The sequence below is a fragment of the Pseudomonas sp. SGAir0191 genome (assembly GCF_002812565.2).
Classification (GTDB): Bacteria; Pseudomonadota; Gammaproteobacteria; order Pseudomonadales; family Pseudomonadaceae; genus Aquipseudomonas; species Aquipseudomonas parafulva_B.
In genome coordinates, this window is sequence record NZ_CP025035.2 from 4,997,808 (window position 1) to 5,055,478 (window position 57,671).

At 56.5% G+C, this 57,671-nt stretch carries 51 protein-coding genes and 3 pseudogenes (2 of these 54 cut by a window edge); 32 read left to right on the plus strand and 22 right to left on the minus strand.

What is annotated here, in order from left to right; genetic code table 11:
• Positions 1-834, minus strand: partial view of a copper resistance system multicopper oxidase gene (locus CWR53_RS22515; RefSeq protein ID WP_100852532.1) — the start only. 1,032 nt of this gene lie to the left of the window's left edge; the window shows 834 of its 1,866 coding nt (coding positions 1-834); it begins with the start codon at positions 832-834; its stop codon lies off the left edge, out of view.
• Positions 835-1,015: 181 nt separating this feature from the next.
• A complete protein-coding gene (locus CWR53_RS22520; protein ID WP_100852533.1) occupies positions 1,016-1,222 on the minus strand; it encodes a co-regulatory protein PtrA N-terminal domain-containing protein in 207 nt (68 codons plus the stop codon).
• A 165-nt stretch (positions 1,223-1,387) separates the two neighbouring features.
• On the opposite strand from CWR53_RS22520, the gene CWR53_RS22525 reads away from it, so the two are divergent.
• The 8 genes from CWR53_RS22525 to CWR53_RS22560 all read left to right on the plus strand — a co-directional run bounded on the left by CWR53_RS22525 (position 1,388) and on the right by CWR53_RS22560 (position 10,643).
• Positions 1,388-2,065: a heavy metal response regulator transcription factor gene (locus CWR53_RS22525; RefSeq protein ID WP_100852534.1), complete on the plus strand. Its 678-nt coding sequence runs from the start codon at positions 1,388-1,390 to the stop codon at positions 2,063-2,065.
• The gene (locus tag CWR53_RS22530; protein WP_100852535.1) at positions 2,065-3,471 is read left to right on the plus strand and encodes a heavy metal sensor histidine kinase; all 1,407 of its coding nucleotides are present in this window, start codon (positions 2,065-2,067) and stop codon (positions 3,469-3,471) included. The genes CWR53_RS22525 and CWR53_RS22530 overlap by 1 nt, the downstream gene beginning before the upstream one ends.
• A 36-nt stretch (positions 3,472-3,507) precedes the next feature.
• Complete coding sequence (locus CWR53_RS22535) at positions 3,508-3,855, plus strand: hypothetical protein (protein WP_060519763.1); 348 nt, start codon at positions 3,508-3,510, stop codon at positions 3,853-3,855.
• An 86-nt stretch (positions 3,856-3,941) separates the two neighbouring features.
• Positions 3,942-5,192: a TolC family protein gene (locus CWR53_RS22540; RefSeq protein ID WP_100852536.1), complete on the plus strand. Its 1,251-nt coding sequence runs from the start codon at positions 3,942-3,944 to the stop codon at positions 5,190-5,192.
• The gene (locus CWR53_RS22545; RefSeq protein ID WP_100852537.1) at positions 5,189-6,652 is read left to right on the plus strand and encodes an efflux RND transporter periplasmic adaptor subunit; all 1,464 of its coding nucleotides are present in this window, start codon (positions 5,189-5,191) and stop codon (positions 6,650-6,652) included. The genes CWR53_RS22540 and CWR53_RS22545 overlap by 4 nt, the downstream gene beginning before the upstream one ends.
• The gene (locus tag CWR53_RS22550) at positions 6,649-9,807 is read left to right on the plus strand and encodes an efflux RND transporter permease subunit (protein ID WP_100852538.1); all 3,159 of its coding nucleotides are present in this window, start codon (positions 6,649-6,651) and stop codon (positions 9,805-9,807) included. Before CWR53_RS22545 ends, CWR53_RS22550 begins: the two co-directional genes overlap by 4 nt.
• The gene (locus CWR53_RS22555; RefSeq protein WP_094010849.1) at positions 9,804-10,157 is read left to right on the plus strand and encodes a copper-binding protein; all 354 of its coding nucleotides are present in this window, start codon (positions 9,804-9,806) and stop codon (positions 10,155-10,157) included. The genes CWR53_RS22550 and CWR53_RS22555 overlap by 4 nt, the downstream gene beginning before the upstream one ends.
• 159 nt (positions 10,158-10,316) lie before the next feature.
• Positions 10,317-10,643: a four-helix bundle copper-binding protein gene (locus tag CWR53_RS22560; RefSeq protein ID WP_371928162.1), complete on the plus strand. Its 327-nt coding sequence runs from the start codon at positions 10,317-10,319 to the stop codon at positions 10,641-10,643.
• 1,333 nt (positions 10,644-11,976) lie between these two features.
• On the opposite strand, the gene CWR53_RS22570 is transcribed toward CWR53_RS22560, so the two are convergent.
• Together CWR53_RS22570 and CWR53_RS22575 are read right to left on the minus strand one after the other, a co-directional pair.
• The gene (locus CWR53_RS22570) at positions 11,977-12,651 is read right to left on the minus strand and encodes a heavy metal response regulator transcription factor (protein ID WP_013974882.1); all 675 of its coding nucleotides are present in this window, start codon (positions 12,649-12,651) and stop codon (positions 11,977-11,979) included.
• 490 nt (positions 12,652-13,141) lie between these two features.
• A complete protein-coding gene (locus CWR53_RS22575) occupies positions 13,142-14,485 on the minus strand; it encodes an OprD family porin (protein ID WP_013974881.1) in 1,344 nt (447 codons plus the stop codon).
• A gap of 401 nt (positions 14,486-14,886) precedes the next feature.
• Here CWR53_RS22575 and CWR53_RS22580 point away from each other — a divergent pair, with 401 nt between their 5' ends.
• The 7 genes and pseudogenes from CWR53_RS22580 to CWR53_RS23370 all read left to right on the plus strand — a co-directional run.
• Positions 14,887-16,158 (plus strand): TolC family protein, encoded by a 1,272-nt coding sequence (locus CWR53_RS22580; protein WP_080563836.1) that lies wholly within the window; start codon positions 14,887-14,889, stop codon positions 16,156-16,158.
• Between the two features lie 69 nt (positions 16,159-16,227).
• On the plus strand, positions 16,228-17,508 hold the full coding sequence (locus CWR53_RS22585; protein WP_013974879.1) for an efflux RND transporter periplasmic adaptor subunit: 1,281 nt from the start codon (positions 16,228-16,230) through the stop codon (positions 17,506-17,508).
• Between the two features lie 24 nt (positions 17,509-17,532).
• On the plus strand, positions 17,533-20,694 hold the full coding sequence (locus CWR53_RS22590; protein ID WP_100852539.1) for a CusA/CzcA family heavy metal efflux RND transporter: 3,162 nt from the start codon (positions 17,533-17,535) through the stop codon (positions 20,692-20,694).
• Positions 20,695-21,167: 473 nt separating this feature from the next.
• On the plus strand, positions 21,168-22,589 hold the full coding sequence (gene ltrA / locus CWR53_RS22600) for a group II intron reverse transcriptase/maturase (RefSeq protein ID WP_100852540.1): 1,422 nt from the start codon (positions 21,168-21,170) through the stop codon (positions 22,587-22,589).
• Positions 22,590-22,772: 183 nt separating this feature from the next.
• Positions 22,773-23,096, plus strand: a complete 324-nt coding sequence (locus CWR53_RS22610) for a DUF2790 domain-containing protein (protein WP_013974877.1) — start codon at positions 22,773-22,775, stop codon at positions 23,094-23,096.
• Positions 23,097-23,302: 206 nt separating this feature from the next.
• Positions 23,303-23,491 (plus strand): annotated as a pseudogene (locus CWR53_RS22615) (hypothetical protein); the annotation flags it as partial.
• A pseudogene (locus CWR53_RS23370) lies at positions 23,479-23,951 on the plus strand (phospholipid carrier-dependent glycosyltransferase); the annotation flags it as partial. The pseudogenes CWR53_RS22615 and CWR53_RS23370, both read left to right, overlap by 13 nt.
• A gap of 86 nt (positions 23,952-24,037) precedes the next feature.
• On the opposite strand, the gene CWR53_RS22625 reads toward CWR53_RS23370, so the two are convergent.
• Positions 24,038-24,259 (minus strand): hypothetical protein, encoded by a 222-nt coding sequence (locus tag CWR53_RS22625; RefSeq protein ID WP_100852541.1) that lies wholly within the window; start codon positions 24,257-24,259, stop codon positions 24,038-24,040.
• Positions 24,260-24,525: 266 nt separating this feature from the next.
• Here CWR53_RS22625 and CWR53_RS22630 point away from each other — a divergent pair, with 266 nt between their 5' ends.
• Positions 24,526-25,113: a hypothetical protein gene (locus CWR53_RS22630; RefSeq protein ID WP_094010857.1), complete on the plus strand. Its 588-nt coding sequence runs from the start codon at positions 24,526-24,528 to the stop codon at positions 25,111-25,113.
• A gap of 56 nt (positions 25,114-25,169) precedes the next feature.
• On the opposite strand, the gene CWR53_RS22635 is transcribed toward CWR53_RS22630, so the two are convergent.
• Both CWR53_RS22635 and CWR53_RS22640 read right to left on the minus strand, forming a co-directional pair.
• Positions 25,170-26,588 (minus strand): heavy metal sensor histidine kinase, encoded by a 1,419-nt coding sequence (locus CWR53_RS22635; protein ID WP_100852542.1) that lies wholly within the window; start codon positions 26,586-26,588, stop codon positions 25,170-25,172.
• Complete coding sequence (locus CWR53_RS22640; protein ID WP_044047186.1) at positions 26,585-27,259, minus strand: heavy metal response regulator transcription factor; 675 nt, start codon at positions 27,257-27,259, stop codon at positions 26,585-26,587. Before CWR53_RS22640 ends, CWR53_RS22635 begins: the two co-directional genes overlap by 4 nt.
• A gap of 699 nt (positions 27,260-27,958) precedes the next feature.
• Here CWR53_RS22640 and CWR53_RS22645 point away from each other — a divergent pair.
• The gene (locus tag CWR53_RS22645; RefSeq protein WP_100852543.1) at positions 27,959-28,285 is read left to right on the plus strand and encodes a DUF2790 domain-containing protein; all 327 of its coding nucleotides are present in this window, start codon (positions 27,959-27,961) and stop codon (positions 28,283-28,285) included.
• Positions 28,286-28,317: 32 nt separating this feature from the next.
• Here CWR53_RS22645 and CWR53_RS22650 read toward each other — a convergent pair whose 3' ends face one another.
• The 3 genes from CWR53_RS22650 to CWR53_RS23315 form a co-directional block, all read right to left on the minus strand.
• A complete protein-coding gene (locus tag CWR53_RS22650) occupies positions 28,318-28,668 on the minus strand; it encodes a DUF3147 family protein (protein WP_044047185.1) in 351 nt (116 codons plus the stop codon).
• A 155-nt stretch (positions 28,669-28,823) separates the two neighbouring features.
• On the minus strand, positions 28,824-29,729 hold the full coding sequence (locus CWR53_RS22655; RefSeq protein ID WP_047595902.1) for a cation diffusion facilitator family transporter: 906 nt from the start codon (positions 29,727-29,729) through the stop codon (positions 28,824-28,826).
• A 55-nt stretch (positions 29,730-29,784) separates the two neighbouring features.
• Positions 29,785-29,985, minus strand: coding sequence for a zinc ribbon domain-containing protein (locus CWR53_RS23315; protein WP_224459391.1), 201 nt, complete (start codon positions 29,983-29,985; stop codon positions 29,785-29,787).
• Here CWR53_RS23315 and CWR53_RS23320 point away from each other — a divergent pair.
• The 5 genes from CWR53_RS23320 (at position 29,956) to CWR53_RS22675 (ending at position 33,781) form a co-directional block, all read left to right on the plus strand.
• Entirely contained in the window at positions 29,956-30,114 is a 159-nt protein-coding gene (locus CWR53_RS23320) for a hypothetical protein (RefSeq protein ID WP_224459398.1), read from the plus strand. The two genes, CWR53_RS23315 and CWR53_RS23320, sit on opposite strands and share 30 nt — an antisense overlap.
• Positions 30,115-30,621: 507 nt before the next feature.
• Positions 30,622-32,319, plus strand: a complete 1,698-nt coding sequence (locus tag CWR53_RS22665) for a phosphoethanolamine transferase (protein WP_100852544.1) — start codon at positions 30,622-30,624, stop codon at positions 32,317-32,319.
• A gap of 117 nt (positions 32,320-32,436) precedes the next feature.
• Positions 32,437-32,565, plus strand: coding sequence for a hypothetical protein (locus CWR53_RS23325; RefSeq protein ID WP_003253468.1), 129 nt, complete (start codon positions 32,437-32,439; stop codon positions 32,563-32,565).
• Between the two features lie 150 nt (positions 32,566-32,715).
• Complete coding sequence (locus CWR53_RS22670) at positions 32,716-33,213, plus strand: MarR family winged helix-turn-helix transcriptional regulator (RefSeq protein ID WP_100852545.1); 498 nt, start codon at positions 32,716-32,718, stop codon at positions 33,211-33,213.
• 43 nt (positions 33,214-33,256) lie between these two features.
• Positions 33,257-33,781 (plus strand): arsinothricin resistance N-acetyltransferase ArsN1 family A, encoded by a 525-nt coding sequence (locus tag CWR53_RS22675; RefSeq protein WP_125921898.1) that lies wholly within the window; start codon positions 33,257-33,259, stop codon positions 33,779-33,781.
• Here the strand turns inward: CWR53_RS22675 and CWR53_RS22680 are convergent.
• Both CWR53_RS22680 and CWR53_RS22685 read right to left on the minus strand, forming a co-directional pair.
• Positions 33,756-34,799 (minus strand): annotated as a pseudogene (locus CWR53_RS22680) (FAD-dependent oxidoreductase); the annotation flags it as partial. The gene CWR53_RS22675 and the pseudogene CWR53_RS22680 overlap by 26 nt on opposite strands.
• Before the next feature lie 42 nt (positions 34,800-34,841).
• A complete protein-coding gene (locus CWR53_RS22685) occupies positions 34,842-35,180 on the minus strand; it encodes a helix-turn-helix transcriptional regulator (protein WP_100852547.1) in 339 nt (112 codons plus the stop codon).
• Between the two features lie 115 nt (positions 35,181-35,295).
• Between CWR53_RS22685 and CWR53_RS22690 the strand changes: the two genes are divergently transcribed.
• From CWR53_RS22690 to arsJ, 8 genes are read left to right on the plus strand one after another with little or no spacing between them, the layout of a single operon-like run.
• Complete coding sequence (locus tag CWR53_RS22690) at positions 35,296-35,709, plus strand: arsenate reductase ArsC (RefSeq protein ID WP_100852548.1); 414 nt, start codon at positions 35,296-35,298, stop codon at positions 35,707-35,709.
• Between the two features lie 8 nt (positions 35,710-35,717).
• Positions 35,718-36,074 carry a metalloregulator ArsR/SmtB family transcription factor gene (locus CWR53_RS22695; RefSeq protein WP_100852549.1) on the plus strand — a complete coding sequence of 119 codons (357 nt, stop codon included), beginning with the start codon at positions 35,718-35,720 and terminating at the stop codon, positions 36,072-36,074.
• A 19-nt stretch (positions 36,075-36,093) separates the two neighbouring features.
• Positions 36,094-36,564, plus strand: coding sequence for an arsenate reductase ArsC (locus CWR53_RS22700; RefSeq protein WP_100852550.1), 471 nt, complete (start codon positions 36,094-36,096; stop codon positions 36,562-36,564).
• An 18-nt stretch (positions 36,565-36,582) separates the two neighbouring features.
• Positions 36,583-37,644 carry an ACR3 family arsenite efflux transporter gene (arsB, locus tag CWR53_RS22705; RefSeq protein WP_100852551.1) on the plus strand — a complete coding sequence of 354 codons (1,062 nt, stop codon included), beginning with the start codon at positions 36,583-36,585 and terminating at the stop codon, positions 37,642-37,644.
• Between the two features lie 3 nt (positions 37,645-37,647).
• Positions 37,648-38,364, plus strand: a complete 717-nt coding sequence (arsH, locus tag CWR53_RS22710; RefSeq protein WP_100852552.1) for an arsenical resistance protein ArsH — start codon at positions 37,648-37,650, stop codon at positions 38,362-38,364.
• 12 nt (positions 38,365-38,376) lie between these two features.
• Complete coding sequence (locus CWR53_RS22715; protein ID WP_100852553.1) at positions 38,377-38,880, plus strand: dual specificity protein phosphatase family protein; 504 nt, start codon at positions 38,377-38,379, stop codon at positions 38,878-38,880.
• A gap of 32 nt (positions 38,881-38,912) precedes the next feature.
• Positions 38,913-39,917: an ArsJ-associated glyceraldehyde-3-phosphate dehydrogenase gene (locus tag CWR53_RS22720; RefSeq protein WP_100852554.1), complete on the plus strand. Its 1,005-nt coding sequence runs from the start codon at positions 38,913-38,915 to the stop codon at positions 39,915-39,917.
• Between the two features lie 9 nt (positions 39,918-39,926).
• The gene (arsJ, locus tag CWR53_RS22725) at positions 39,927-41,159 is read left to right on the plus strand and encodes an organoarsenical effux MFS transporter ArsJ (protein WP_100852555.1); all 1,233 of its coding nucleotides are present in this window, start codon (positions 39,927-39,929) and stop codon (positions 41,157-41,159) included.
• Positions 41,160-41,313: 154 nt separating this feature from the next.
• Here the strand turns inward: arsJ and CWR53_RS22730 are convergent, their stop codons facing one another.
• Positions 41,314-44,292 carry a TrlF family AAA-like ATPase gene (locus tag CWR53_RS22730; protein ID WP_100852556.1) on the minus strand — a complete coding sequence of 993 codons (2,979 nt, stop codon included), beginning with the start codon at positions 44,290-44,292 and terminating at the stop codon, positions 41,314-41,316.
• Positions 44,293-44,574: 282 nt separating this feature from the next.
• On the opposite strand from CWR53_RS22730, the gene CWR53_RS22735 reads away from it, so the two are divergent.
• Complete coding sequence (locus tag CWR53_RS22735; protein WP_100852557.1) at positions 44,575-44,964, plus strand: antitoxin Xre-like helix-turn-helix domain-containing protein; 390 nt, start codon at positions 44,575-44,577, stop codon at positions 44,962-44,964.
• A gap of 639 nt (positions 44,965-45,603) precedes the next feature.
• On the plus strand, positions 45,604-45,942 hold the full coding sequence (locus CWR53_RS23065) for a hypothetical protein (RefSeq protein ID WP_162497242.1): 339 nt from the start codon (positions 45,604-45,606) through the stop codon (positions 45,940-45,942).
• On the opposite strand, the gene CWR53_RS23630 is transcribed toward CWR53_RS23065, so the two are convergent.
• From CWR53_RS23630 to atpD, 9 genes are all read right to left on the minus strand, one after another.
• Positions 45,892-47,424, minus strand: a complete 1,533-nt coding sequence (locus CWR53_RS23630; protein WP_100852558.1) for a TniQ family protein — start codon at positions 47,422-47,424, stop codon at positions 45,892-45,894. The two genes, CWR53_RS23065 and CWR53_RS23630, sit on opposite strands and share 51 nt — an antisense overlap.
• A 19-nt stretch (positions 47,425-47,443) precedes the next feature.
• Complete coding sequence (locus tag CWR53_RS22745) at positions 47,444-48,901, minus strand: ATP-binding protein (protein ID WP_100852559.1); 1,458 nt, start codon at positions 48,899-48,901, stop codon at positions 47,444-47,446.
• On the minus strand, positions 48,901-51,081 hold the full coding sequence (locus tag CWR53_RS22750) for a Mu transposase C-terminal domain-containing protein (protein WP_100852560.1): 2,181 nt from the start codon (positions 51,079-51,081) through the stop codon (positions 48,901-48,903). Before CWR53_RS22750 ends, CWR53_RS22745 begins: the two co-directional genes overlap by 1 nt.
• Positions 51,078-51,992 carry a TnsA endonuclease N-terminal domain-containing protein gene (locus CWR53_RS22755; RefSeq protein ID WP_100852561.1) on the minus strand — a complete coding sequence of 305 codons (915 nt, stop codon included), beginning with the start codon at positions 51,990-51,992 and terminating at the stop codon, positions 51,078-51,080. Before CWR53_RS22755 ends, CWR53_RS22750 begins: the two co-directional genes overlap by 4 nt.
• Before the next feature lie 186 nt (positions 51,993-52,178).
• A complete protein-coding gene (gene glmS, locus CWR53_RS22760; protein ID WP_100852562.1) occupies positions 52,179-54,014 on the minus strand; it encodes a glutamine--fructose-6-phosphate transaminase (isomerizing) in 1,836 nt (611 codons plus the stop codon).
• 6 nt (positions 54,015-54,020) lie between these two features.
• Positions 54,021-54,794 (minus strand): DeoR/GlpR family DNA-binding transcription regulator, encoded by a 774-nt coding sequence (locus CWR53_RS22765; protein ID WP_058602719.1) that lies wholly within the window; start codon positions 54,792-54,794, stop codon positions 54,021-54,023.
• Between the two features lie 190 nt (positions 54,795-54,984).
• Positions 54,985-56,352: a bifunctional UDP-N-acetylglucosamine diphosphorylase/glucosamine-1-phosphate N-acetyltransferase GlmU gene (gene glmU / locus CWR53_RS22770; protein ID WP_100852563.1), complete on the minus strand. Its 1,368-nt coding sequence runs from the start codon at positions 56,350-56,352 to the stop codon at positions 54,985-54,987.
• 120 nt (positions 56,353-56,472) lie between these two features.
• Positions 56,473-56,892 carry a F0F1 ATP synthase subunit epsilon gene (locus CWR53_RS22775; protein WP_023532701.1) on the minus strand — a complete coding sequence of 140 codons (420 nt, stop codon included), beginning with the start codon at positions 56,890-56,892 and terminating at the stop codon, positions 56,473-56,475.
• 44 nt (positions 56,893-56,936) lie between these two features.
• Positions 56,937-57,671 carry the 3' portion of a F0F1 ATP synthase subunit beta gene (gene atpD, locus CWR53_RS22780; RefSeq protein ID WP_023532615.1) on the minus strand. The gene runs 642 nt beyond the window's last position, so 735 of the gene's 1,377 nt are visible here — the last part of the coding sequence; its start codon lies off the right edge, out of view; it ends in the stop codon at positions 56,937-56,939.

The window sequence follows — 57,671 nt, forward strand, 5'->3', positions numbered from 1 at the left end:
GGCCGAGCCGTTGATAAAGCGCAGGCGGATCTTCTCGCCGGGCTTGAAGATACCCGTCCAGTTGCCGTTCGGAGCCTGGCCGTTCATGAGGTAGGTGTAGGTATACCCGCTCACATCAGCGAGGTCGGTGGGGCTCATCTTCATTTCAGCCCACATCTTCCGATCCGCTACAGCGGCCGACCAGCCTTTCTCGCTCACATCGTCAACGAAGTCGCTGACCGTACGCTTGTGGAAGTTGTAGTAGTCAGATTGCTTCTTGAGTTTGGAGAGCACCCGCGCCGGGTCTTCATCTGTCCAATCGCTGAGCATGACGACGTAATCACGGTCGTACACAAACGGCTCTGGATCCTTGGCATCGATCACCAACGCCCCATAGACCCCGGACTGTTCCTGGAAGCCTGAGTGGCTGTGATACCAGTAGGTGCCGTTCTGGTGGACCTTGAACTTGTATTCGTACATGCCATCGGGAGCGATGCCGTGGAAGCTCAAGCCCGGCACACCGTCCATGTTGGCGGGCAGGATGATGCCGTGCCAGTGAATGGAGGTGTCTTGTTTCAGCCGGTTGCGTACGCGCAGCGTCACGGTGTCGCCTTCGCGCCATCGCAGGATCGGCCCTGGCACGGAGCCGTTGATGGCCATGGCCGTACGAGCTGCACCCGTGATGTTGACGGGCAGTTCACCGATATACAGGTCGAAGTCCGTGCCGGTGAGCACGTTCGGTTGGCCAGGGCTGGTCACGGCCCAGACCGGCGCGCGCCACATGCCCAGCCCACCCAGAAGTCCGGTAGCGGCCAGGCCTTTGACGAATGATCGTCTCGTGGTTTTGCTTTGCATGCCGTTGCGTCCAGTCAGGTAGATCGCTGATATCCAGGCTGCTCGATGGCGCAGCCGTTGGGTTCATTGGAGCTCTCACCAGTCTCTTAGACTTGCGCCACTGCGCGAGGCTGATGAGAGGCCGTAGTCTGAAACTGCCATAGTTCAGATTCCGGGGTGATTACATTTCTGTAAGCTCGGATCAGCAGCTCTCGTGGCCAGCGTGCTTGCTGGACTGGGCGGCGACCGGCGTCTGCTCTTTCTTCTGCTGCGCAACCTGGTAGGCCTGCATGGAGCTTTGGCGAGCCGCTTCCATCCGCGCAAAGGTCCGGTCCGCGCCGCCCTCTGCCAGGGCGAGGCCTGCCGCGCCAAAGGTGACGACCATCACAATTGCTTTGACCATGTTCATCTGGAGATCCTCAGTGGGTTCTGCGCCTCATGGCGTCAGGTACAGGGTCAAGTTAGCTTCGCGGTGCTGTCAGAAAACTGATCTCGACATTACTTTTCCGTCAGCTTCTGGTTGGGCGTCTTTTTTCCTGCAAACTGGAGATGCACCCCGCGTGGATGAGAGCAGATGAAATTACTCGTAGCCGAAGATGAGCCGAAAACCGGTGTCTACCTCCAGCAAGGCCTGACAGAAGCCGGCTTCACCGTTGACCGGGTGATGACAGGCACTGACGCCCTGCAACAGGCACAGAGCGAAGCGTATGACTTGCTGATCCTCGACGTGATGATGCCGGGGCTCGATGGCTGGGAGGTCCTGCGCAAGATCCGTGCGGCGGGTCAGGATGTGCCAGTCCTTTTCTTGACGGCCCGAGACGGCGTAGACGACCGCGTGAAAGGTTTGGAACTGGGCGCTGATGATTACCTGGTGAAGCCCTTTGCGTTCTCGGAGCTACTGGCTCGGGTTCGCACGTTGCTGCGCAGAGGCAATGGTGGTTCTGCTCAAACCACCATGAAGATGGCAGACCTTGAGGTAGACCTGCTCAAGCGTCGAGCTACGCGAAACGGCAAGCGGATTGACCTTACTGCCAAGGAGTTTTGCCTGTTGGAGCTGCTCATGCGCCGACGCGGCGAGGTGCTCCCCAAGTCGCTGATCGCTTCCCAGGTCTGGGACATGAATTTCGACAGTGACACCAACGTGATCGAGGTAGCGATTCGCCGATTGCGGGCCAAAATAGATGACGACTTTGCGCCAAAGCTCATCCATACCGCCCGAGGCATGGGCTACATGATGGATGTGCCCGAGTGATGCGCCCGCAATCATCGCTCGTCAAGCGACTGACCCTGATGTTCATGTTCGCGGTGACTGCTGTCCTGGTGGTTGCCGGCGTGGCTTTCTACGGGCTCAGTCAGCACCATTTCCGGATGCTGGATGAGCAGGCGCTTTCCGAAAAGCTGGAGTCAACGCGTCATATCCTGTCCATCTCAGCAGCGCGAGGCGGGCTCCACGATCAGGAGCAGCAGCTGCGGGCATTGCTCGGCGCACATCAGGATTTGTCGGCGAAAATCACCAAGGCTGACGGTACGGTCCTTTTTTCAGACCCCAAAGCCTCCCAAATTCCTCAGCGATTCGAGCAGGCGCACCGGGGTGCGGTCTGGGAATGGCAGGATGAATCGCAGAACTTTCGCGGCATTACCGCCCAGCTGACCATTGCAGGCGAGCCGGAACCGGTGACGGCCGTGCTGATGCTCGATGTCACCACTCACGCGCATTTCTTTGTCACCCTGCAATGGTGGTTCGGAATTGGCCTGGTGATCAGCGCGATTGTGAGCGCAGGCTTGGGCTGGGTCGTGGCCAAGAGTGGGCTTCGGCCTGTTGGACAAATCACCAAAGTGGCCACCGGGATGTCGGCACGATCGCTCCGCGAGCGCATTCCCCTGGAGCCCGTGCCGCTAGAGCTTCAGGAGCTCATCCTGTCTTTCAACGGGATGCTGGGACGATTGGAAGATGCATTCGTTCGGTTGTCCAACTTCTCTGCCGATATCGCTCACGAGTTGAGAACGCCAGTCAGCAACCTTCTGACCCATACCGAAGTGGTGCTCACCAAGAAGCGTGACTTGGATGCCTATGAGGAAAACCTCTATTCGAACCTGGAAGACCTCAAGCGCATGTCGCGCATGATCGACGACATGCTGTTCCTCGCCAAGGCTGATAACGGTCTGATCGTGCCCGAGCAGATCGATGTGGAGCTCTCTGAACTCGTATCCAAGCTGTTCGAGTACTACCAGTTCCTGGCTGAGGATCAAGGCACCCAGCTGACCCTGCACGGGCAGGGTAAGGTTCGTGGCGATCGCCTGATGATTGACCGGGCGCTTTCCAACCTCCTATCCAACGCGTTGCGCTACACCCCGGAAGGCAACGAGATATCAGTGCAGATCGAGCAGACGCCTGAAAGGGTGACGCTTTCCGTGCGTAACAGCGGGGTAACCATCGATCCCCAGCACATTGGCAAGATCTTCGACCGATTCTATCGAGCCGATCCAGCCAGGCGCGAAGGCGGCCCAAGCAATGCAGGCCTGGGTTTGTCCATAACCCGCTCTATCATCGAGGCTCACAGCGGACGAATCTGGTGTACTTCAGCGGAGGGTGTCACAACCTTCTTCATCAGTCTCCCAGCCTCCAAGCGGTTGGTTAGTGCAGCCCCAACCCCTTAATGCTGAACTCATCCCGGTAACCTATACTCGCCCATCATGAATCGGTTCATTCGACTGCTCACCATCCTGATGCTTATCGTGGCGCTTCCGCTTAACGGGATGGCGGGCATCGATTCGGCGACTGAACCTTGCCCAATGCAGACCATGGGCATGGAAATGATGGCGGGTATGGATCATGACTGCTGCCAGGACCAAGACCTGGGCAAGGCCGGCGATCACGCCAAATCCTGCAAGGTCGGCCAGGAGTGCAGGACTGCCAGTACCGTGCAGCTCAGCTTCCTGACGCCTGGGCTGACCTTTGCTAAGCCACGACCTGCCGATACCTACGCGGTAGGCATAGCGACAGGCTCTCCCCCCGATCCATGGCGGCCTCCCCGCGTCTGATTCCCTCTTAATTTCACATCGTCGTTCCGCCTAGCAGCGGGGCGATCGCATGCGCCTGGGCGCTGATCTTTCGAGGAATCATTTTCATGACTCCCCAACGTTTTCAGGGACGGATAACCACGGCCGTCTTTTCCATACTGCTGCCGGCTGTCTCGGCACAGGCTGCAACGCTGTCGCTGGATGATGCGCTGCAACTGGCTGAACGCAACGCTCCCTCTCTACAGGCCCGCCAGGAGCAGGCATCAGCTGCGCGCAGCGCAGTCATTCCAGCGGGCGAACTTCCCGATCCGCGCCTGAATCTTGGGGTACAGAACCTGCCGATTGAAGGCACCGACCGCTGGAGCATGAACAGAGACTTCATGACCATGCAGGTGGTTGGCCTGTCCCAAGAAGTACCGAACCGGGACAAACGCAAAGCTCGCATAGAGACAGCGCAGGCTACGGTCGAGCGAGCCGATGCCGAGGCGCTGTTCGAACGGCTGAAAGTTCGGGCGGCAACCGCACAGGCTTGGGTGGCTGCATACACCGTGCAGCGAAAGCTTGAACAGTTCGACGCCTTCTACAAAGAAAACCAGCTGCTGGCTTCCACGGTGCGGGCCCGCCTGGCCGGTGGTGCAGGCTCCACCGCCGATACGCTGGCTCCCAAGCAAGAAGCCGCGCAGCTGGACGAGCAGAAAGACGTTCTGTTGAGTCAATCAGCTCAGGCGCGAGCCGCGCTGAAGCGCTGGATTGGGCAGGACGCCGAAGTAGGCGCGCCGACGTTCCCTGTCTGGCCTGTAGACGCAGCTGAATACCTGCACTCCGTCCATGCCCATCCGGAGCTCAATACCTACCACGCCATGACACGCGAGGCTCAAGCCCAGGTGCATCAGGCTCAGGCGGAGAAGAAATCGGATTGGTCCTGGGGGGTGGATTATCAGCGCCGTGGCCCGGACTTCAGCAACATGGTCAGCCTGCAAGTCAGCTTCCAGTTGCCGTTGTTCACCAGCTCCCGGCAAGACCCAATGATTGCGGCACGACGCGCACAAGTTCGCCAATTGGAAAATGAGCAGGACGCTGCCCTGCGCGAGCATCAAGCTCAGCTTGAAACAGACCTTGCCGAGTACCAACGCTTGCAACGGGCTGTACGGCGCAGTCGCGAAACACTTTTGCCCCTGGCCGAGGACCGGGTACGCCTCGCTCTGGCGGACTACCGCGCCGGTAATTCGCCGTTGAGTGAAGTGCTGTGGGCACGCCGGCAGCGTGTGGAAGCGCTGCTACAGGATGTGGACCTGCAAGGACAGTTGGCGGCAACAGCAGCGCGTCTGCATTTCGTTTATGGAGAGGTGCGGGCATGAGGAATAGGTCGATTGGTTTGCTCGTGGCTGCTGCCCTTGCTATTGGGATAGGCGCGGGCTTCTGGCTAGGTGGAAGAGGTGCGTATTCCCCATCCCAGCCAGTAGGTGAGGAAAAAAAAGCGCTGTACTGGTATGACCCGATGTATCCCCAGCAGCACTTCCCGGCGCCCGGAAAATCGCCGTTCATGGACATGCCGCTCGTGCCCAAGTATTCGGATGACACGGCTGGCGAGGAGCAGCCTGCGGTTCAGGTCTCGGCTGGGCTCCAGCAAAACCTTGGGATTCGATTGGCGACGGTGACGGCTGGCCGGCTAGAACGGACCCTGAGTGTGAGCGGCGTTCTAACGTTCGACGAACGCGACTTCAGCGTATTGCAGGCCCGGACTGGCGGCTACGTCGAGCGCGTCTATGGTCGAGCGACGGGCGACATCGTTGCCAAAGGGGCTCCTCTAGCCGATGTGCTAACCCCGGAGTGGGCTGGTTTGCAGGAGGAATACCTGGCGCTGCGGCATTCCGGCGACGCGCAGCTGACGGCGGCGGCACGACAGCGGCTTGTGCTCGCCGGCATGCCGGCCGACCTGATCAACCGGGTCGCGAGCACTGGGAAGGTGCAGCTCTCGGTCACACTCTCCGCACCCACGGCCGGAGTCATCCAGGTTCTCGATTTGCGACCCGGAATGACCCTGATGCCGGGTGCTACCTTGGCGAGGATCAATGGAGTGGCCAACGTCTGGCTGGAAGCGGCTGTGCCGGAAGCCCAGGCTCAGGGCCTTCGCGAAGGCCAGCCTGTGCAGGCGCGATTGCCAGCGTTCCCGGGCGATCCCGTACCGGGCAAGTTGACCGCGCTATTGGCCGATGCCGATTTGCAGAGCCGCACGTTGCGCCTGCGTATCGAGTTGCCCAACCCGGATGGACGGCTTCGTCCTGGGATGACCGCTCAAGTGGCTCTCCATCCCGGCGAGTCTTCCGAGCAAAGCCTCTTGGTGCCTGCCGAGGCGGTCATCCGCACCGGCAAGCGAGACCTGTTGATGCTGGCTGAGGACGGTGGTCGCTTCCGGCCGGTGGAAGTCGTGTTGGGCCAGGAGAGCAGAGGGAAAGTTGCGGTGTTGCAGGGCCTTCAGGCAGGACAGCGCATCGTCGCGTCCGGGCAATTCCTGTTGGACTCCGACGCTAATTTGAAAGGCATCGAGGCGGCGACGGCGCAGGATAGTCAGCCTAATGCGGGGCCAGCCCTGCATGAAGCGGATGGCCGTGTCGTGCAGATAGACGGCACCCAGCTCACCGTTGCCCACGGTCCTTTCATCACCCTGGGCATGCCAGGGATGACCATGACCTTTCCTGTGGCTAATCAGTCTCTCCTTAATGGCCTCAAGGTCGGTGTGCAGATTCGCTTTGGCATACGCGAACGCGACGAGGGCATGGTAGTTGAGCAGATCAACGTGGTGGAGGGCCAACCATGATTGCCAAACTGATCCGCTGGTCGGTAGGCAACCGTGTGCTGGTGCTCCTCGCCACGCTGTTTCTGGTGGCATGGGGCTTCGTCTCGGTGCGTAGCCTGCCAATCGACGCCTTGCCCGACCTGTCGGACGTGCAGGTGATCATCCGCACGTCCTACCCAGGCCAGGCTCCCCAGATCGTTGAGAATCAGGTGACCTATCCGCTGACCACTACCATGCTCTCGGTTCCGGGGGCCAAAACGGTTCGCGGCTTCTCCGCCTTCGGTGACAGCTTCGTCTATGTGCTGTTCGAGGACGGCACCGATCTGTATTGGGCGCGCTCACGGGTGCTTGAGTACCTGAGCCAGGCGCAATCGCGATTACCTGCGGCAGCCAAGCCGGTACTGGGTCCTGACGCCACCGGGGTGGGCTGGATTTATCAGTATGCGTTGGTCGATCGCAACGGCGGCCATGACCTGTCGCAACTGCGCAGCCTTCAGGACTGGTTCCTGCGCTATGAGCTCAAGACGCTACCGGATGTCGCTGAGGTGGCCACCATCGGCGGTATGGTCAAGCAGTATCAGGTCGTGCTCGATCCGCTGCGCATAGCCAGCCTCGGTATCACCCAGGCTGAGGTGGTGGAGGCTATAGGCAAGGCCAACCAGGAGACCGGTGGCGGTGTACTGGAGCAGGGCGAAGCGGAATTCATGGTACGTGCGGCCGGCTATCTGCGATCACTGGATGATTTCAGGGCGATACCGCTGCGACTGGCTACCAAGGGCGTGCCGGTGACAGTAGGCGACGTCGCTACGGTGCAGATAGGTCCGGCAGCCCGCAGAGGCATAGGCGAACTGGACGGCCTCGGCGAAGCCGTGGGAGGTGTGGTAATCCTGCGCAGCGGCAAGAATGCTCGTGAGGCCATTGCCCACGTCAAGGCCAAGCTCGAAACCCTGAAGAAAGGCCTGCCAGCCGGGGTGGAGCTTGTCACCGTCTACGACCGTAGCCAGTTGATCGACCGTGCCGTGGGGAACCTCAGTCACAAGCTGATCGAGGAATTCGTGGTAGTGGCGTTGGTATGCGCAGCGTTTCTCTGGCACCTGCGCTCGTCGTTGGTGGCCATCGTGGCGCTGCCCGTCGGAATCCTGATTGCGCTGATCGTGATGCGTCATCAGGGCATTAACGCCAACATCATGTCCCTTGGCGGAATCGCTATTGCCATCGGTGCAATGGTGGACGCTGCCGTGGTCATGATCGAGAACGCCCACAAACGCGTTGAGGCTTGGCATGCTCGACATCCTGGTCAGCCGTTGCGAGGCGAAGCGCATTGGAAGGTAATGACGGAGGCGGCCGTCGAGGTAGGACCGGCACTGTTCTTCAGTCTGATGATCATCACGCTATCGTTCATCCCGGTGTTCACGCTGCAAGCTCAGGAGGGTCGCCTCTTTGCACCCCTGGCCTTTACCAAGACCTACGCGATGGCAGCGGCGGCTGCGCTATCGGTGACCCTGATACCGGTGCTGATGGGGTACTGGATTAGAGGGCCACTACCTGCGGAACAGCGCAACCCGCTCAACCGGGGCCTCATCCGGCTGTACCGTCCAGCATTGGAGGTCGTCCTGCGCCGGCCTCTGGTTACCCTCGCTGGAGCATTGCTCATCCTGCTCAGCAGTCTGTGGCCCTTGAATCATCTTGGGGGCGAGTTCCTTCCTCCGCTCGATGAAGGTGATCTGCTCTACATGCCTTCAGTCTTGCCTGGACTCTCGGCACAGAAAGCTTCAGAGCTGTTGCAGCGAACGGATCGTCTGATTCGAACCGTTCCCGAAGTGGCCAGTGTCTTTGGTAAAGCTGGCCGCGCCGAGTCAGCTACCGACCCGGCACCGCTGGAAATGTTCGAGACCACCGTTCGGCTCAAGCCCAAGAGTGAGTGGCGTCCTGGAATGACCACGGAGAGGCTCATCGAGGAGCTTGATCGCACTGTGCGTGTGCCTGGGCTGACCAACATCTGGATCCCGCCAATCCGCAACCGCATCGATATGCTGGCCACCGGCATCAAGAGCCCAATCGGCGTAAAGGTTGCCGGAAGCGACTTGGACCAGATAGACCGGGCTACGCTCGCTGTGGAGCGGGCAGCGAAGAAGGTGCCTGGAGTGGCTTCGGCGCTGGCGGAGCGTTTGACTGGCGGTCGCTACATTGATCTGGATATCGACCGCCATGCCGCAGCCCGTTACGGTCTGAACATTACCGACGTACAGGCCATCGTGGCCGGCGCCATTGGTGGCGAAACCATTGGGGAAACGGTTGAAGGCTTGGCTCGTTATCCCATCAGCTTACGCTATCCACGCGAATGGCGTGATTCGGTGGAAGCGCTGCGTCAACTGCCGATCTACACCTCGCAGGGTGGCCAGCTGACGCTCGGCAGCGTGGCCCGCATACGTATTGCTGATGGCCCGCCAATGTTGAAGAGCGAGAATGCTCGCCCCTCGGGCTGGGTGTACATCGATGTGCGCGGCCGGGACCTTTCGTCTGTTGTCGCAGACCTACGTCAGGCGATCGACAGCGAGGTAAAGCTCGATCCAGGCATGAGCTTGAGCTACTCCGGGCAGTTCGAATACCTGGAGCGGGCGAACGCCCGTCTGGCCTGGGTGGTGCCGGCGACGCTGGCCATCATCTTCGTGCTGCTCTATCTGACTTTTGGCCGCCTCGGTGAGGCGCTGCTCATCATGGGCACGTTACCGTTCGCGCTAACCGGAGGCGTTTGGCTGCTGTACCTGCTGGGCTACAACCTGTCGGTGGCCACAGGCGTTGGCTTCATTGCCCTGGCAGGCGTAGCGGCGGAGTTCGGAGTGATCATGCTCATCTACCTGAATAACGCTTGGGCTGAGCGTCAGGCCAACGGCGAAACCACACGAGAAGCGCTGCTCGACGCAATCCGTGAGGGCGCGGTGCAACGCATCAGGCCCAAGGCAATGACTGTGGCGGTCATCGTTGCAGGCCTGCTGCCCATCCTCTGGAGCAGCGGTACCGGCAGCGAGGTCATGAGCCGCATCGCGGTGCCCATGGTGGGCGGCATGCTCACCGCCCCCTTGCTTTCCCTTTTTGTAATCCCTGCGGCGTACTGGCTGATCCGTCGCCGCGAACTTGCTGTAACTACCCCCAACCTCTCAGGAAAAATCCAATGAAAAAGCTAATTGTTATCGCAGGCCTGGTCACAGCTTTCGCCGCCAGCGTGCAAGCCCAGGACATGAACGGTATGGACATGAAGAAAATGCCAGCTTCCGCCGAGGGTGGCCAAGGCAGCCAGGCGGCACCCACTGCGCATGCTGAGGGGACAATAAAGGCGCTGGATCCTCAAAGCGGGAAAATCACCTTGGCGCACGGCCCGGTAGCAGAGCTCAAATGGCCGGCGATGACCATGGGATTCCAAGCTGAGCCTGCGCATTTGAAGGGCTTGAACGTAGGAGACAAGGTGAAATTTGGGTTCCGTATGGAAGGAAGCACCGCGAGAATCGTGAGCGTCCAGAAACAGTGATTATCCAGCCTTAAATGATCGGGCAGGCCTTCACACGAGATAATTCGGACAAGCTTACACAAATGTAATCAATCTTCAGGACCCCGTCAGGTCGAACGCTACATACCGTCATGAGACGGTACGTTGGCATCACATCCACCCGATACCGGAGATATGACCATGAACAGTCGCTTTGAAGAATGTATCTCGGAATGCCTGCGCTGTGCGCTGGCCTGTGAAGGCTGCGCGTCAGCCTGCCTGCAAGAACAGGACGTAAAAATGATGGTTGACTGCATCAAGCTGGACAGGGATTGCGCAGATATGTGCAAGCTTGCCGCTACCTTGATGGCACGAGAAAGCGTGCTCGCCAAAAAACTTTGTGCCCTATGCGCCAAAATTTGCCGAGCCTGCGGAGAGGAGTGCGGTAAGCATCAGGCAGACCACTGTCAGCAGTGCGCACAGGCCTGCATGACCTGCGCAGAATCCTGCGAAGCAATGGCTGCGTAAGCGAATCTCGCCTAACCTCCGCCTGCTTTCCACGCGCCTCATAAAGGATTTGGGTACGTCGATAACCGTCGTGCCTAGGGGCGACGGGTAGATCGCTGATGGGGAAGTGCCCTGGCAGAGCCTAGCTTGGGCTAGCCAACCAAAGGCGCTGGTTTACAGATCTGGTAGCAAAGAAGCCCGCCTGGGCGGCGGGCTATCAGATGTCTCCAAGGGGAGGCTGTAGGCCAACAAGTCTCGGAGCAAGCACTTGCAGGATACGCCTCTTGGCTCACGCCCACCAGCCAGCTTCGGCCGGAGCGAATGGTTCTACGTTGAGGGCATTGGAAGCGGCTTATGTAGGCCTGTCAATTGGCAGGGCAATCCGCAAAGACAAAGCAGGCCGATTATCCCCAGGCGGTATACCCCCAGGCAGAGTCAAAGGCAAAGCGAGGGGTGAAATCTAGCGGGTACCCCCATTTGAGGGCAGAATCACCAGCTTCGCCTACGTTGCACTGGGTTGAGGGGGCTGTTTGAAACTGCTACCTAGCGCGACAGCGACCATCGCCGCCATGAGCAAGTGCATCACAGGTGCGCCTTGAGTACTCAGCACAAAGGCCATAGCAAACGGCCCCGCGGCCTGCACCAGGAGCATTGGGCGAGCCAATGCTCCCATGCGTGCGCGATACCCTTGGGGCCAAACAGCACCAGAGGCAAGATGCCTCTTGCAATAGTGAGAATCCCGATGCCGGCGCGATACAGCGCTGCTGTAGGGAATGCCAGCGAAGGCACGCCAGGAATGAATAAGCAGATGCCGATGAAGCTCACCAACACGCCGGCACGGGCCGACCAGGTTGGGTGAAGATGCCGAGCAAGCGAGAACTCCAATACTCTGGCCACCACCTGGGCCGGCCCAATGACCATCCCCACGGCCAACACCGTGACCGTTGGAAGGCCAAGTTCCTTGAGCGAGGTGAGAAGATGCACAGAGAGGGTGGCCATGACGAAGGCAATGACCGTCAGCAGCCCCGCAACGAGCCAGAAAAGCCGGTGGCCGCCATCATCGTTGAGCGGCGACTGAGCTTCCTGCTTGGTGCTGTAGTCGGGAGGTTAACCTCATCGCCGGCACACGGTATCAGAGGTAAGCCTGGTGGCTGTTGAAGACAATGTCAGCTGAGCGTGCGTCAGCTCTGGCATAAGCTTGGCCTTCCGTTACCTGTTGATAATCTATGCTATACCTCCTGTCCAGCACACCTCATACGTTTAGTGAGGAAACGCGCGCTAAGGGTCAAAAACAGTATGGCTCGACTTACATGCATGATCACTGGCTCTATTTTCATGACTAAGGAGCGGGCGATCAACGCTTCTCAAGCACATAGCCCACACCTCGAAGCGTATGGATCAGCTTCGTCTCGAAAGGGTCATCGATCTTGGCTCTAAGTCTTCGAATCGACACTTCTACAACGTTTGTATCGCAGTCGAAGTTCATATCCCAGACCTGTGAGATGATCTGTGTGCGGCTGAGCACCACGCCGGTATTGCGCATTAGGTAGTGCAGAAGTGCAAACTCTTTCGTCGTCAGATCAATACGCTGGCCGTCCCTGAAGGCCCTGTGACGGCTCTGGTCTAGCTCCAGGTCAGCGACACGAATGATCTCCACAGATGCAGGGTGTTCAGACCTGCGCATTAAGGCGCGAACCCGGGCTAGCAGTTCTGGGAACTCAAATGGTTTGATCAGGTAGTCATCTGCACCGTTCTCCAAACCCCGGACCTTATCTGCCAAACGACTTCTCGCCGTGAGCATCATGATGCGGGAGGGGCAATTTTTACGCCTCAAAAGCTCAAGTACCTGCCACCCATCCATTTCTGGCAGATTGATATCAAGAATAATCAACTCGTATTCGTGTTGCTTGGCTAGGAATAGCCCATCTGACCCGGTATGCACGCAATCGACGACATAACCGCATTCTGTAAGGCCTTGACGCACATATTCCGCAGTTTTTACTTCGTCCTCAATTACCAGAATTCGCATGGGATTTTGTCTCGATATCACTGAGCAATTAACCGCGCACGCGCGCCGGCATTATTGAAAGGAATGGTAAATCAAAATGAGCTGGGTGGGGCCTAAATGACGGATTTGTAATTTCCAGGTAATATGATTGATAGTCTGGAGGTATATCTTTTCGCGGTTTGGGTTCGACAGGTGCGGGCCCTCTCTCCAATAGGTAATTTGACCTTATGAAGTATGTGGTTGTTTTCTTCTTTGTGTTGACTTTGTTCCGTTCAGATGACGGCGAAGTTACTCATGTCGAGGAAACTGGTCATTGGTGCAGCCATGAGTTTCACCGGCATGCAATGCGTACACTCGAACGGTTGATTGAATTTTAGGTAAAAAAAAGGCGCCCAAAGGGCGCCAAATATCCACCTTTTACCAAAGGAGCACTTAAGCCACTCAAGGTGAATTCGTAATGCACATTTTTCTGAAGAGACCAGTTTACGAATAAACTGATCCCCTTAGAGAATCACAGGATCGAAAGCGGGTACTCAATGATCACACGAGTTTCATCCAGATCCGATTCGAATGCAGTGGCACGCGTGGTGGCCTGGCGCAACCGGAAGGACAGGTCTTTTGCTGGACCAGTTTGCACGACATATTTAACCTCTACGTCACGCTCCCAACGTTTCTGATTGGTGAGCGGATCACCGTTGGCGTCGGTGCGCATGTAGAACTGGTTGGCGTTCGAGTAGTCTGCGCCCGAGCCTCTAGCGTAGCGGGTCATGAACGTCAGACCAGGAATGCCGTAGCTGGTGAAGTTCAGGTCGTAGCGCAGCATCCAGGAACGCTCTTTCGGCGAGTTGAAGTCGCTGTACTGGATAGAGTTGTCGACGAAAATCGAGTCTGACTGACGCAGGTAGTCGAAATCATCGTCGCCGTTGTTGCGTTGGTGCGACAGGGCCAGGGTGTGAGCGCCGTAACGGACCCCGACCTTGGCACTCCAGATATCGTTGTCAAACTCGCCTAGGCGCTGCTTCCCTTCATCCACGGCTTTGTAATAGTTGAAGCCGCCAATCAGCGCAAGGTCGTCATTCAGTGGATAGGCGAAGCTGGTGCCAGCGTAGTACTGGTTCCAGACTTCTTTCAACTGACTGGCGTATACGCTCACGGTCCAGTTATCGTTGATCGCGTAATCACCGCCACCGTAGCCTACCCAAGGCGAGTTAACCGGGCCACCGTAGAAAGTTGCGAAGTTATCATTCAGATTGCTGGAGACCGGCTGGCTCATCGCATGCAGTCGGCCACCCTGCAGGGTGAGGCCCTGGATGCTGGTGTTCTCAACGGTCACACCGCGGAAGCTTTCAGGCAACAGGCGCGAGTCGCCTGATGCAACAACTGGCGTCGACGGGAAAACATCACCCACTTTCACGACCGTATCAAACAAGCGAACTTTAGCCGCCCCGCCAACCTTGGTGTATTCGTCGCGAGCTTCGCCTTTGTTATCAACAGGCATGACGTCGAATGAACTACGACCGCCGTTGCGCCCGTCACCAGTATCGAGCTTAAGCCCTATCATGGCAAAGGCATCAACACCAACGCCGACCGTCCCTTGGGTAAAACCAGAGTTGAATTTGGTGATGATCCCGTGCGCCCAGGCCTCGGAGTAGCCATTGGTGTTGCCCTTGCCGCTGTTGTAAGTGGGAGCTGAGCTGTCGCGGTTATCACGATTGAAATAGAAGTTGCGGTTGAGCACTGTAAGGCTGCTACCTTCGATGAAACCTTCGGGCTTATCTTCAGCTTGAGCAGTAACTGCATAGCTTCCAGACAGCGCCGAAACTGCCGCCAAATACAGTGGTACTTTGATTTTCATCCGATGCTCCTTTGATTTACGGCAGTTTTTATTATGTTTCCGGCGCGGGTGTCGTTATAAGTTCTGAGCCGGCGGCGCGCCTCGCGTAGCGCCGAGCTCATATTTGCAGGCGGAAGATAACGGGATGGTGATAGGAAAATTACAATTTCGTCATCTGGTCGTTATTTTGGTCATTGACGCCGCATGCTAGCCATCTCTCGCGTTCGCAATGAAATTCGGTGGTTCGACTGTGTCATCAGCGTTTTCGGGCATTACAAGCTTTTCTTACGAAATTGTAATTTTCTAGCCACCCCTCTGATAGCTACCGCTCTTTAGAGTGCCATCACCTAATCCAGTGGGGCTTGGCAGCTATTTCGGCGTTCTGGCCAAGCTAACGAAGTTTGTGCACGAGGACCAAGAAAGTGCTCCGGTATAACCGCAATGTCTTATCCAAGACCTACGTCTCACCGTGGAAAATTGCCGCTCTCTGTGCGGTGATTTCCGGGTTGCTGGCACCCACCGCATTTGCCCAAAGCATCAGCTTGCCCCAAGCGCTGTCGACGGCAATGGATGCCAACCCAGACCTCGCGGCGGCACGTCAGGAAATCGGCATCGCGGACGGTGCGCGCAAGCAAGCCGGGCTGATTCCAAACCCCGAAATCTCGTATGAGATGGAGGACACACGGCGTAACACCAGCACAACGACCGTTACGCTAAGTCAGACCTTGGAGCTCGGTGGTAAGCGGGGAGCCCGCGTAGATGTCGCCACATACGGCCAGAGTGTTGCACAACTGGAACTGGACCGACGCGTGAATGGTCTGCGTGCAGACGTCGTGCAGGCGTTTTACGCTGCATTACGAGCCCAAACCGGACTCGACCTCGCTAAACAATCCCTTGAACTTACTGAGCGCGGCCTTCGCATTGTCGATGGTCGAGTTCGCGCAGGTAAATCTTCACCTGTGGAGGCTACCCGCGCCCAGGTTCAACTGGCTGAAGCCCGGTTGCAGGTCCGTCGCGCCGAAACGGAAAAAGCGAATGCTTACCAGCAACTCGCCCAAGTCACGGGGAGTTCTGTGACCATATTCGATCGCCTTGAATCACCAACCTTGTCTCCTGGCTTGCCGCCGCGCACTGAAGAGTTGCTGGCAAAGCTCGATCAGACTCCGGAAATGCGGCAGGCAGTGGTGGAGATTGATAAGAGCGATGCCTCGCTTGGCGCAGAAAAAGCTCAGCGTATTCCAAACCTCACGGTAAGCGTGGGTAGCCAGTACGACCGCTCGGTGCGCGAGCGAGTCAATGTCGTTGGTCTGTCCATGCCTTTGCCGCTGTTTGATCGTAACCAAGGCAACATTCTTTCCGCTTCTCGACGTGCCGATCAGGCCCGCGACCTGCGTAACGCTGTCGAGTTGAGATTGCGCGCCCAAACCCAAACCGCGCTGAACCAGTGGTCCACCGCCATGCAAGAAGTTGAGTCCTACGACAAGACCATTCTGCCCTCAGCCCAGCAGGCCGTGGATACCGCAACCCGCGGATTCGAGATGGGGAAATTCGGCTTTATCGAAGTACTGGACGCCCAGCGCACCTTGATCCTTGCTCGTGGCCAGTATCTCGACTCGCTGGCAGCGGCGACCAATGCGCGTGCGCAAGTAGAAAGGGTTTATGGCGAAGTAGGCTCGACCGCCGGCGCACGCTGAACGGGGCATACATTTTTCTCGGCACTCGGCGTTTAAACCTGCCGGTGCCTACGATCAGCAGGAGTAGCAATGGAAAACAAACGCAAGATCGCCCTCGCGGTAGCCGCTGTGGCAATCCTTGGATTTGGCAGCCTCGCCTGGAACAGCAGTTCCGATCAACAAGCGGCGACTAACGCAGAACATGGTGCTGACGATGGTCATGGCCATGACAAGAAGGCCGGATCAGCTAACAAAGAGAACAGTGAAGCGGAGCATAGTGAAGATGGGCACGGTGAAGAAGGTCATGGCGAGGAGGGCCACAGTGAAGAGGGCGGTGAGGAAGAAGGTAAGCTAACCCTTAGTGCTGAACAGATCAAAGCAGCTGGCGTGACTCTGGAATCGGCAGCGCCTCGTGATTTGGGAACCGTCGTGAGCTTCCCGGGTGAGATTCGTTTTGACGAGGACCGCACTGCGCACGTTGTTCCTCGCGTTCCAGGCGTTGTCGAAACAGTCCAGGCGAATTTGGGTGAGTCCGTCAAGAAGGGTCAAGTCCTTGCGGTGATTGCCAGCCAGCAGATCTCTGACCTGCGCAGCGAGCAACAAGCCGCTCAGCGTCGTGTCGAACTTGCGCGCGTGACTTTTAGCCGAGAGAAGCAGCTCTGGCAGGACAAGATTTCTGCGGAGCAGGACTACCTCCAGGCTCGCCAGGCGCTGCAGGAAGCCGAAATCTCTCTGGCCAACGCCAAGCAAAAAGTCAGCGCGATCGGTGCCTCGGTCAATTCGGTAGGCGGTAACCGTTACGAACTCAGGGCTCCCTTTGACGCCGTAGTGGTGGAGAAACACTTGACCGTCGGGGAAGTCGTCAGCGAGGCGACTAACGCCTTTATTCTGTCCGACCTTAACCAAGTTTGGGCCACTTTCGCTGTACCGCCTACCGATTTGGCCAAGGTCACTACCGGCCGCGCCGTGAAGGTTTCCTCACCTGACATGAACGTGGAGGTCGAGGGCAAGGTGGGTTATGTCGGCAGCCTGTTGGGCGAGCAAAACCGAGCAGCGACCGTCCGCGTTACGTTGACCAATCCCAACGGGGCCTGGCGTCCTGGTCTTTTCGTGAACATCGCAGTCACGTCCCAGACTGATCGCGTGGCGGTGGCTGTCCCGGAACACGCCGTGCAGACCGTTGAGGACAAACCATCGGTCTTCGTACGCACCGCCGAGGGCTTCGACACCCGCCCAGTAAAGCTGGGCCGCCGTGACAGTGGGTACGTGGAAATCACGGACGGCATCGAAGCGGGCGCTCAAGTGGCTACCAATGGCAGCTTCACACTCAAGTCTGAGCTCGGCAAAGCCTCTGCCGAGCACAGTCACTGATGCGAACTGACAGGATGATTTCTTATGTTTGAACGTATCATCAGATTTGCCATTGAACAGCGGATCGTTGTAATGATCGCTGTCCTGATCATGGCCGGTATCGGCATCTACAGCTACCAAAAGCTGCCGATCGATGCCGTTCCTGACATTACCAACGTCCAGGTGCAGATCAACACTGCAGCGCCTGGCTATTCCCCATTGGAAACCGAGCAACGGATCACGTTTCCAGTTGAAACGGCCATGGCTGGTCTTCCAGGTCTTCAGCAGACCCGTTCGCTGTCTCGCTCGGGCCTGTCTCAGGTGACCGTGATTTTCAAGGACGGCACCGACATCTTCTTTGCCCGCCAGCTGATCAATGAGCGGCTACAGGTTGCAAAGGAACAGCTGCCAGAGGGCGTAGATGCCGTCATGGGCCCGGTCTCAACCGGCCTCGGCGAAATTTTCCTGTGGACCGTTGAAGCCGAAGAGGGCGCGGTCAAAGAAGACGGTACGCCCTACACGCCCACCGACCTGCGGGTAATCCAGGACTGGATCATCAAGCCTCAGCTGCGCAACGTACCTGGCGTGGCAGAGATCAATACCATCGGTGGCTTTGCCAAGCAGTTCCTGGTTGCGCCGGATCCGAAGCGCCTGGCTACCTACAAGTTGACCCTGAATGATCTGGTAGCCGCGTTGGAAAGCAACAACGCCAACGTAGGCGCCGGTTACATCGAGCGTAATGGTGAGCAGTTGCTCATTCGTGCACCGGGCCAAGTCGGCAACATCGAAGACATCGCCAACATCGTAATCACCAGTGTGGATGGTGCACCGATTCGCATCAGCAACGTCGCCGACGTCAGCATCGGTAAGGAGCTTCGTACTGGTGCTGCCACTGAGAATGGCCGCGAGGTCGTGCTCGGTACAGTATTCATGCTGATCGGTGAGAACAGCCGCACTGTGTCCCAAGCTGTCGCAGCGAAGCTTGCGGACATCAACCGTACTCTGCCAAAGGGCGTGGTTGCGGTCACCGTTTACGATCGTACCAACTTGGTTGAAAAAGCCATTGCGACGGTGAAGAAGAACTTGGTTGAAGGTGCGATCCTGGTTATCGCCATTCTGTTCCTGTTCCTCGGCAACATCCGTGCAGCGTTGATCACCGCGATGGTGATCCCGCTGTCCATGCTGTTCACCTTCACAGGGATGTTCAATAACAAGGTCAGTGCCAACCTAATGAGTTTGGGCGCACTCGACTTCGGCATCATCGTCGACGGGGCCGTGGTCATCGTGGAGAACGCGATCCGTCGATTAGCACATGCGCAGCACAAACATGGCCGTATGCTCACCAAAACCGAACGCTTCCATGAGGTCTTTGCTGCTGCCCGCGAAGCGCGTCGGCCACTGATCTTCGGGCAACTGATCATTATGGTGGTGTACCTGCCTATCTTCGCCCTCACCGGCGTGGAGGGCAAAATGTTCCACCCCATGGCATTCACCGTTGTGATGGCGCTATTGGGTGCAATGATCCTCTCCGTTACCTTCGTGCCGGCAGCGATCGCCATGTTCGTCACTGGCAAGGTCAAGGAGGAAGAGGGCGTTGTTATGCGCACTGCGCGGCTGCGTTATGAGCCTGTGCTGCAGTGGGTGCTTGGGCATCGGAATATCGCTTTCTCCGCAGCAGTAGCACTGGTCGTTCTCAGCGGTGTACTTGCCAGTCGCATGGGGAGCGAGTTCATCCCAAGTCTCAGTGAGGGGGACTTCGCTCTTCAAGCCTTGCGCGTACCTGGTACTAGCCTCAGCCAGTCGGTGGACATGCAGGAGCGTTTGGAAAAAGCAGTCATCGAGCAGGTACCGGAAGTTGAGCGTATGTTCGGCCGAACCGGTACGGCTGAAATCGCCTCTGACCCAATGCCACCGAATATCTCCGATGCTTACGTCATGCTCAAACCAAAGGACCAATGGGCCGATCCCGACAAGTCGCGGGAGGAGCTCATTGCCGAGGTTCAAAAGGCGGCAGCCAGTGTCCCGGGCAGTAACTATGAACTCTCCCAGCCTATCCAGCTTCGTTTCAACGAACTGATCTCCGGGGTGCGCAGCGATGTTGCGGTGAAGGTTTATGGTGACGACATGGATGTGCTCAACAGCACGGCCAATAAGATCGCCGCAGCGCTCAAAGCGGTACCAGGCTCCTCGGAGGTCAAGGTTGAGCAGACCACAGGTCTGCCAGTGCTGACCATTAACATCGACCGGGAAAAAGCAGCACGCTACGGCCTGAACATTGCGGACGTGCAGAATTCGATCGCGATTGCTGTGGGTGGTCGTACAGCGGGAACGTTGTACGAGGGTGATCGCCGATTCGACATGGTGGTGCGCCTGCCTGAGGCTGTACGCACCGACGTCGCGGGTATGTCTAGTTTGCTGATTCCTGTGCCTGCCAATGCGGCTCAGGGCGCTAATCAGATCGGTTTCATTCCACTTTCGCAGGTCGCTAAGCTGGACTTGCAGTTGGGCCCGAACCAGATCAGCCGCGAGAACGGTAAGCGCTTGGTTATTGTAAGCGCCAACGTCCGGGGCCGTGACCTTGGGTCGTTCGTTGATGAGGCGGCATCTACCTTGTCAACGAAGGTGGAAATTCCAGCAGGCTACTGGACCAGTTGGGGCGGCCAGTTCGAGCAGCTGCAGTCGGCAGCCAAGCGCCTGCAGATTGTGGTTCCGGTAGCCTTACTGCTGGTAATGACCTTGCTGTTCTTGATGTTCAACAACCTGAAGGACGGCATGCTGGTCTTCACCGGTATTCCATTCGCTCTCACTGGCGGGGTCGTGGCCCTTTGGCTGCGTGATATCCCGCTCTCGATCTCGGCAGGGGTAGGCTTCATCGCACTCTCCGGCGTCGCGGTACTGAACGGCCTGGTGATGATTGCCTTCATTCGCGGATTGCGAGAAGAGGGACGAACGCTCAGGCAGGCAGTCGATGAAGGCGCACTCACCCGACTGCGACCAGTGTTGATGACAGCCTTGGTGGCGTCCCTGGGCTTCATCCCAATGGCCTTGGCCACCGGTACCGGTGCGGAGGTTCAACGGCCTCTGGCTACAGTGGTAATTGGTGGGATCCTTTCCTCCACCGCGCTGACTTTGCTGGTCCTGCCGGCCCTGTATCATTGGGCACATCGCAAGGATGAAGACGGCGACGAGGCAGAAGCCGTAAGCTGATCCCCCCAGATACAAAAACCCACAACACGCGTTGTGGGTTTTTTGTTGTGCGCCAGGCATGGCGCGTTGCGCGTAAGCGCAACCTGCTTGGCTGTGGTGGCCAAGCGGGTGACTTGGAGGTGAAAGTCCTCTACACACCCGGCAAGGGGAAGTGTTAGCCGGAGGCAAGGGTGTCGCGGGCGACTGCGAATCTGAAGGAAGCCCGAGGCAAAATGCTGGCCTGACGAACAGGAAGCGGATCAGGCGGCACAGCGGGGTTAGGCGGCAACAATCGCCAAAGCCCAATACTTGCACGGAACGCTGTGACGTAAATCCGACAGGCATAAGCAGGAAGGTCACGCGAATTACCCTGGGAGATCTGTACGTTTGCCATTGTGCTACCGCGCGTCGAAAGGCGACGGGATGAGCGTGCAGAAGTCAGCCGAAGCCGTAGTAAGTGGCGGATAACCGCGCCACCAAGGGCCGAACAGGTTATGCCGCTAGTAGGCGTCACTGTCTCGTTGGTAGCCGTAATGCAGAAATTTCCCACAGCGGAAACTGTCATCCCGAATCCCGGCCAGAAGCCGAGGGTGATGCCTGACAGTGCAAAGGTGCCGGCGGCGTCAGCGACGTGGACGAACGCGGAGCCGGACACGCTGATGGAGCGGGTGCTTGCACCGGCCAACCTCAGACGTGCGTATCAACGCGTGGTCAGCAACAAGGGAGCGCCGGGTGCCGATGGCATGACGGTCGCTGACTTGGCGGGCTACATGAAACAGTATTGGCCAACCCTCAAGGCCAGGCTACTGGCCGGTGAATACCATCCACAAGCAGTGCGAGCGGTTGAAATTCCCAAGCCGCAGGGCGGCACACGGCAACTGGGAATCCCCAGCTTCGTGGATCGCTTGATCCAGCAAGCCTTGCAGCAACAGCTCACGCTCATCTTCGACCCACTGTTCTCGGACTACAGTTATGGCTTCCGTCCGGGCAGAAGCACACATCAAGCTGTCGAGATGGCCCGTGCCCATGTGGCATCGGGACATCGGTGGTGCGTGGAAATCGATCTGGAAAAGTTCTTCGATCGAGTCAACCACGACATCCTCATGGCCTGTATCGAGTGCCGGGTCAAAGATAAGTGCGTACTTAGGCTTATCCGTCGCTACCTTGAAGCGGGAGTCATGTCAGGTGGTGTCGTTAGCCCACGGCAGGAAGGGACGCCGCAAGGCGGCCCGCTCTCGCCGCTGCTGTCGAATATCCTGCTCGATGAATTTGACCGCGAACTGGAGCGGCGGGGCCATCGCTTCGTGCGCTATGCCGATGACGCGAACATTTATGTGCGCAGTCCTCGGGCTGGCGAGCGAGTACTGGTCAGTGTCGAGCGCTTCCTGAACCAACGTTTGAAACTGACGGTGAATCAGAAGAAGAGTCGAGTCGCGAGAGCCTGGAAGTGTGACTACTTGGGCTATGGGATGAGCTGGCATCAGCAGCCAAGGCTGCGGGTGGCAACGATGAGCCTGGGTCGCCTGCGCGACCGGCTCGCAGAGCTGCTACGCGGTGCACGGGGTCGCAAGATGGCAAATACCATCGAGCGGATAAACCCTGTATTACGAGGCTGGGCGGGTTACTTCAAGCTCAGCCAGAGCAAACGGCCACTTGAGGAACTGGATGGCTGGCTCAGGCACAAACTCCGCTGTGCCATCTGGCGCCAATGGAAGCAGCCCTCTACGAGGGTGCGCAACCTGATGCGCCTGGGTCTAAGTGAAGAGCGTGCCTGCAAATCAGCCTCTAATGGTCGAGGCCCATGGTGGAACTCGGGAGCATCTCATATGAATCAGGCGCTGCCGAAGAAGCTATGGGATCGACTCGGACTGGTCTCGATACTGGATACGATCAACCGGCTTAGCCGCATAGCCTGAACCGCCGTGTAGGGAACCGTACGCACGGTGGTGTGAGAGGACGGCGGGTGTGAACCCGCCTCCTACTCGATTTATATGAAATAGATGCACTTACCTTTCAAAATTGTAAGTTTCTCGTCATGCCGGTGATGCCTCTGCGTTGCTAAAGTTACGCCCGAGATGATTTGAATTTGAGAGGTTCCTATGAAAAAGCTAATTGTTGCTGCTGCACTTGTTATGTTCTCGATGGCTTCGCAGGCTTATACTTACTCTGAAAGCAAGCAGCTGCAATACATCAAGGAGCATCAGACTGCTGTAGCGAACTATGCCGAGAGAAATGGCAAACCGATGCCGGAGATCCAGGACTACAATTACGGCATGAAGATCGATGTTGCGAAATTCGTGCGTCAGTCCCAAGACCCGCGTACCTGCCAAGTTTACCCGCGATTGATGACCTTCGAGGACTCTCAGGGTACGCTTAAGACGGTTCGCTACTCCATGTACTCGCAATGCATCAACAACAAGTAGTAATTGCTGTGAGTAGAATACTTAGAGAATTCATAAATGCCAGGCAGTGCCTGGCATTTTTTATTGAGCTCGATGAACGTCATTTAGGCTAGATGCCTTAATGACTGCCCCTGGGTTAGCTGTGAAATAAATCTCAACTACACAACAGTAATGTCTTTCAACTGCATAGAGCAGTTTATAGTCTTGCCCCCCAGAAGGGACGAGTTATGAAAAGTTCGCTTGAACGCCCAGATGACCAAGCAGAGCATGAAGGGCTGAGCCATGAGCACGACGGCATCTTTGGCATGAACACCGAGCTGGTTTTCGCGCTGATCTGTGGTGCCCTGCTCGGAGCCGGAGCGCTCGCAGGAAAACTAGGGCTGATCGACTGGCTGCCGCTGGTTCTGTACCTGTCTCGGCGTTGCTCCTGTCCGGTCGGATCAATGAGGTTGGCCGAAGGATCACCAGGGCGCCGCCGCGAGCGTTGATACTGCCAATCATCGGCGTCGACATCATCTATGCCGGGGTGTTGATGCAGAGGCCTCAGAACCAGCGAGATGTCGTTCAGGCCTGGTTGAATGTGCTCAATCGGCCCCTCTGATCTACCCTGGTCGCCGCTCGAATCCCTCGGAGTTCTACAGCAGCGGGAAGTCCGAAAACATCCAGTACCCAGCAAAGTGGCCTCGTGACAGCTCATTCTACCTGTCCCGGCGCTTACTCGACAGCAATGCTGAGCTGCCTGCCAACCTGGGCTGTGTCGAGATCACCGAAGCGAACGCCAGTCAGCTGTTGCTGTGCCGTTGGAAAGACGCCAAGCAAGGTACCGAAGGTCTGGTCGGAGACAGTAATGCGGAAACGCCTCGTACAAACGAAGGTAAAATTCCAGACACAAAAAAAACCAGGTTTTACCCTGGCTTTTTTGTCGATTGCTTTCGTCATTTAAAGTCCTATTTAACCGCCGTTTAGTTATCGGCTTGTTCCTTACCATCCTTGCTTTCTTTCTTTTTCTCTTGAGCGACTTGTTGTTTGTTCTGGTCCGAAGAATCGTCGCTCCATAAGCGAGCCTGTTCATTTCGGAAGTTTTCCTGGAACTGTTTCGCTCGCTCGTAACCACCTTCAGCGTAAGCGGTACCCACGAGACCAAGCAGCAGGCTGCCAATAGCGATAGATTTGACAAATTTCATTGTGTGCCTCGGTTCTTACTAGGCCTGCCTGACTGACGGCCTTTGTTGGTTTGTAGTTTAGGAACGCGAAGCTAACGACAAGGTGAGTCAATAATTACAATTCCGTAATTTGGGCGGCTGGCGGGATGCGCCAAATCTGCAAATCTGGAAGGATCATGTCTACCTCGCTTGTGCCGAGGGTGACTTCAAACTGCTTCTTAAATTACATATTTGACATCTAACAAAATAAATCAGTGCGGCGTTACCGGCCGCCCTAGGAGATAGCCATGAATGACATAGAGTCTTGGGCTGTTGCCATCGGTGACTTCCGTCGAAGCACTGAAAAACTCACAGTTCAGCTCGATGAGCTGGCCTCCCAGACCAGGGCCTGCAACGCCGTTCTGGAAAAGTCGAACGAGCTGGTGGAGGAGGTTGACCTTGTCAGTCGGCAGATTCAGGAGGAGGTACGAAAGGCTGAGAAAGCCTGGTCCAATGCCGAAGAGGTCGCCATACGCGCTGCGGCAGAGGCATATTCCGCTGCCGCTCGTGGAGTCGAGACCGCCATCCAACCGCTGATTTCGGAGCTCACTGCCGCGACAAAATCAGCGAATGCCTCGATCCTGGAGCTAAAGCAAGCACCGGTGCTGGCCAAGCGCTATGTCATGGTGGTGGCGACAGCATTCTTTATCCTGGCACTGCTCTGTGTGTACTCGACCATGCAATTCATTGAGGCCGCCGGCAGTGTGAGCGCCCAGGAAAAAGTGAATGCCCAATACTTCTCCCACCTGTGGAGAAACGCCAACCCAGAAGAGCAAAAGATCATAAAGTCGGTAATTCTGCGGTCACCTATGGACCCTGTGGTGCTTAGGCACTGAGGCATTGCATAGACAAAAGGCCCGTCGATTGACGGGCCTTTTCAAGTGGGCGCGCTTCAAGCAGCGGTCTTTGCCGGCTGCTTTAGCTGGGCTTCGGGAAAGTGAAGGTGGAACCAGGTGAAATTTTCCTCGGTCACTTCCACGCTCGCCGAGCCTTGATGCAGGCTCATGATCGACTGCACGATGGCAAGGCCAAGACCGGTCCCCCCTTCGCTTCGTGCTCGGCTCTTATCTACGCGGTAGAACCGTTCAAACAAATGCGCATGGTGTTCCTTGGCGATCCCGCGGCCCGGGTTGCCGACGCTCAAGGTCGTGCCGCTACCACCGCGTTGCACTTTCACGTAGACCGTGCGACCGCGAGGGCAGTAGCGAATCGCATTTGACACCAGATTCGAGACGGCTCGTTGAATCATCAGGCGGTTACCGCGCACCACGTCATCACTGCCAGAGATCTGCAGCTGGATCTCGCCATCCTCTGCCGAAATGCTGAAGAGATCACACACCCGCTGAACTTCATCGACCAGGGACACAGGTTCGAACTCCACCATGGATGCTGGATGACTGACCTGAGCGAGGAACAGCATGTCGGAAACCATGCGGCTCATGCGGTCCAGCTCTTCTGTGCACGACTCCAGCACTTCCCTGTACTCGGGAAGCGATCGCTCTCTGGTCAGTGCAACTTGGGCTTTACCCATCAGGTTGGATAGCGGCGCTCGCAGTTCGTGAGCAAGATCGTCAGAAAACTGCGAGAGCTGCTGAACCCCGTCATCCAGGCGAGCCAGCATGATGTTGATACCGTCGGCGAGCTCTTTGAGTTCTGCTGGCATTCCATTAGTCGGCAGACGATGGTCGAGGCTCTCGGTGGAGATCTTCGAGGCGACTTTCAGGAACTTGGTCAGAGGCAGCAGACCTCTGCGTACGGTCCACCAGCCGATTGCGAGGATCAGCGCGATGATGAGCGGGGAAATCATCAGGGCCCAGGTGAGCAATGCATCAAGCAGCGCTTCATTGGACGACTGGTCCATAGTCATGTACACGCTGACTTCGGTTCCGTCGCCCAAATTCATGGTGCGAGAAGCTGTCAGCAAGGGGCGGTCCTGGGTGTCGCGCCACTCATGTTCCTTCGGCTGTGCGGATGGTTGAAACTTGTGCACCTCCACGTTGACCTGCTTCGAGCCAATCGAGAGCAGGGGCGTTTCACTCTGCGCCGACTCGAAAATGCTGACGTACAGGTTGTTGTGGCCCATCACCAGATCCACAAGCTGATGTGCGTCTGCGTTGACTCCTGAGATGTCGGAAATCATGGACAGGTTGTGAGCCATGCCCGCCATCTTCACTTCCAGGTCACTGCGGGCATTTCGCTCTAGCGCCTGACCCACCATCAGATACCCGAAGGTGGCGAACAGAAGCAGCAACGCTGCGCTCATCAACCCCACCTTTAATCCCAGCTTTGCAGCCAGGCTGAATGGCCTCATGCGCGTTCCTCAAAAACGTACCCTACGCCACGAAGCGTGTGAATGAGCTTGGTTTCAAACGGGTCATCGATCTTTGAGCGAAGGCGCCGGATAGCGACATCGATGACGTTGGTATCGCAGTCAAAATTCATGTCCCAGACCAACGAAATGATCTGAGAACGAGTCAGCGCTTCGCCCGTCCTGCTCATAAGCAGGTGCAGGAGCGTAAATTCCTTTGTGGTGAGATCGATGCGTGTGCCAGCGCGGAAAACCCGATGGCGCACTGAGTCGAGTTCCAAGTCGGCAATTTTCAGCGAACTCTTCTCGACTAATTCATCACCACGCCGCTGCAGCGAACGGATTCGAGCGAGCAGCTCCGGGAATTCGAAGGGTTTGACAAGGTAATCGTCGGCTCCGCCATCCAAGCCTTTGAGCTTGTCGTTGATGCGACCACGAGCGGTCAGCATGATGATGCGGACCCGGCTGGTTTTCCTGATGGTTTCCAAAAGGTCCCAACCGTCGATGCCAGGAAGGTTTACGTCCAGCAGAACCAACGAATAGACGTTAGTATTGAACAAGTGCAGGGCGTCAACACCATTGTGCACGATATCTACGACATACCCGCTTTCGGATAGGCCCTGCTGAAGATATTCGGCAGTTTTAATTTCGTCTTCCACAACTAGAACGCGCATAACTTATCTCAAGGTGTGAGGAAGGAATTGGCCTAATCCGCCAAGACTGTGGTTGCAGGCAGTTTGAAGGTTCGGCTGAGTGCATGACATCTGGTAGTCGCTACCTCTGTCCATACGCCGGGGTCACCTGAGGACGCTTGAATCTTAACGCGAAGACGCTGGCCGCGGCGAAATCCTACAAATTTGTAATGTAGCCGCAAGATTGCTGACAGTCATGACGGCTTTCCCTACTGAGCTTAGCGGATTCTGTGGCTTGCAGCGGTTATCAGTCCTCAGGACTGACAGGAGGATTCGGCCGAGAGGGGTGGCGTTTCTGCCAAGCTGCTCAGCATTTATGGCGTTCAATCCTACAAGCTCAAGCTCCGAGTGGTAGCAAGCCACCGATCGTTCGCCCCTTTGATAACGGGCTTAAACCGGCCAGCATGCATGGCTTTTCATCTTAATTGGGCAAGAATAATTACTTTACAATCTATTACATGTCCAAATTGTAATTTCACAATCATCTTGTCGTTAGCCGCTTTTGCTAGTTTAAGAACAGCACACAGGCAGCGCTGCTTTGGGCCAGTCTCATCTGAAGCAGCATGGCGGGAGTAACGATACCCTGCTCACGCCAATGCATTCACCTTGGAACCATACGCTCCTTTGGTAAGGTGAATTTTAGCGCCCCGCCATGGGCGCTTTTTTATTAATGGACTTCTCATGAAAACAACTATATCGGCTATTGCCGCGTTCATGCTTTTCTCTGCACTGTCGACAAATGCCCAAAGTAGCGTTCAGATCAACGACGGTCTTGAGCAGTCTGCCAGGAAGGCTACAGAACGCTATGCACAGAGCGTGAAGAAACCCATGCCCGAGCTTGAAGATTACGCATACGGTATGGATTTGGACGTTGGCAAGTTGGTGTACGTCTCGCCTAGCGTGCGGTACTGCGGGAATGTGAGAAGCATGATGACTTACGAGGATTCCAAGGGCGAACTGCACATGGTTCGCTACCTCGTGAAAGGTGAGTGCATCAACAGCCGGTAAGCGGTGACCGAGTGCTTTCCTCTACACCCGACTCAAAGCAACTCGATGCCCAATCGCCTTAGAAGTAGGGCAAATCCTCCGAAGCTCGCCATGGTGATGAGGATGCTGGAGATAAGTGTTGGCCAGAATCCCAACTTGGGCAGCAGTGCCGGAAACGCGATAAACATCGGCAGCGTTGGAATCACATACCAGAACGTGTACCAGGCATGATTGGAAATCTTCTCCATGCTCTGGTTCTCCAAGTAGAGCCAGATGAGCGTCAAGACGGTGACCAATGGCAGGGCGGCAACCAAGCCGCCCAGCTTGTCACTGCGCTTTGCCAGCTCAGACACGATAATCACTATCGCGGCAGTGACCAGGTACTTCGTAATGATCCAAGCCATCGCTGAACCTACTTGAGCTAGTGGAGTGGATCTCCTGGGATCATTCGCCAGGCACTCACGACGTGCTTCTGCTGTCGCCTATCCATCCTTACCTTTCCTCGACAACACCCCCCCGACGTTGGCGGCGGTGTGTTGATCAGGTGTCTACCGGCCGATCAATGCGACGGCGACGGAACGTTCTCGTGGAAAGCTGCGCGCTCGATCTGAATGGTGCAGTGATGGATTTCGAACGCGTCGCTGACTGCATCCACGACGGCCGCTAGCACAGCATCTCCATCTGCTGCGTCTCGGACGACCACGTGCGACGTCATCACGTTGCTTCCGCTGCTGACGGCCCAAACGTGCAAGTCATGGACATCCGTGACGCCGTCGACCTTGAGGATCGTGGCCTCGATTGCCGCCACGTTGAGCCCCCGGGGTACACCTTCCATAAGAATCCCCAGGCTCTCTCGAAGCAATTGCCAAGTCCGCGGCAATACCCAAAGGCCGATCGCTACGGCGACAACCGTGTCGACCCAGGTCCAGCCGGTAAAGCGGATAATGAGGGCTGCGATGATCACGCCCAACGATCCGAGCATGTCGCTCCAGACTTCGAGGTAGGCGCCTTTGACGTTGAGGCTCTCGTTGCTGGCAGATGCCAGCAGTCGCATTGAAATCAGGTTGATGATCAGGCCGACAATTGCGATCCACATCATCGCCCCGGTGGCGATCTCCGCCGGCATGAAGAAGCGCTGGTAGGCCTCGTACAAGATGTACATCGCCACCAGGAAGAGCAGCACGGCGTTGAACGTGGAGGCTAGGATCTCCAACCGCGCATAGCCAAAGGTTCTTTTCTGATCCGCCGGCCGCTTTGCGATCTGAAGCGCAATCAACGAAATTGCCAAAGCGGCGGTGTCGGTGAACATGTGAGACGCATCCGACAGCAACGCCAGGCTGCCGGTAATCCATGCGCCGATCACTTCAGCGATCATGAAGCTACCGGTCAGGACCAATGCCATGACTAGTTTCTTCTGATGCCCCTCACGAAGCGCGGCACTGCCATGATCATGATTCGATCCCACGTATTTCTCCTTGCACAGGGTAGTGGTCGCGTTGGATTTCCAGTGTGGCCATGCGCTAATGGGTGGCTTGGCCGCACTGGCTGCAGAATTTTGCTCCTGCTGTCAGGGATGAGCCGCAGGCCGTGCAACCACTCGATAGTGGTGTTCCGCAGTTTAGACAAAAGCGTGCGGACGGGGCGTTTGCGGTCCGGCAGTGCCTGCAAGTCTGCAGATCTTTGATTGGGGCTTGAGCTATTACGCGACCATCCTCAATCACCCGGTCATTACTGTCGCAGGATTGCTGCTGCTCGAAGCGACCATGCCGGTCATGTCGATCACTCCCGTGCCCACTACCGTGATGCTTGCCACCGCCGTGGTTGCCACGGCCGTGGTGGCCGCCCAATAAATTTTTGAGAAAACTCATGGTATTCGTCCCTCATCGATAGGTGACATCAGCACGAGCAAAAGGTGAAAGAAGTGTTCTGCTCGTTAGAATGACTTTTAAGTTAAAGTAAAAGTTCAAAATTAGCGTACGACAAAACGAAGCTGGTTTGTTTATGAAATTTAATTTAATTCGCCAGATGGCATTGACTACTCAAAGAGTCGGACCTGTCCGATTTTTTATCATAGCCTGAGCATTTACAATCGAAAAAGTCATTATCGCGATTCTGTCAGCATTGTAATCGCGAAGTCATCATGACGTTATCGTGTGGCGGAAATAATGCGCCTAGCGAGAGCTAATTTCTCATTTAATCCTATGCCTCACACATCCTAAGCGTCCTCAGGCTAAGGGGATCAAGGTCTCTGGCGCTCTGTACGGCCTGATTCGCTCAGTGTCTGTCGATGGCTTGCCGTTTAGCTCCCGACTATTCATAACCAGCGCCATGGATGAGCAGCTCCCTAGAGTTTGATAATGACACCTTCTAAATCCATTGTTCACATCCTGTTAAGTAAATGGATCCATGCTATTCGCAAAGTTAGACAGGAAGGCATCAGCACCAATTTACTCATCGCGCTAGTAACTTTTTGGTTGTTGTTGTTCGCGAACGCTGAGCTTTGGCGTGTGCTCTGGCGCCTGGCATTCAACACTGATGAAGTTAACTGGTTGCTCGCCGCCAGCCTGCCAGTCGTAGTGTTCGTTTGGGTGTTCACCGTACTTAGCTTGCTGTCATGGTCAAGACTCGCAAAACCTCTGCTGTGCCTGGTGCTGATCAGCGCGTCGTTCGCCAGCTACTTCATGAGTGCTTACGGCATCGTCATTGATTACACGATGTTCACCAACGTCGTGGAGACCGACGTCGGTGAGGTGTCCGAGCTACTGAACTGGAAACTTGGCCTCTGGGTGGCAATGGTAGGGGTATTGCCCGTCTACCTGATCTGTCTGGTGCCCCTGCGACGCAAGCCCTGGACCAAAGCGTTGGGTAGCAGACTCATCGTCCTGTCGCTCGCACTGGTAACCCTTGCTGGTATCGTGCTGAGCCAGTACCAGTCTTATGCCTCCCTCCTACGCAACAATCGGGAGATCCGGCTCATTCTGGTTCCCACCAATTTGTTTGCTGCCGGTCATGGTTACCTGAAACGCAAGCTGGCCACACCGAAAGCGCTGACCTCCATTGGTACCGACGCCGTGGTGACCAGGCAGGGAGCGGCTCGCAAACCCAAGCTGCTGGTACTGGCAGTGGGGGAAACCGCACGTTCCGCCAACTTCTCCCTTAATGGCTACTCCCGCGATACGAATCCAGAGCTGGAAAAGCGCAATGTCATCAGCTTCTCGAATGTGAGCTCGTGCGGCACTGCCACTGCGGTTTCCCTGCCATGCATGTTCTTGGACGTCGGGAGGGATGAGTACAAGGACGGCTTGGCCAAGAGCCGAGAAGGGCTGCTCGATGTGCTTCAGCGGGCAGGCATCAGTGTCATGTGGACTGATAACAATTCGGGCTGCAAAGGGGTCTGTGATCGGGTGCCAAACCACAAGGCTACCCAACACGCAGATGCTCAACTGTGTACCAGCGACGAGTGCAAGGACGGGGTGCTGCTTTCGGAGATGGAGGACTTCATCAAGCGTCAGGAAGGCGATGCAGTCCTGGTGCTCCACTACAAAGGTAGTCACGGCCCGGCCTACTACAAGCGCTACCCCCCGCAGTTCAAGAAATTCGGGCCGGTCTGCGAGACCAATGAGCTCGACAAATGTAAGCAGCAGGAGGTGATCAATGCCTACGACAATTCGATCCTCTACACCGACTACGTGACGGCCGGGCTGATCGACATCCTGGCTGCGAATACCAAATTCGACACTGCGCTCATGTACGTCTCAGATCACGGAGAGTCACTGGGAGAGGGTGGTCTTTACCTGCATGGGCTGCCCTATGCGATGGCCCCAGATGAGCAAACCAAGGTGCCATTGGTGCTCTGGATGTCTGATTCTCTCGCGAAAAGCGAACGCCTCAATGTGGGCTGCTTGAAAGCACAGACGAGCTCGCCACTGAGCCACGACAACCTGTTCCACACCGTACTCGGGATGATGAGCGTCCAGACATCCTCGTATAGCTCAGCTCTGGATTTTACGGCCCCTTGCAAGACTTTGACCGGAAGCACCTACTCAGGCCTCTAATACGGACTGAACGCGTGAGGTCGACAGCGCTTCCACATCGAGCTGCTTTGACAGCAGCCAGAAGCTCGACTAACTACATAGCAGTACTCAACAACCCAAGCGGAAAAGGAAATTTGCATGAGCATCAAGCCAGGCCCTAAACGCACCAACGAAGATGGCACTCCGGACAAGAGGCAGCGGGTCACGCCTGAGAAGCAGAAGGATCACCCAGACCTGAAACCCCACAAGCATAAAAAGGGGGAGTAGGGCAGAAAAGCAGCTCTTCGGAGCTGCTTTTTTATCTGCATACCGATAACCCATCCGCGTAAACGATCAACCACAATCAATCTGCTGGTCAATGTTGATGACCGCGTTCTTCAACCATAACGTTGTGAGTAACAACTAATTGGAAATGCCATGTCGGATAAGCACAGCGGCGATCTCAGCCGGGATGCCGAAGATCTCTACGAGGCACTTGCCCAGCTGGTGCGCATTTACCAATTCAGGGATCGCGACCGCATTTGCTGCTACGACGTATCGGTCACTCAGTGCCACGCGGTTGAAGCTTTGGTGAAGCTGGGACCACTGCGTCTCCAGGTCCTGGCCGAGCAGATGTTCCTGGACAAGAGCACAGCCAGTCGTGTCGTCGATACCCTGGAGCGAAAGGGGTATGTCACCCGAGTAGAGGATCCAGAAGATCGTCGGGCGGTCCAGGTGCAAGCCACCGAAGCCGGCGGCGAGCTGTACGAGCGGATTCGTGCCAGCCTGATCGCCGAAGAGAAGGCAATGATCAGCTGTCTGCCGCCAGAAGTACGTCAAGGGGCCCTGACGCTGCTACGCCAATTGACTCGTGCTGCCAAACTACGTTGTGGCTTGGCCACCGAATGCTGCCCAGCCCAGCCGCAAAAAAAGTGAAACCTCTTTAACAAAGTTGTTCCATTTCACCAAAGGAAGCCGGATGCACATTCGCCTCGCTGAAACCGGTGATGTTCAGGCCATTGCCGAGATCTACAACCAGGGGATCGAAGACCGCAGCTCTACGTTCGAGACCCAGCCGCGTACTGAAACTGATATACAGCCGTGGGTTGCCGATATGTCACGCTATCCGGTGCTGGTCGTCGAGCTCGACGGGGCGGTAGTGGCGTGGGCAAACCTGAGCAGTTACCGCGCGCGTTCCTGCTACGCCGGCATCGCCGACTTCTCAATCTATCTTCATCGTGACGTCCGCAGACGTGGTATCGGCAAGCTGCTGCTCAAGGCATTGCTCAGCGAGGCAGAGGCACGTGGTTTCTGGAAGGTCCTTTCCCGCATTTTCACCTTCAACGAGGCGAGCCTCGCGCTCTGCCAGTCCTGCGGCTTCAGGACGATTGGCGTCTATGAGAAGCACGCTTGCCTTGAAGGCCGCTGGCTGGATTGCGCGATCGTTGAACGGGTGTTTCCGTCGAACCAACCCGTTCTAGATGACGGAGCAGTTGAGGCATGAGATAGCCCGCGTCAGTCCCTACCCCCCTGAGGGTTGCCGAGGCGAAGTTCCTTTGCTTGGGCAGCCCGACGAAGTACAGGCCGGGCACCTGATCTGCCACGCCGTCTTGCTGCAGGACACGACCTTGCCGGTCGGCGACTGGAAGCTGTGCCAGAAACGCCAGGTTCGGCCGGAAACCGGTGGCGAAGATCAGCGCATCGGTCTGATGGGTGGTTCCATCCGGCCAGACGACGCCGTCAGGCACCACCTGCTGGAACATCGCTTTGCGCTGGAGCCGCCCGGTATCCAAGGCCTTCCGGTACTTGCCGGTATCCAGCACAGGCGTGCTCTGGTCACTCAACCAGCGCGTGTGCTCCAACCGGGTGAATTTCAACCAAGTGTGAAAATCGAGTCCCAGAATCCGCTGAGGGAAGAAGCGGATCTTCTCGCGGGTAGCCAGCACTACCTGTGCAACGCCTGCAAGTTCATAGGCAATCTGAACAGCGGAGTTAGCTGCCCCCACAACGACAACACGCTGGCCGTCAAAGGCCTCAGGTGTTCGATAAGCCGAGCTATGCAGACAGTATCCTGAAAAGTTCTCCAGCCCAGGAATGTCAGGCATGAAAGGACGGCTGAAGCCCCCTGATGCCACTACCACAGCACGCGCAGTTAAAGTCGCTCCGTTGGCGGTGCGAATCTCAAATGCCTTGTCCTTAAGTACGACCGCCACCACACGGGTACCGCCCTGAAAAGGCAGCTGAAACTCGGCGGCGTATTTCTCCAGGTACTGCACCACTTCGTCTCGCAGCGGGTAGCCCTTGGGATTGCCAGGAAACGCCCGCCCCGGCAGCGCGGAGTACTCCGCTGGTGAAAACAACTGCAGGCTTTCGGAGTAGTTACGCCAATTCCCGCCTGGGGATGTCTGCTCATCCAGGATGAGGTAATCCAAGCCGTGCTGCTGTAAATGCCAGCCAGTCGCCAAACCTGCTTGCCCACCACCGATGACGACCACATCCAGAACGCGATTCGAATCATTCATATGTGCGCACTCATACATATATAAGAGCAAAAAAAGCCCGTGCTACGGACAGCAGATCGAAACCAGACCTTTGGTTCGCTGGAGCAGGCCTTCCAGTCGCTCGACGATCGCCCCACCATTCACTTCATAGAACACCTGCCGACCCACCTTGGTGGCCTTCACGATCTTGGCTTCATGCAATACCTGCAGGTGCCTGGAGATCACCGAGCGCTCCTGTGGCAGCTCTTTGGCGATTTCGCCGACATCCGCCCGGCCGAGCAAAAGTACGCGCTTGAAAACCGCGACTCTGGAAGGCTCGCAAAGCGCTTTGAAGAAGGTCTCGTCTAGCGACTCGATGGCGGCTTCGATGGCTTGAGCACGGAGATTTTGGTTGGTCGTCATGCAGCCAATATATGTGCATGAACGCGCACATGTAAAGCCACCCATCATCGAGGGGTTGCGATACATTCGAAAAAGCGTATATTCGAAAAACCATATACACTCAGGGTACCAAGTGATGACTGGCAAGACCCGCGTTCTGTTTGTTTGCACCGCAAACGCCGCTCGCTCCCAGCTCGCCGAAGCTTTGCTCCGGCATACAGACCCTGTTCACTTCGAAGCTTTCAGCGCCGGGACCCAGCCTGGCGAGGTCGACCCGCGTACCTATGCCGCCCTTGAGCACCTCGCTATCGATACCAGCGCTTTGCGCAGCAAGTCCATCGACGAGTTCGCAGGGGAACGGTTCGACTACGTGATTACTCTGTGCGACAAGGCAGCCCACGAGTGCCTTACGTTGCCTGCCTTCGGCGAGGCTCTGGCGTGGAACTTCGAAGACCCTGTGACCAGTGACAAACACGATGCTTTCCGACACGCGCTTCACGAGATCCATGAACGCATCAAGATGTTCGTCCTTGTGAAAACCAAACACTGAGTAACCCCATGACTGACTCGCTGACCCCCACCAAAGTCTTCAAATGCCTCGCCGACGAAAACCGCATTCGGATGATGCTGCTGATCGCTCGCGAGGAAGAACTCTGCGTCTGTGAACTGACCTGCGCGCTGCAAGAAAGCCAGCCCAAGGTTTCCCGCCACCTGGCGCAGCTGCGTACGTGTGACCTGCTGGAAGACCGCCGTCAGGGCCAGTGGGTTTATTACCGGCTGCATCCAGAGCTGCCCGCCTGGGTACGTGAGGTCCTGGCGACGACGCTGGAGGCCAACCACGAGTGGCTGAGTACTAGCACCAAAAGACTGGACACCATGGGTGACCGCCCACAACGCGTCGCCTCCTGCTGCTGATCATTGCCGAGAAAAACCGATGAAAGTTCTGTTCCTCTGCACCGCCAATAGCTGCCGCAGCATCCTCTCCGAGGCTGTTTTCAATCATCTGGCACCGGCCGGCATGAAGGCCTACAGCGCCGGCAGCCAGCCAAAGGGCGAGGTGCATCCGCTTTCCATCACCGCGCTGCAGCGTGCCGGTATCTCCACCGAGGGCCTCAGCAGCAAGTCCAGCGACGCGCATGCCGAGCTGGCACCAGACTTTGTCATCACCGTCTGCGACAAGGCCGCTGGCGAAGCCTGCCCCGTGTTCTTCGGACCAGCTGTGAAAGCCCACTGGGGGCTTTCTGACCCTTCGGACCTGCAGGGCAACACCGCCGAATTGGACGCAGCGTTCGACGTCACGCTTGAGCAGATCAAACGACGCCTCAAGGCATTCCTCGCGCTGCCTTTCGAAAAACTGGATGCCGCCCAACTCAAGGTTGAGCTGGCCCGCATCGGAACGCTCTGACGTTTAGGGAGATCCACCATGAGCAAAAGCCGACTTTCATTCCTCGACCGCTACCTGACGGTCTGGATCTTTCTGGCCATGGGCCTGGGCATTGGTCTGGGCAGTCTGTTCCAGGGTTTTCCAGAGTGGCTGAACAGCCTGTCGGTAGGCTCGACAAACATCCCCATCGCCATTGGCCTCATCGTCATGATGTACCCACCTCTGGCGAAGGTGAAATACGAGGAGTTGCCGCAGGTCTTCAAGGACAAACGCATCCTCACGTTGTCCCTGATCCAGAACTGGGTGATCGGCCCGGTCCTGATGTTCGGGCTGGCCGTTGTCTTCCTTTCCGACAAGCCTGAGTACATGACCGGCCTGATCCTCATCGGATTGGCGCGCTGCATTGCCATGGTCCTGGTGTGGAACCAGATCGCCGGTGGCAACAACCAGTACGTGGCGGGCCTGGTCGCCTTCAACAGCATTTTCCAGATCCTGTTCTTCAGCGTGTACGCCTGGATCTTCCTGGGCTTGCTGCCGCCACTGTTTGGCCTTGAGGGTAGCGTCATCGAGACCAGCTTCCTCGAAATCGCCCAATCGGTACTGATCTATCTGGGCATCCCGTTCCTGGCCGGTTTCCTGACCCGCAAAATTCTGATCAGCAGCAAGGGCGAGACCTGGTACCAGGAGTGCTTCATCCCGAAGATCAGTCCACTGACGCTCGTGGCGTTGCTGCTGACCATCGTCGCCATGTTCAGCCTGAAAGGCGACATGGTGCTGCAACTGCCGCTGGATGTGCTGCGCATCGCTATCCCGCTGACCATCTACTTCGTGGTGATGTTTTTCATCAGCTTCTGGATGGGCAAGCTGCTGGAAGCTGACTACCCGCGCACCACTGCACTGGCATTCACCGCAGCAAGCAACAATTTCGAACTGGCCATTGCCGTGGCCATCGCCACCTTCGGTCTTGCCTCGCCGGTCGCGTTTGCCACCGTCATCGGGCCATTGGTGGAAGTGCCGGTACTGATCTCACTGGTGGGCGTGGCCTTGTGGCTCAAGCGCCGCTGGTTCGATCAGCCATCTGGCGCCTTGTCTCAGGAGTAAATCATGACCGAACACCACATCCCCAATATCAACAACGATCTGGTCGACCTGCCGACAGAAGACAAACTGGCAGTCGAGCAAAAGTCCACCCACAAGCCTCGCATTCTGCTGCTGTACGGATCGACCCGCGAACGCTCGTTCAGCCGCCTGCTGACGGAAGAAGCCGCACGGCTGCTGGAGCACTTCGGTGCCGAGACGCGGATCTTCAACCCGACCGGGCTGCCACTGGCGGATGACGTGCCCGATGACCACCCCATGGTCAAGGAGCTGCGCGATCTGGTGCTGTGGTCCGAAGGCATGGTCTGGTGCTCGCCGGAACGCCACGGTGCAATGACCGGCGTGTTCAAGTCGCAGATCGACTGGATTCCACTGAGCATGGGCGCAGTGCGCCCCACTCAAGGCAAAACCCTCGCGGTGATGCAGGTCTGCGGCGGCTCGCAGTCGTTCAACGTGGTCAACCAGCTGCGCGTCCTCGGCCGCTGGATGCGCATGTTCACTATCCCTAACCAGTCGTCCGTGCCGAAGGCCTATCTGGAATTCGACGAGGCGGGCCGCATGAAGCCCTCTTCGTACTACGACCGTGTCGTCGACGTGATGGAGGAACTGGTGAAGTTCACCCTGCTGCTTCGTGATCGTTCCGACTACCTGGTCGATCGCTACTCCGAACGTAAAGAGTCGGCTGAAGACCTATCCAAGCGTGTCAATCAACGATCCATTTGAGGCTTTGTGAGCATGCAATTGCACCCGTATTCCGTGCTGGCTAATTCTGAACTGGTCGGCCAGCTGATCTTCACTCCGTGCCCAGGTACCAAAGAGACATCGGTATCTCAGGCGTTGGAAACGCTGCGCGAAGCCGGCGCGAGCGCGCTGGTAACTCTGATGCCGAGTGAAGAACTGCTGCAGAACGAAATCGATCTGCTTCCCGTGGAGTGTCAACTGCTGGGCCTCGAATGGTTCCACCTGCCGGTCGAGGACGACGAAGCACCCGGTGAGCCGTTTGCTGCCGCCTGGGACACTCACCGGGAACGCCTGAAAGAGCTGGTGATGACCGGTAAGACGATCGCCATTCACTGCAAGGGAGGCTCTGGAGGCACCGGCCTGTTTGCGGCCCGTCTGATGATCGAGTGCGGCATTCCTGTGCAAGAAGCTGTTGCCCAGGTCCAGGCCCTGCGCCCGCGTGCGATCCAGAACCCTGCGCACGTTGGATACATCAACCAGTTCAGCGACACCCTCTAACCTTTCGCTAATCGCGATTCGAGAACAAGAACATGGCTATCAAAGTAGGCATCAATGGGTTTGGCCGTATTGGTCGCTTGGCGCTTCGCGCGTCCTGGGACTGGCCGGAATTCGAGTTCCTGCAGATCAATGACCCTGCCGGCGACGCAGCGACCCACGCCCACCTGATCAACTTCGATTCGGTGCACGGGCGCTGGCATCGTGAGGCGAGTGCTGAAGGCGACTCGGTGATGATCGAGGGCAAGCGCATCAAGGTCACCGCGAACAAGACGATTGCCGACACCGACTGGTCGGGCTGCGATCTGGTTATCGAGGCCAGCGGCAAGATGAAGTCGGTGGCCGTGCTTCAGGCCTATCTGGATCAAGGCGTCAAACGCGTGGTGGTCTGCGCTCCGGTGAAGGAAAAGGGTGCACTGAACGTGGTGATGGGCGTCAACCAGCACCTGTTCGACCCGGCGCAGCACCGTATCGTGACCGCCGCCTCCTGCACCACCAACTGCCTGGCACCGGTGGTCAAGGTGATTCACGAGAACCTGGGCATTCGTCACGGTTCGATCACCACCATCCACGACCTCACCAACACCCAGAGCATCCTCGATACGCCGCACAAGGACCTGCGCCGCGCCCGTGCCTCGGGCATGAGCCTGATCCCGACCACCACGGGTTCGGCTACTGCGATCGCTGAGATCTTCCCCGAGCTACGCGGCAAGCTGAATGGTCACGCCGTGCGTGTACCGCTGGCCAACGCCTCGCTGACCGACTGTGTGTTTGAAGTCGAGCGCGAGACGACAGCTGAGGAGGTTAACGCGCTGCTGAAGGCGGCGGCCGATGGACCACTGAAAGACATCCTTGGCTACGAAGAGCGCCCCCTGGTGTCTATCGACTACCGCACTGATCCACGCTCCTCGATCATCGACGCGCTGTCGACCTTGGTGGTCAATGGTACACAGGTGAAGATATATGCCTGGTACGACAACGAGTGGGGCTATGCCAACCGTGCGGCAGAACTGGCACGACTGGTCGGCGCGGCGGAGTAAACGGCGATCATGAAGGCGTTGTCAGCCCTATCTGGGGAAGTGCGTCAGTACCTGCTGATTACCGGCAACTACTGGGCCTTCACCCTCACCGACGGTGCATTGCGCATGTTGGTGGTACTGCACTTCCATTCGTTGGGCTACACGCCGCTGCAGATCGCCGCGCTGTTCCTGTTCTACGAAGTGTTTGGCGTCATCACCAACCTAGTGGGCGGCTACCTCGGCGCCCGCCTGGGGCTCAACCGCACCATGAACATCGGCCTGGGCATGCAGGTGCTGGCCTTGCTGATGCTCACGGTTCCGGCAGCCTGGCTGACAGTGCCGTGGGTGATGGCCGCCCAGGCGCTGTCCGGCATCGCCAAGGACCTGAACAAGATGAGCGCCAAGAGCTCCATCAAGCTTCTGGTACCGGATAGCCAGCAAGGCACTCTCTACAAATGGGTGGCCATCCTCACGGGCTCGAAGAACGCGCTCAAAGGCGTGGGCTTTTTCCTCGGCGGAGCATTGCTCGCGTTGCTTGGCTTCACGCTGGCGGTGCTGGTTATGGCAGCAGTACTGGCCCTGATCTGGATCGGCAGTCTAGTGCTGCTGAACAGGGACTTGGGCAAAGCCAAGGCCAAGCCGAAGTTCCGCGACATGCTGTCCAAGAGCCGGGCCATCAACATCCTTTCGGCTGCACGACTGTTTCTCTTCGGTGCCAGGGACGTCTGGTTCGTCGTGGCGCTGCCGGTGTACTTGAGCACCGCGTTTGGCTGGGACTTTTGGCTGGTCGGTGGCTTCTTGGCCGCGTGGATCATTGGCTATGGCATCGTCCAGTCGTTTGCTCCTCACATCACCGGCAAGAAGCGCGGTCATGTACCCGACGGTCGAGCGGCCTTTATCTGGGCGATCGCCCTGGCTGGATTGCCCGCGCTCATTGGTCTGGGCCTATCGGCAGGCTGGTCGGCCCAGGTAGTGCTGCTCGGCGGGCTGATGCTGTTCGGTGTGCTGTTCGCGGTGAACTCATCGCTGCACAGCTACCTGATCGTCAGCTATGCCAAGCAAGACGGCGTTTCCCTGGACGTAGGTTTCTACTACATGTCCAACGCATTGGGCCGGCTGATCGGCACGTTGCTTTCAGGTTGGGTGTTCCAAGCCTCTGGCCTGGAGGCATGCTTGTGGATTTCCAGCACGTTCGTATTCGCTGCTGCACTCATCTCGATAGCACTGCCAAAGCAAAGCAATACGACCAGTACCTTGGCCTGAGGTCGCTCACTACAGCCAGCAGACAGGGGAGTCCTGGCCACAGCGCCGGCTTAGGCGCTGGAGCCAGGAGGTCCATCGACGATGCGATAAAGTCCAGAACTTCCCGGCACGTGCGTGGCAAGCAACCGCCAATAAACGCTCGCCACGCCAACCCCTACCTTTCCAAGCGTACCCGCAACCGTCTGGCACGCTCTTGGAAAGCGGTATCACCACCTTCCAAGATCTCACACACTGCTGTCCGGACTTCACAGTTCTCAAGGCCGCCCGAAACATACGTGATAGGCGGTAAGCCGCCTGGAGTATTGGGCCCCGAGGATGCCACGATGATCTGATCAGCATCAGTGTTGATCACTAGGTTGGCATTGTGCGTCACCATGATCACCTGACGTTTCGCTTTTGCCGCGATAAATAGGTCGACCAGCTCATCGAAGACCGATTTGGGATCGAGGTTCTCCTCCGGCTGGTCAATGATCAGGGGGCGATCATCCGCATCATCGAGCGCGAGATAGAGCAGTAGCAGTACGATCCCGCGCGTGCCAGGTGAAAGCTTTCTAATATCGATACCGTCGTACAGGATCTCGTAACTGACAGTCATGTGGTCGGTGCTATAGAGCCAGGTAGCGAACTGCTTGGACCAAGCGCGGAACTCCGCCTGCTGGGCTTGTGCAACCGGAGCATGATCAATGAAGTGCTTGCGATATTTGTCCATGAAGGCTGCCATCGCCGCTTGGATGTCCTGAGCCGAACCAGTCTCCCAAGCTGCTTTGAGATCCTTCGTAGCCGCGGTGATCAGCGACCCGCGCCCGTTGAACGGTCCTGCCTTGCGCCGATCAAGCAGCTTCTCTTCACCAATTTCACCCCAAGCGGCGACGTCGGCAGTCCGTCGAACCAAGATGCCTAGTTTTTTCAAGGTCCCTGAGGATTCGCCAAGACGAGCCATTAAAGGTGCATAGAGATCGGCCAAGGCATCTTGCTCATTGATGATCGCCTCAAACACCCGGCCGTACGTCTCACTGCGTTCAGCCTGCAGTGCTTTGCGGCGGGCTTCCGCCCCTTGAGCATCTGTGAGCTTGGTTTCGAGAGCCTTGAGCGTCGCGTTTTCCTGAGTAATACGGTCGGTCAACGCCTTGAATTGCTCTTGAATAAGCTTATCTGCGCTGAACAACGCTTCAAGGCGGGTCATTTCAGCAGCGATAGGCGCCAGAGGAAGCGTTGCAAGATCCACAGTGTCGGCAATCAACGGGACCAGAGGGTCACCGGGTACCGGTGGTACTCCACGTAGCTTGATGATCTCCTGATCAGACCACTGAATGTATCCGGCAAGACTCTTGTCGACATCCCCCTTGTAGACCAGAAGAAACTGTTCCCATTGCTCCTGTCCTAAACCACTATTGGCATGTCTGGCTTGAACCTGCCGGAGCATTTCGGGCGCTCCAGTGGCCCGCATACTCTTGACCTCGTCTTGCAGGGCCACGAAGGTCCGCCGCTGACTGCTGTAGGCCTGAATCCGACTGCGCATCTTCTCTGCGGCCGCGCTAAGCTGCGCATGCCGTGTCGCATGAGCCTCTGTGCCCTGAACGACGAGCTTTGCCAAGTCGACAGAATATCCAGCGATCTGCTGTTTTTTCTGCGCAACCTGGAAGCCTAGCGAGGCAACCGAGCTCTCTTTCTCAAACTCAGTGGCGATTCGCTCCGAGATGTCATCTATCGCGGCAGCCTCTCGATCCCTCGACTGCTGGAAACGGCTTGTCAGCTGTTCTCGCAGCTGTTCAAAGTCAATCGCCCCGTCTCGACTGTCGGGGCTATGGGAGTCAAAAATTACCCGCTGGATCTCATCAACGAGGCCGTCTGACATGCCCTTCGCGGAGCACAACTCCTCGACGAACTGCTGCGAGAGGTAACGAGCTCGCGGGAAGGCCATATGCCCGTTGGCATCTCTTCCATCTAAAGCGCGCTCAACCGACGCGCCACCTCCCCAGGTCAGGGTCGTAGAAGCGTTGCCGATCAACCTACGAGCACGGGCCAGAAATGACGCACTACTATTTTCGTCCGCGTCCCAGCTCTCTTGGGTGATCGCATCGCAGCCCGCAGCGATAATGTCCGCCAGCGCCGTTTTTCCCGAACCTCTCGCCCCAATGATGGCAACAAGGCCTGGATTGAGCGGTATATCTGGAGTCGCCGCCCAGTCCGCGCGGTTTATCCTCACGTGAGAAATGACCTGGGACGGCAGCGCCGATCGAGGCGGCAACTCGCCTACATAGGCTCGTCCCTCTGGATCGATGCATGCTTGGCGAAGAGAATCAAAATCCAGCGCACCTTTGATCCAAGAAAACCGGTTATCCACCGGCTGACCAATTGATTTCTGGTCATGTGAATCACTGCCATGAAGGCATGGCTTGCAGCCACCATAACGAAGGCGCAGGTCCTCAGCCGTCATGGCAGGTCGCTGGCCGAGCCAGAATTCACGCTGGGCCGGATGGCTGGAAAAGATGATGTGAGCAAACTTCTCGATTTCTTGCCGCAGGGTCGCATCGGCCGCCTGTCTAACCCCGGACGTACCGTCACTCGCGTTACCCGCGACAGCGACCAACGTATTTTTTTTGGCCCAGTCGCTTTCCCCAAGCACCTTTCGTAGCTGGTCAAAATTGACCTTGAACTGCGTCGCCCCATGCCGCAACGCCGCGAGCTCATCCACAATCAAGGGATCTGCACACTTACCGAGCTTGATCAGCTCTTCTCGCGTGCAATCGAAGCGGTCACCGAAGGCATGGAACTGGAGCCGCTTGAGGATGCGCTTGATCTCATCTATGTGATCGGGATCTTCAGGACTGACGAGAAGGTGAAGGTTCACATAACCCGTTTTGGCGAACACATCCAGACGAAGCTCGATGTTGGGGAAGATGAGCTGAACCCCCGGCAAACGGCCGGCTTCTTTGTGCTTGAGAATTTGCTCGTAGGTGTCCGTGACATAGTAGTCAGTCACAGCGATCGCTTCGACTGCAGGCTGTAGCCCTTCAAGGGAGCTGAGGTAGGCCTCCCACGGATCGTTTGAGCCAAACCGGTTATTAAGAACCGTACCAGGAGCGTGGATATGCGGCTCCCACCGATGCCATTCAGATCCCCTGCTAATCATCTGAAGCCCCCATTGCCGTAGTCTCCATACCTGGACCGCGAAGGTTTTATCGGAGCTTAAACGAGAGCGATGGGTGTTTCCTATGGCTATTTGATGGCGCTGCGCCATGTCCTTCCCACGTGGTGCTCGAGCTGGTCGCTTTCCAGATGAGACGGACTAGTGAGCAAATGATCGGGAGCTTATGCTTTGAACAACGGTTCGCGGAATGTGAATAGCGCCTGGCATATCAGACCCATGCGCCATGGTCCGGAGCGGCATCGACGACAAAGGAGGCGGTTTTTAGTGGCGATCTCAAGTGAGCTCACTCATGATCAACAGGCAGTAGCCCTAAAAACCGCGCTGCGGGTGCTCGAGGAGTGGAATGCCACTCATGATCAGGTGTGCAGCATCCTCCGCATCTCGCCGTCTTCGCGAAAGCGTATCGCCCACCACCCTGACGCCGTGCTGCGCCTCGACACTGACCAATTGCAGCGTGTCAGCTTGGTGCTGAACATCCACGCCGCCTTACGAAATACCTTTGACAACCAAGCGAACGTGAAGGGTTTTCCTTCCATGAAGAACGACAATGCCTTCTTCCAAGGTCGTTCCCCCTTAGAGGTGATGTCAAAAGGAAGCCTCATCACACTGTACGAAACCTACAAGCGGCTCGATCACCTCCAGTGGAGTGGCTAATACCCAGCGCACGCTTTCGCGGGTAGCAGACCGCAGATCCATCGAAGGGGATGCTGAGGTCCCATTGAGGTGATCCCAAGTCACCGCGGAAGTCACTGATGTACTATCTCCCATCTACTTTTCTCAAGAGAGTGTTGCTTGCTACCAAAAAATGCACCGGTCACAGAGCCATTCGATGAGGAATACTTTGCGTCGACCATCTTAAGAAACAATGAACTCTGCGGGATAGTCGAAAACGAGTCCCGGTATCTTGAGATCACCGAGTTCGAGTTGAATGTATTGAAGTTAGGAGACACTAGGGCATTTCGCGGAATCTTTGGCCCTGATGCCTTGAGCAGGCATACTCTCTATCCGATAGCTATATTGTTCGATAGGGTCCGATACCGATCCGCGTCTGTACTGCCCAGGGGACCATTTAGGGTATGCGCTCAATGTGTCATTGAAGATGTGCAGCGCCTAGGTACCGCCTATATACACCGCACCCATGTAACTCCAGGACCGCTGGGCGTTGAAGTATGCCATCGACACGCATCGCCCTTGCTGGAGAACTGCCCTACCTGCAAAGTAACATTGCAGCGGCACAAGATTACGAAGCTAAGTTCATGCCTAACCCATGAGCGCTATGGCAAGGCGCATGCGGTGCAAAGCTCATCCGAACATAATTATTCTAAATTCGTTTATGACGTACTGAATTTACCATCCCCCGAAGAGTTTCGAGTTTTTTCCATCCCCGCCATAAATCGTTCTCTGGAGGTTCACGGTTATGAAACTCCATCAATTAGTAGCTATTTCCAGTTTTGTATAAATGAAGACCCTACCACGGCGATTGATGAACGGATTTACTTGCAAGCTGAAGCCGCCATAAAAAGTTCGCCTCGTACACCTATGCAGTTATTCACTCGGGTCGCATATCTCCTGTACGGCAACCTAGACAATTTCATGACCGCTATGAATGCCTGTCGCGCCGACAATGATTGACGCAACTTCACTCTCCGCCAGATGCAATACTCTTATGTTAGCCTGCCTGAATAGGCTGGACCGAGTAATATTCACATTTTTCATAGCTAGGAAACGAGCGGCCCAGTGTAGCTTTCTGAGCTGATGATCATGCCGGCTTTCCAAACACGCCTTGATGAACGCCGTAGACCTGGGCAGCTTCCGCTGCTGTCGAAACGCATCAGGAGGTACAGATAAGACGCGACACAGAGCCGCTAGTGAAATAAGAACTGGCCTACCTGGCAACGCGTATAAGTCATCCAAAGCGCGTGACAACCTTGCGACTAGCTCACGGTCTCTCCCGTCCCAGTCAATGTTATCGTTAACTGCCAAACGCTTCGCATGACAAGAAATATAGTTTCGGAGCCATGCCCGGTCGTGACGATATAGCCAAGTATAATTTTGCGCCTTCTTAGCTGGACCTATAGCGTAGCTTGTAGTAAAGGATTGTCGTCTAGCGACCAGCTCAAAATGGGGCGCAGGCGACGCTTGAGACACGGCTTTGAGTAACGGAGCAGGGCAAAATTTCACACTTTCAGCATCGTCTTGGATTAGGCATTGAAGGTCTACACCAAATGAATTGAGGAAAACATAGAAAAAAATGGGGTGATGGCTTGAGGCGCGTGCCCGTAGCAAATTGAATGGCCAAACTACTTTTTCACCGTGGAGCTCGAACAACCTGCAAAATTCGTCTCGTGGCGGATATAGCTCAGTAGCTTCTAGAAAATGCTCTGCAAGCATGCCAGCACGCACCCTCCCACGCGAAATATACCCAGCTCTGTCTAAGACGAATAAAAGATAGCGGGCCTGAAGCAGGCTGGAGATCGCTCGAGGGTGGGACCTCCCCCAATCCACGATGTCTGCAAGCTTCGCAAGCCGGCAGAAATACGCAGTAGGCGCAGACTCGATCTCCTCACGTCCCCGAAGCCGAATCACATCTGAGGGAAGAAAAAACTGGTTGAAATAGCCGAACCGTGGGTCGGATAGAACGCGCTGCAGGGAGCAATGATGGACCGGGCAGACATGTACGCCAGTGGCTTGGTGACCGACATGCCAGTAAGACACCCCATGTACCGAAACGTCCACGGCGACACATCGGGGGCAGTATTGCCGGACGCGGAACCGCTCAAATCCAGCTGCTGTGATACCCAACGTCATCTTGAGCCCATCAGACTGGGCCGACTGCATCAGCTGCCTGGCCCGCCTGGCTATCCCAGGGGAAAGAAAAGGCTCGAAGTATGGAAGTAGCGTATGGCTGTCCGCCAGGCCGCCAAAGCCTGACGAAGCTTCAAGGCGGCTCAGATAACACGGCAGGTCAGATGCGTAGCTGCGAGTGACGCTCCCAAACAGATCAGTCAGCGTCCGCCGGACCCCGACACCTCCAGAGATCTGATGGTAACGGGTTACCAGGCTGGTGATAGTTTCATCTGGAAGGGGCGTAGGGAAGTTCAGCACAGAAGCCATATCATCCCGCTCCCTACCATCACCAAAGATCTATTTTGCCGTCCAATGTAGTAAAGCCCTTCTCGGCAGCAGTGGCTTCCCAGTCATCGGATTCCGCGATCTGCTGCGCGTCGCTAACTACCGAAGGATCAGCCACTGCAGCCAAATGGCCGCGCCTGCGACCAGCAGATTTCTCGGCTGTGTCAATCGACAGAGGGTCGGCCAGAGGGGTACGGTGAATAAGCGATCCAGCTCGCCGTGCCTGGCGCAGATGAGCCGCAGCGAGCATCTGCGCCACTTGTTCACGGGCCGGCATCATGTCTTCGAAATCGCCGATTTGTAGTGGATCACGGCTGCGTAGAGCCTCTATGGGCTTATGCAGAATGATCATCTGCCGTTCATAGACTTTTCGGTAAAGGGCGGGGGTAATTTTCTCGTCGTTCGATAGTGCGTACCACTGGGTTAGCATCATCAATTTCGCTAGGAAATCAGTATTCCCCTGGCTCAGGTCGTACAATGTTTCGTTAAGCTCGGGCGTGAATTGGACCAGCTCCCTTGTCCAATTGTAGGCAAGGAAGGTTTGTACCAAGGCACTCCATTCGTCGTCGTCGATCCGAAACCGATCAAAGTAATAATCGCTCATGCCAAGGGCACGCCTTGCGTTTCGAACAACCTTGGAGAAAAGTTTGAAGGTGGAGTTCGTGCCGGAATAAACTAGCGGTATGCCCGAATCATTAGATAGGGTCAGGAAAAAATTGAGAATGCGCTGCTTTGCTTCAGTATCAGCTAACAAATTTAGATTCTGTAACTCGTCAATAATTAAAACGCCCACATTGAAACTGCGGCTGAGCTGACTGACGTGCTGAAGCAGCATACTGACACTCGCTCTTGGCTTCATGTACCTATCAGTATAATCACTGCCGATTGCTGCATCGAGCGCAGCGAAAAAAGCAGCACACAGACCGCGCGGGGAGCCATCGTGAGGACAATCAATTTTTAGCCAGACAACCTGCGTCCTATTCAAGGCCTTACCGGCATATCGCTTGTGGACAATCACTTGAGGATAGGTCTTGACCACGCTGTTTAGCATTGTGGTTTTCCCCATGCCACTCAACCCAAAAATTGCGAGCGAGGATGCAGAGGATTTGAAGCCGCAATGCCGTAGTTGAGAATCGTCAGCTGCATGAAGCATGGCCACAGCGTTCCGATCAAAGGGGTTTCGAGCAGTGTAGCCTGCCCTAATCAGTTGGCTTAGGGACGCTTCGAACTGAAGATGCAGTTCCATAGGTACAACAATGTCGCTAATACGGCTAACGCAGTGCGCTCTGAGCTTTGCACTCAATGTCATCTCTGCCGCGCTGGGAAATTCGGGAAAATTGCAGAGCAGTTCGCCTATAGCCTCATCTTCATGGATGGCGGGAAGCGCCTCTATCAGAGGGTTGCCGTCATAATGAGCGAGCCCGGTCGGAGTGTAGATCGCAGCAGATGAGCGAAGCATTATTCAGGCCTTTTGAGCTTGGAGGAGATCAAACTCAAAACGACCTTCTTGCGCGCTGTGGGCTCGCGCGTCGAGACGTCTTGATCCGATTGCTCAGCGGAAGGTGGCGATGAGAGCGCCAAATCGTCGGTCTTCAATCGCGATAGATCAGCACTGTCTGCTGCCCGAAGCACCACTACCTCTGAACGGCGATTAACTAACTTATTGGCCTTTGCCGCAGCTTTGGATGGCGGAGCGGGCGAGGCCTGTTTCATTTTTTTCGCTTGCTGGGATATTTCATCGTTGGCATCTCTTGTCCGAGCTGCTTTGTTGAGCCGGTCGTACTCTTTGTCAGGTGATACTTGCTTCAAGATCGCAATCCGGTCTTCAACCTCCTCTAGCCGAAAACCGCTATATTTTTCCTTCAGGTACTCAACTACTTCCAAGCGAACGAAGCCCGCCCCATCACGGATCCAAACATTATCAACGCTATTTGGGTCATACCAAACCTTCAGCCGCTGGACGCCGAAGTTATGAGCTTTGGCAAACCATTCCTCGCGCTGAGCCAGGGCGCAGGTGTAGTACACCCCTTTGAAGTAAATACCCGCTCGGCGTACGGTTGCTAGCGCGGAGGGTAATAGACCAATCTTGATCTCCGTATCCGTGCGAGTCTTTAGCCTCAGGAGATTATTCTCCATTCCCCACTTCCAAATATCGATCGGATAGAGATCTATCTCATCCCGGACCATATCGTTAGTGGCGAGATGTGGTAAATGTAGGGTGGAGTTGTGGTAGAGGATTTCATTAATAATGATTGACGTGAACTGATCTAAATCGTACTGAGCATCCAGCTGATAATCGCGATCCCCACGCTCGTTTCTTCGAGCGTCGACGCCACCCGGCATGAACTTAAGGCTAAGCCCTTGATTAATGAGCTTGAAACGACTCTCTACGATGGACTTCCAATCAGGCCTGTAAGGGGGCGCAATTTTCAAAATCACATCAAGGGTGTTGGAAAACTCCTCGCCTGCATGACTAAGCAGCTCCGCCCGGTCTGCTGAAACCTCAGCCGGGATGTGATGGCACGGCCACTCATCTTCATCGATTGTTATGCCATAGCGCTTGCAATAATCCACTTTGCTTGTAAATGCGTTGTATAACGCATGGCGAGCACCCTCCCAGCTTGGACCTTCGAGTCCGACGTGTACTCCCACAATCATGCGCGAATAGGCATCCACTACAATATAAAGTACAGGCCTTCCTATGATCCAATTTCTATTCACACGGTGGACGAGATAAATATCTGCAATAGTGGCGTCTATCTCGTATCGATGAGCCGGGCCGGATACACCATCAACAGCACTACCTTTAATAGCGCGATGGTCTTTAAGCCAACGAATCTCACCGGCGTGGGACTTCAGTATAGACAGACGATCGAAGTATTGACCCGAGTATCGTCTGAACTGGGTTATGGTCGGATGTTTACCGCGTTTGACATCTCCGACAGTCCCATCTGAATGTATCTCTCGATAATAGTTTTGGATCATCCAGTCGAAAGATTTCTTAACTGAAGACTCCTGTTTGTTGACATACCTTAGAAAGGACGTCTCAATGCAGATCAGGTCAAAGTCATTGATTCGTATCGCTCGATCCTTCTTGACGATTCCACGGTAGAGCGGCGGCCTCCCTGGTTGAGCGCCCTCCTTGTAGACCTTCCGTTTTCCTGGGGCGCCCCACTTGGTCGATTGCCAAAGGAATACGTTTTTGGACTGACCATGCGCCCAATATCTATAGAGTAGCCTATAGATCATCACTCGCGAAACGTTCAGCCTAGCCGCATGGTCAGCTACGAGCTTACCGAAGCCACCATCCACAAACATATCGCCGGCGGTTTTATCTACGACGATGTCTTTAATAAGCTTCCATGCTTTTTCGCGTGACAATTTTTCTTTATCACTGAGCTCGTCCTCATCCTTAAGCATGTATGCCGCAGGGAGGTCCTGCTCAACTCGGAGGATTCCCTGCTCCAGCTCGTAGGAAATCTCCTCAATGCCGATCACGCCTGGCTTCTTCAAGGGGTACTCAAGCCCAATGATCAGCGCCTGCCCGGTACTATGGTTAATATCTATAATCCTTGAGACCGACTTTATTAAGGCGGATTCGAGTACCGGGACTAAGACATAATTAATGGGCAATTTCACAACGTGACCTCACCGAAATATACCGCTGTGGAGGGCACTGTTAGCCCCATCAGAGGCTTAGATATTCCAAGTTCGAACTCATCTAAATTAACTATGATTCGCTTATGCCAAATAAGATAAAAAACTAGCTCTTTTACAACCGAGTATTCTATATATACGTTCTGACTGATAAGCCTCAACAATCGCCTCAGTGAAATACGCTCTACTTCGACTGGGTCGGCAGCACTCAGGAACTGCAGAATCTTCTTGACGTTGTTGTCAGATGCAATAGACAAAGGCAAATTGGCATAGCTTCGAATGATGATGAGATTCTTGATCTTCATGTGTGGAAGATCTTCGAAGAAGCATAGCTTCGATTCGACTCCACGCCGCGCCCAATACTCTTTCTCGATTTCTTGCTTTTCGAAGATGCGCTTTCGCTTTTCGACAGAAGCGTTAGCTATTTCACTTCGATATTTAAGTGAAATTGCGACAAGCGTCGTCGCATCAGCTCCAGCGCGGGTGTAGCTAAGCATGAAGTCTGCGGTGTGAACGAACGGCACATCCGTACCGATATAACGGGCGGGCTTGATATTTTTTTGCAACGCGATGGAGTGGGTCTCATCGTAATCAAGCAGCGGGAACTGCTCACGGATGTCCGTGATGTCTTGATTGAACTCCATCAGGACGAAGAAACTGAATTCGCCATTGGACAAGCAGTGATGCCCGCGAGCGACCCGGACTCCAGGCACGACTCTGGACGTGCCCCTGGAAGGAACCGACCGGATTTTGAGCCAGGGCCGGTAGGACTCACGTTCACCGCTGCCGACGCCTTTTTTGATCAGCTTCTCGAGGTAATCCCTGCTAACAAGCTTTCCCCGACGCGGATTGAAGGCCGCGGGAGGTGTCGGATTGGGCTGGGAGGGATTCATAGCGGCGCCAGCCTCGGAGTGCAAATCGCTTCAAATCGACGATGCGGCCGCTATACAGCCGCTTGAACCCCGATTTTACGCCTCCGAGGGGCTTGTTACCTACTTAATTTCGCTTGTTACCTACTTAATTTTTTTTGTTACTCCCTTTTTTAGGAAGCAACAGCTGGCACTGTCGAAAAGCTGCCCTCACTCCACCGTCACCGACTTCGCCAAATTCCGCGGCTGGTCAACATCAGTCCCCTTGAGCACGGCGACATAGTACGAGAGCAACTGCAAAGGAATGGTGTACAGAATCGGCGCCAGCGCATCCGCGATATGTGGGACCGGAATCACATGGGTCCCTTCGCCATTGCTCAACCCGGCTTGCTCGTCAGCGAAGACCACCAGCTCACCGCCGCGTGCACGCACCTCCTGCAGGTTGGACTTGAGCTTCTCCAGCAGTTCGTTGTTCGGCGCAACGGTCACCACCGGCATGTCGTTATCCACAAGCGCCAGCGGGCCATGTTTGAGCTCGCCCGCGGGGTAGGCTTCGGCGTGGATATAGGAGATTTCCTTGAGCTTGAGCGCACCTTCCATAGCCACCGGGTATTGAGCGCCGCGGCCCAGGAACAAGGTGTGATGCTTGTCAGCGAACAACTCGGCGATTTTCTCGACGGTTGCGTCCATGGCCAATGCTTCACCCAGACGTGTTGGCAGGCGGCGCAGTTCCTCGACCAGTTCAGCTTCGACGCCCTTGTCCAGGGTGCCGCGCACTTGGCCCAAGGCCAAGGTCAGAAGCATCAACGACACCAGCTGGGTGGTGAAGGCCTTGGTCGAAGCGACGCCGATTTCCGGGCCGGCCAAAGTCAGCAATGTCAGGTCGGATTCACGCACCAGCGAGCTGATGCCCACGTTGCAGATCGCCAGGCTGCCAAGGAAGCCCAGCTCCTTGGCGTTGCGCAGCGCTGCCAGGGTATCGGCGGTCTCGCCCGACTGGGAGATGGAAACGAACAGCGTATCGGGCTGCACGACCACCTTGCGGTAACGGAACTCGCTCGCTACTTCTACCTGGCAGGGGATCCCCGCCAGGCTTTCCAGCCAGTAACGTGCAACCATGCCGGCGTGATAGCTGGTACCACAGGCTACGATCTGCACATTGCGCACTTTGCCAAACAGCTCGGCTGCCTGCGGACCGAATGCCTGTACCAGGACATGGTCATGGCCCAAGCGACCTTCCAATGTGCGTTGCACCACGCGCGGCTGCTCGTGGATTTCCTTAAGCATGAAGTGACGGTACTGGCCCTTGTCAGCGGCCTCGGCGCCTTCGTGGTACTGCACGGTTTCACGCTGCACAGGATGGCCATCGTGGTCCCAGATGGCGACGTGGTCGCGACGGATCTCGGCGATATCGCCCTCTTCGAGATACATGAAGCGATCGGTGACCTGCCGCAGGGCCAGTTGGTCAGAGGCAAGGAAGTTTTCACCGAGGCCCAGGCCAATCACCAACGGGCTACCGCTACGCGCAGCGACCAGGCGGTCAGGCTGGCTTTTGCTGATCAATGCCAGGCCATAGGCACCGTGCAGGCGCTTGACCGCAGCCTTCAAGGCGTCTGCCAGGTCGGGAATGCCCTTGAGGAGATGGTCGATCAGGTGGACGATCACTTCGGTATCGGTCTGGGACACGAAGGCATAGCCCAATCCCTTCAGTTCCTCGCGCAGTTCCTCGTGGTTCTCGATGATGCCGTTGTGCACAACGGCCACGTCATGGCCTGAGAAATGCGGGTGGGCATTGGTTTCGGTAGGCGCGCCATGGGTTGCCCAGCGCGTATGCGCGATGCCGAGCCGTCCTGCGATTGGCTCGAGCGCGACGGCTGCTTCGAGCTCGCTGACCTTGCCGATGCGGCGACGGCGTTGCAATTCGCCCTCGGGCGTCAGCACCGCCAGGCCTGCGCTGTCATACCCACGGTATTCAAGACGCTTCAGGCCCTCGATAAGGATGGCGGTAATGTTGCGTTCGGCCACAGCACCTACAATTCCACACATGCTTGGTTACTCCTGACTGATAGCGGCGCAGATCAGATTGACGCCGCGTGCTTTAATTTGTGCGCGTGCCTGTTCGCACAGGCGTTCGTCCGAGATCAGGGTGTGCACCCTGCCCCACGGCAGTTCGAGGTTGGGAATCTTGCGGCCGACCTTGTCCGACTCAACCATCACGATCACCTCACGGGCGACCTCGGCCATGACGCGGCTCAGACCCAGCAATTCGTTGAATGTAGTGGTACCGCGTTCCAGGTCGATGCCATCGGCCCCGATGAACAACTGGTCGAAGTCATACGAGCGCAGAACCTGTTCGGCCACCTGGCCTTGAAAGGACTCGGAATGCGGGTCCCAGGTGCCACCTGTCATCAGCAGCACCGGCTCGTGCTCAAGTTCGCTGATGGCCCGGGCAACATTGAGCGAATTGGTCATGACCACCAGACCCGGCTGGCGACCAAGTTCAGGGATCATGGCGGCGGTGGTACTGCCGCTGTCGATGATGATCCGGGCGTGTTCGCGGATGAGGTTCACAGCGGCACGTGCAATGGCACGCTTGTAGGCCGACACGGGTTGCGCCGGCTCCGCCAGCAACTCCTGCGGCATGGTTACAGCCCCGCCGTAGCGGCGCAGCAACAAACCATTGCTTTCCAGTGCCGCCAGGTCCTTGCGGATAGTGACCTCGGACGTGTCAAACCGTCTCGCCAGCGCATCCACGCTGACCTCGCCCTGCTCCGCGAGCAGGGCCAGTATGTTATGGCGGCGTTGTGGCGTGTTTCGTTTCGACATCGGCGCTTTAAGTTTCGTTTCGAAAGATAATGATCGCAATCAAAACCTAAATGCGCGGATCCGTCAACCCCGTCGTCTCGCTGTGGATAACCATACTCAGCCGTATGGCCAGCGTTAGCCAGCTAATGCCTGGCCAATAAAAAGGCCGGCTTGTTATGCACAAGGCCGGCCTCGAAAGAGCTGTGGATAATCAGGGCTTCTTGATCTTCTCTGGACGCTTCCATCCCGAAACGTTGCGCTGGCGAGAGCGTGCTACCGCCAATTCACCTGCTTCCACACACTGAGTAATCGTCGAGCCCGCAGCAGTCGTGGCCCCGGCCTTGATTTCCACAGGCGCGACGAGGGCGCTGTTGGAGCCGATGAAGACGTCTTCGCCCATGACCGTCTTGAACTTGTTGGCCCCATCGTAATTACAGGTGATGGTGCCCGCACCAATATTAGTGCGGGCGCCGATTTCGGCATCACCCAAATAAGACAGATGCCCAGCTTTGGCGCCTTCACCAAGATGGGCATTCTTCAGCTCGACGAAGTTACCCACATGGGCCTTTGCATCGAGTACGGTCCCTGGACGCAGGCGTGCAAATGGACCTGCATCACTCCCCTCACCCATGACGGCACCCTCTAGGTGACTGTTGGCCTTGATCACGGCACCTTTGCGCAGCGTGCAATCCTTGATCACACAGTTAGGGCCAATCTGCACGTCGTCTTCGATGACAACCTTGCCTTCCAAAATGACGTTGATGTCGATCAGCACATCCCGGCCGACCGTCACTTCGCCCCGGACATCGAAACGCGCAGGGTCACGCAAGGTCACACCCTGCGCCATCAGGCGGCGGGCCTCACGCAACTGGTAGTGACGCTCCAGTTCGGCAAGCTGACGGCGGTCATTGGCACCCTGCACTTCCATGGGATCGTCAGGTTGCTCGGTGGCGACCAACAGGCCATCAGCGACTGCCATGGCGATCACATCAGTCAGGTAGTACTCGCCCTGAGCATTGTTGTTCGACAAGCGGCCCATCCAATCCGCCAGGCGAGCGCCAGGAAGCGCCAGAATGCCGGTGTTGCCTTCGCGAATGGCCTTCTGCGCCTCGTTGGCGTCCTTGTGCTCGACGATTGCCGTTACCCGCCCATGCGCATCACGCACAATGCGGCCATAGCCCGTCGGGTCTTCGAGCGTAACCGTGAGCAAACCCAGTTGCTGCTCGCTGGCTTTGGCCAACAAGCGTTGTAGGGTCGGCACTTCGATCAGCGGCACGTCGCCGTACAGTACCAGCACGGTGTCCGCGGACAGTGCTGGCAAAGCTTGCGCCAAGGCATGCCCCGTACCCAGTTGCTTGTCCTGCATGACAAAGTTGAGGTCATCACCTGCCAGTCTCGCTTGAACCAACTCTGCCCCATGGCCTATCACCACGTGGATGCCCTGCGGCTGAAGCTGGCGAGCGCTGTGGATAACATGACCGAGCATGGAGTTGCCCGCTACCGGGTGCAATACCTTGGGCAGCGACGAGCGCATGCGGGTGCCTTGGCCGGCGGCAAGAATAACGATATCGAGGGACATGACTGGCTACCAATCCTGGGCGGTCAGTTGCTTGACCGAAAGGGGAAAATCGAAAAAAGAAAAAGGGTAGCCGAGGCTACCCTTTTACTCAATCGCTACACAAATGATGGCCGCAGCCGATCACTTGCCTCTGCGCATTTGCTGGACAGTACGCAGCTGAGCCGCAGCCTCGGCCAGACGTGCGGCAGCAGCGCCGTAGTCGAAGTCCGAGCCTTTGGTGTTCAGCGCGTTCTCGGCAGCCTTGAGGGCTTCCTGAGCCTGAGCTTCGTCCAGGTCGGCAGCACGTTGCACGGTGTCGGCAAGAACCTTCACCATGTTCGGCTGCACTTCGAGGAAGCCACCGGAGATGTAGTACACCTCTTGAGTGCCACCCTGCTTGGTCAGCGTGATCGGACCCGGCTTGAGATTGGTGATCAGCGGGGCGTGGCCTGGTGCGATACCCAGATCGCCCAAGTTGCCGTGCGCTACTACCATCTCGACCAGACCGGAGAAGATTTCTCCTTCCGCGCTGACGATATCGCAATGGACTGTCATAGCCATCTGCTTGCCTCAACCTGATTAGCGCCCCTTGCGGGGCGCCGGGATTACAGTTTCTTGGCTTTCTCGATCGCTTCGTCGATGCTGCCGACCATGTAGAACGCTTGTTCTGGCAGGTGGTCGTAGTCACCTTTGAGGATGCCGCTGAAGCCAGCGATGGTGTCTTTCAGGGAAACGTACTTGCCTGGCGAACCGGTGAAGACCTCGGCCACGAAGAACGGCTGCGACAGGAAGCGCTGGATCTTACGAGCGCGCGCTACCAGTTGCTTGTCGGTCTCGGACAGCTCGTCCATACCCAGGATCGCGATGATGTCCTTCAGCTCTTTGTAGCGCTGCAGAACATACTGAACCTGACGGGCAGTTTCGTAGTGCTCGGTACCGATCACGTTCGGGTCCAGCTGGCGCGAAGTCGAGTCCAGTGGGTCAACCGCTGGGTAGATACCCAGGGAGGCGATGTCACGGGACAGAACGACGGTGGCGTCCAAGTGGGCGAAGGTGGTCGCTGGCGACGGGTCGGTCAAGTCATCCGCAGGCACGTAAACGGCCTGGATGGAGGTGATCGAACCTTCCTTGGTCGAAGTGATACGCTCTTGCAGAACGCCCATCTCTTCGGCCAGGGTCGGCTGGTAACCTACTGCCGAAGGCATACGGCCCAGCAGTGCGGATACTTCGGTACCGGCCAGGGTGTAACGATAGATGTTGTCGACGAACAGCAGAACGTCGTTACCTTCGTCACGGAATTTCTCAGCCATGGTCAGGCCAGTCAGCGCAACGCGCAGACG

Coding starts and splice junctions, on each gene's coding strand:
- ltrA (WP_100852540.1), top strand. CDS start 21,168: ATGCCGCTAGTAGGCGTCACTGTCTCGTTGGTAGCCGTAATGCAGAAA.
- CWR53_RS22575 (WP_013974881.1), bottom strand. CDS start 14,485: ATGAAAATCAAAGTACCACTGTATTTGGCGGCAGTTTCGGCGCTGTCT.
- CWR53_RS22715 (WP_100852553.1), top strand. CDS start 38,377: ATGCAATTGCACCCGTATTCCGTGCTGGCTAATTCTGAACTGGTCGGC.
- CWR53_RS22720 (WP_100852554.1), top strand. CDS start 38,913: ATGGCTATCAAAGTAGGCATCAATGGGTTTGGCCGTATTGGTCGCTTG.
- CWR53_RS22585 (WP_013974879.1), top strand. CDS start 16,228: ATGGAAAACAAACGCAAGATCGCCCTCGCGGTAGCCGCTGTGGCAATC.
- CWR53_RS22550 (WP_100852538.1), top strand. CDS start 6,649: ATGATTGCCAAACTGATCCGCTGGTCGGTAGGCAACCGTGTGCTGGTG.
- CWR53_RS22570 (WP_013974882.1), bottom strand. CDS start 12,651: ATGCGAATTCTGGTAATTGAGGACGAAGTAAAAACTGCGGAATATGTG.
- CWR53_RS22665 (WP_100852544.1), top strand. CDS start 30,622: ATGACACCTTCTAAATCCATTGTTCACATCCTGTTAAGTAAATGGATC.
- CWR53_RS22755 (WP_100852561.1), bottom strand. CDS start 51,992: ATGAATCCCTCCCAGCCCAATCCGACACCTCCCGCGGCCTTCAATCCG.
- arsJ (WP_100852555.1), top strand. CDS start 39,927: ATGAAGGCGTTGTCAGCCCTATCTGGGGAAGTGCGTCAGTACCTGCTG.
- CWR53_RS22645 (WP_100852543.1), top strand. CDS start 27,959: ATGAAAACAACTATATCGGCTATTGCCGCGTTCATGCTTTTCTCTGCA.
- CWR53_RS22640 (WP_044047186.1), bottom strand. CDS start 27,259: ATGCGCGTTCTAGTTGTGGAAGACGAAATTAAAACTGCCGAATATCTT.
- CWR53_RS22700 (WP_100852550.1), top strand. CDS start 36,094: ATGAAAGTTCTGTTCCTCTGCACCGCCAATAGCTGCCGCAGCATCCTC.
- CWR53_RS22630 (WP_094010857.1), top strand. CDS start 24,526: ATGAATGACATAGAGTCTTGGGCTGTTGCCATCGGTGACTTCCGTCGA.
- CWR53_RS22690 (WP_100852548.1), top strand. CDS start 35,296: ATGACTGGCAAGACCCGCGTTCTGTTTGTTTGCACCGCAAACGCCGCT.
- CWR53_RS22675 (WP_125921898.1), top strand. CDS start 33,257: ATGCACATTCGCCTCGCTGAAACCGGTGATGTTCAGGCCATTGCCGAG.
- CWR53_RS22765 (WP_058602719.1), bottom strand. CDS start 54,794: ATGTCGAAACGAAACACGCCACAACGCCGCCATAACATACTGGCCCTG.
- CWR53_RS22610 (WP_013974877.1), top strand. CDS start 22,773: ATGAAAAAGCTAATTGTTGCTGCTGCACTTGTTATGTTCTCGATGGCT.
- CWR53_RS22695 (WP_100852549.1), top strand. CDS start 35,718: ATGACTGACTCGCTGACCCCCACCAAAGTCTTCAAATGCCTCGCCGAC.
- CWR53_RS22590 (WP_100852539.1), top strand. CDS start 17,533: ATGTTTGAACGTATCATCAGATTTGCCATTGAACAGCGGATCGTTGTA.
- glmS (WP_100852562.1), bottom strand. CDS start 54,014: ATGTGTGGAATTGTAGGTGCTGTGGCCGAACGCAACATTACCGCCATC.
- CWR53_RS23325 (WP_003253468.1), top strand. CDS start 32,437: ATGAGCATCAAGCCAGGCCCTAAACGCACCAACGAAGATGGCACTCCG.
- glmU (WP_100852563.1), bottom strand. CDS start 56,352: ATGTCCCTCGATATCGTTATTCTTGCCGCCGGCCAAGGCACCCGCATG.
- CWR53_RS22560 (WP_371928162.1), top strand. CDS start 10,317: ATGAACAGTCGCTTTGAAGAATGTATCTCGGAATGCCTGCGCTGTGCG.
- CWR53_RS22555 (WP_094010849.1), top strand. CDS start 9,804: ATGAAAAAGCTAATTGTTATCGCAGGCCTGGTCACAGCTTTCGCCGCC.
- arsB (WP_100852551.1), top strand. CDS start 36,583: ATGAGCAAAAGCCGACTTTCATTCCTCGACCGCTACCTGACGGTCTGG.
- CWR53_RS22650 (WP_044047185.1), bottom strand. CDS start 28,668: ATGGCTTGGATCATTACGAAGTACCTGGTCACTGCCGCGATAGTGATT.
- CWR53_RS22530 (WP_100852535.1), top strand. CDS start 2,065: ATGCGCCCGCAATCATCGCTCGTCAAGCGACTGACCCTGATGTTCATG.
- CWR53_RS22525 (WP_100852534.1), top strand. CDS start 1,388: ATGAAATTACTCGTAGCCGAAGATGAGCCGAAAACCGGTGTCTACCTC.
- CWR53_RS22625 (WP_100852541.1), bottom strand. CDS start 24,259: ATGAAATTTGTCAAATCTATCGCTATTGGCAGCCTGCTGCTTGGTCTC.
- CWR53_RS22535 (WP_060519763.1), top strand. CDS start 3,508: ATGAATCGGTTCATTCGACTGCTCACCATCCTGATGCTTATCGTGGCG.
- arsH (WP_100852552.1), top strand. CDS start 37,648: ATGACCGAACACCACATCCCCAATATCAACAACGATCTGGTCGACCTG.
- CWR53_RS22670 (WP_100852545.1), top strand. CDS start 32,716: ATGTCGGATAAGCACAGCGGCGATCTCAGCCGGGATGCCGAAGATCTC.
- CWR53_RS22685 (WP_100852547.1), bottom strand. CDS start 35,180: ATGACGACCAACCAAAATCTCCGTGCTCAAGCCATCGAAGCCGCCATC.
- CWR53_RS22520 (WP_100852533.1), bottom strand. CDS start 1,222: ATGAACATGGTCAAAGCAATTGTGATGGTCGTCACCTTTGGCGCGGCA.
- CWR53_RS22745 (WP_100852559.1), bottom strand. CDS start 48,901: ATGCTTCGCTCATCTGCTGCGATCTACACTCCGACCGGGCTCGCTCAT.
- CWR53_RS22635 (WP_100852542.1), bottom strand. CDS start 26,588: ATGAGGCCATTCAGCCTGGCTGCAAAGCTGGGATTAAAGGTGGGGTTG.
- CWR53_RS22775 (WP_023532701.1), bottom strand. CDS start 56,892: ATGGCTATGACAGTCCATTGCGATATCGTCAGCGCGGAAGGAGAAATC.
- CWR53_RS22730 (WP_100852556.1), bottom strand. CDS start 44,292: ATGATTAGCAGGGGATCTGAATGGCATCGGTGGGAGCCGCATATCCAC.
- CWR53_RS22545 (WP_100852537.1), top strand. CDS start 5,189: ATGAGGAATAGGTCGATTGGTTTGCTCGTGGCTGCTGCCCTTGCTATT.
- CWR53_RS23630 (WP_100852558.1), bottom strand. CDS start 47,424: ATGGCTTCTGTGCTGAACTTCCCTACGCCCCTTCCAGATGAAACTATC.
- CWR53_RS22540 (WP_100852536.1), top strand. CDS start 3,942: ATGACTCCCCAACGTTTTCAGGGACGGATAACCACGGCCGTCTTTTCC.